We start from the raw sequence: 55,455 nt of genomic DNA on the forward strand, positions 1-55,455 counted from the left end.
TTTGTAGCCGCTGCCGTCAGGCTGCGCTGGAGCCCGTGAGGGCTCCCAAAGGCGGCGCCTGCTATGCAGGCGAGCGCAGCCTCACGGCAGCGGCTACATGCAGGTGGACCATAGCGATGAGGCCATCACAGCCCAGGCAGATTCAAGGCCTGGGCACACGCCTGCAGCGAGCGCCGCTCACTCTCGGCATACAGCGCCAACTCATCCTGCACCGACGCGCCCAGCGCCTGCTCGAACGCCGCGCGGTTGGCATTGCTGCCATAGTCGCTCTGCGCCTCATCCCCCAGGTTCGACTGGAAGATCCCCGCCGCACTCACCGGCAAAAAGTCCTCATACACCAGCGCCGCAAAATGCACATGCCCAGCGCCAATCAGTGCTTCCAGCGTCACCGGCCGTGCAGCCTCATCCCGCGCCGCCAAACCACGCTCGGTCGGGAAATAACGGAAATAGGCCAGGCCCTGTTCGCGCATCTCCCCCAGGTCATCGGCAAAGGCCTGAAACTGCTCACTCAGCAAACTCATGTAACGCCCGGCATTGGCCTGCGCCGGTACCTCGCCCAAGGCGTCGCGCGCGGCATCCAGCAGGCGGTCATACAACTGCCGGCCTTTGGGCGTCAGCGCCGCGCCGCGTTGTTCGATTTCGCCGAAGCGCGCGGTATGGCTGCCCCCCGCCGAAGCCTGGTCACTGAACGCGACCTGTTCCTCCAGCGCCTTGAAACTGGTCTGGCGCAACAGGATCGGCTGCTTGCGCGGCGGCGGGCCTTCAATCACCGCTTTCGGTGGAATACCCTTGGCCGGCATGCCCCGCTGGATCGCATCGATATCCAGCGTTCGCGGGGTCAGGTGGTTGATGTGCGGGCCCTTGAATGCCACCACGTCGGCGATCAACCGATGCTGGTCATGCAACTGCTGGTACTGCGCCGCCGTGACCGTCGCCTGCGGGTGCCAGCGGAAGGTGTGCAAGGCTTCATTGACGAAGGCTTCGGCATCGGCCGCATTCAGGCCACCGTGCGCTTCGCATTGCTCGATCAGCGCCAGCGCCCGTGGCGTGAAGATCTGCCGCTGGGCCAGGATCGAGGCGGCCAGTTCGCGCAAGGCGAGGTTGTCGATCAGCTCCAGGCGCAACAATGAGGTGAACACCCGGAACGGGCTGATATGCAGCGCCTGCTCGTGCACCGCGCGAAACGCCGTGGAGTGCACCGGCACCCCGGCCGAACTCAAGTCGTAATAGCCCACCGGCTGCATGCCCATCACCGCGAACAGGCGGCCTATGGTCGCCAGCTCCTGCGCCGTGCCGACGCGAATCGCGCCATGGCGCTCCTGGTCCAGCCGTTCGATTTCGCCGGTCCAGCGCAGGGCTTCGGCCACCTGGGGGCGCTCAGCCAACACCTGCTGGTTGGTCTCGCTCACCAGTTCCAGCAGCGTGCCGTACAGCGGCACTTCCTGCTTGTACATGAGCGACATGGCGGCGGAAAACTGCGCGCGAATGCGGTCCGGGCTGACGAAATCTTGAGCGGGCATCGAAAGCTTCCTGATAGTGAAGGTCACGCTTACATGAAAGCGAGGAATGCAGCCCCAGTTCAAGCGAAAAAAAGTCGAGCGATCATTCCCTAAATTCAGGACCTGCCATGGGCGACGTGTTCCTGGATCCAGCTCACCAGGCTACGGACTTTCGGCACCTCTGCCGCATGCTCGGCGAAAGCCAGGAAATGCGCGCCGCTGCTGCGCATGCTGTGCTGCCACGGCACCACCAGCTTGCCTTCAGCCAGCTCCTGTTCCACCAGATAACGCGGTACCAGCGCCACGCCGCAGCCGGCCTGGGCGGCACTCAGGCACATATAGAACGTATCGAAGCGCGGTCCATGGTAGCTGTTGGCCGAGTGCAGGCCTTGTTCGAGGAACCATTCATGCCAGGCCTCGGGGCGCGAGGTGCTTTGCAGCAACACCAGCTCGGCGAGCGCACTGGCGTCGTCCAGTACGCGGCCTTGCAGCAGCTCCGGGGCGCACACCGGCAGCACGTCCTCGCCAAACAGCTCGATGCAGGTGGCCCCCGGCCAGGTGCCCTGGCCATAGAAGAACACCACGTCAGCCGTGGCCTGGAGCAGGGCGAAGGGCTCCATCTCGTTGCGGATGTCCAGGTGGATGTTCGGGTAGCGTTTGCCGAAACCCTTGAGATTGGGGATCAACCAGCGCACACCGAAGCTAGGCTGAGTAGCGACCTTGAGCACTTCGGTCTGCTCGCCGTAGGACAGGATGTAGCGGCTGGACATGTCGACCTGGGTGAGGATCTTGTTCACCTCAGCCAGGTACAGCGCGCCTGCCGGCGTCAGTTGCAGGCGCCGGCGGATGCGCAGGAACAGGTGATGACGAAGCATTTCCTCAAGCTGCGCGACCTGCTTGCTCACTGCGCTCTGCGTCAGGTGCAGCTCTTCGGCAGCACGGGTGAAGCTCAGGTGCCGGGCGGCAGCCTCGAAGCACTGCAAGGCGGCCATCGAGGGGACCAGACGTTTGGACATGGTGGGCTCGCTCACCCGCAAATCATTACCTGGTGGAATGATGTGCTGAATAAAGGTCGTTTGTTGCACCAGAGTAATCGGATTAATACTGATCCCCAGCTCAATTACAACCACTCACCTTACTGCCTTGCAGGAGAACACACATGGTTGAAGGACTGCTCGACCGCCTGGGCGTAACGGCCAGCGCTTATACCCACGGCAACCACCCTGTTCATACCCCGATCGATGGCAGCCAGATTGCTGCCGTGCACCTGGAGTCCAAAGCACAGGTGCTGGGCAAGATCGAACAGGCCGAGCATGCCTTCCAGGCCTGGCGCACAGTACCGGCCCCGCGCCGTGGTGAGCTGATTCGCCTGTTTGGCGAAGTGTTGCGCCAGCACAAGGCGCAACTGGGCGAACTGGTCTCCATCGAAGCCGGCAAAATCACCCAGGAAGGCCTGGGCGAAGTGCAGGAAATGATCGATATCTGCGACTTCGCCGTGGGCCTGTCGCGGCAGTTGTACGGCCTGACCATCGCTTCCGAGCGCCCAGGCCACCACATGCGTGAGAGCTGGCATCCGCTGGGGGTGGTCGGGGTGATCAGCGCCTTCAACTTCCCGGTCGCGGTCTGGGCCTGGAACACCACGTTGGCCCTGGTCTGCGGCAATGCGGTGGTGTGGAAGCCATCGGAGAAAACCCCGCTGACCGCGCTGGCCTGCCAGGCTCTGTTCGAAAAGGCCCTGAAGGCCTTCGGCGATGCGCCGCAAGGGCTCAGCCAGCTGATTATCGGTGACCGTGATGCGGGCCAGGTGCTGGTCGATGACCCGCGCGTGCCGCTGGTCAGCGCCACCGGCAGCACCCGCATGGGCCGTGAAGTCGGCCCGCGTGTGGCGGCCCGCTTCGGTCGCAGCATCCTTGAACTGGGCGGCAACAACGCGATGATTTTGGCGCCGACGGCTGACCTGGACCTGGCCGTGCGCGGCATCCTGTTCAGTGCCGTGGGCACCGCCGGCCAACGCTGCACCACGCTGCGCCGGCTGATCGTGCACCGCTCGCTGAAGGACGAAGTGGTGGCCAAGGTCAAGGCGGCCTACGCCAAGGTGCGCATTGGCGACCCGCGCAAAGACAACCTGGTCGGCCCGCTGATCGACAAGGCCGCGTTCCAGGGCATGCAGGATGCCCTGGCTCGTGCTCGCGACGAAGGCGGCCAGGTGTTTGGTGGCGAGCGTCAGGTGCAGGCGCAGTACCCGAACGCCTACTACGTTTCACCGGCCATTGTGGAAATGCCCGGGCAGACGGCGGTGGTGCGCCACGAGACCTTTGCGCCGATCCTGTATGTGCTGGCCTATGACGAATTTGAAGAAGCGCTGCGCCTGAACAACGAAGTGCCGCAGGGCTTGTCCTCGTGCATCTTCACCACCGACCTGCGTGAGGCCGAGCGCTTCCAGAGCGCGGCAGGCAGTGATTGCGGGATCGCCAACGTCAACATCGGCACCAGCGGCGCGGAGATCGGCGGGGCGTTTGGCGGCGAGAAGGAAACCGGCGGCGGGCGTGAATCGGGGTCGGATGCCTGGAAGGCCTACATGCGCCGCCAGACCAATACCGTGAACTACTCGCGTGAGCTTCCGTTGGCGCAGGGGATTGTGTTCGACTGATCACCGCGTTGACCGCATCGCTGGCAAGGCCAGCTCCCACAGAGGGTGATTCCTGTGGGAGCTGGCCTTGCCAGCGATGGCTGCACCACCGATATAAGGCCAAGAACAAAAAACGGAGCCGGCCATGACCGAACTGCGTCGAGAGTGTCTGTGGGAGTACGTTACACCGCCTGCGGCCCCAGCCGCGGCGTTGTCGGGCGATGTACGCGCCGACGTCTGCGTCATCGGCGCCGGTATCACCGGCCTGAGCGCGGCAATCCACCTGCTTGAACAAGGCAAGTCGGTGGTCCTGCTGGAGGCCTGGAAGATCGGCCACGGCGGCTCCGGGCGCAACGTCGGGCTGGTCAACGCCGGCACCTGGATTCGCCCCGACGATGTCGAGGCGACCCTCGGCGAGCAACAAGGCAGCCGCTTGAACAAGGTCCTTGGTGATGCCCCCGGCGAAGTCTTCGCGTTGATCGAGCGCCTGGGCATTGATTGCCAGGCTCGCAACGCCGGCACCTTGCACATGGCCCACAACGCCACCGGCGAAGCCGACCTGCAAGCGCGCCACGCGCAATGGACCCGCCGTGGCGCCGATGTCGAACTGCTCACCGGCGCCCGCTGCGAAGAATATTGCGGCACCGACAAGATCTCCGCCGCGCTGCTCGACCGCCGCGCCGGCACCATCAACCCCATGGGTTATACACAGGGCCTGGCCGACGCGGTCACCCGCCTGGGCGGGCGGATTTTCCAGCAGTCGGCCGTGCAAGGCCTGGAGCGTGCCGGCAGTGACTGGTGCGTGAAGACGGCGGCCGGCGCCGTGCTTGCCGACAAGGTGGTGATCTCCACCGGCGCCTACACCGAGGGCGACTGGACCGACCTGCAAAAGCACTTCTTCCGCGGCTATTACTATCAAGTGTCCTCGACACCGCTGCACGGCAGCGCCGCCGACAACGTGCTCAAGCATGGCCAGGGTTCCTGGGATACCCGCACGGTACTCAGCAGCATTCGCCGGGATGCCCAGGGCCGCCTGTTGTTGGGCAGCCTGGGCCGGGTCGACAACAAGCCGGCGTGGTTCATCCGCAGCTGGGCCGACCGCATCCAGAGCCATTACTTCCCGCAGTTGGGCAAGGTCGAGTGGGAGATGCACTGGACCGGCTGCATCGACTTCACCCCCGACCACCTGATGCGCCTGTTCGAGCCCGCCCCCGGCGTGGTCGCGGTCACCGGCTACAACGGTCGCGGCAACACCACCGGCACGGTGATTGGCAAGGCGTTCGCCCAGTACCTGTTGCAAGACAACCCGGACACGCTGCCCGTGCCGTTCTCACCCATGAAGCCGGTATCGGCGCCGTCGTTGCGCACCGGCTTCTACGAGACCGGCTTCTCGCTGTACCACGCCGGGCAGTGCCTGCGGGTGGTGCTGTAGTGGCTACTTGTGCAGCCAGCTGAGGAAGCCGCCTTTCTTCACGACGGCCGGCTTCTGCAGCAACAGCGACTGGCTGGCCTGGTGACGGAAGCGTTGCAGCTTGGTCAGCGCGGCCATCACCTCGCTGCGCTGGTCCAGGCAACTGCGCACGTCATTCTTGTCGATGCGGTAGAGGATGCAGCTGGTCAGCGTGCGGAACTCGGCGTTGGAGTCGGCGCCGTCGAGCAGCCCTTCCAGGCCGAGCACTTCGCCGGGGCCCATGCGCCCGGCTTCGATCAGCGCGTCGCCATTGTGCACCGAGGCCGAGACCACGCCGGTACCGATCACCAACACCGATTCCGAGGCCTGGTCGACACCGAGAATCACCTGGTCGGCCGGGTATTCCACGGAGGTCATGCGCTGGCTGAGGCTGTCTTTTTCCTCGGTGCTCAGCGAGCGGAAGATGCGCACGTTTTCCAGCAGGGCCCGTTGGCGGTTCCAGGGCTGCGGCGAGGTGTCGGCATTCCACACCACGCCGGCCGCTTCGAGGTGGCGGTGGGCGAGGTCGAACATCTGGTTGCGCACCTCGGTTTTCTGCTCCATCGAGCGCACGAAACCACTGGCTTCGTACTCCACCGACTCCAGCGTGGCGAGCTTGATCGACGCCTTGGGGGCGGGGCTCGACAGCAGCGCGCTGCTGCCTTGCAGGGTTTTTTCCAGGGCGTCGAGGACCCGCCGTGGGCGCACTTGCGCCGGCACCACCACGCTGATCGACACGCCATGCACGTCGCTGGGCCGGCTGAAGTTGAGCAGCTTGGCCTTGGCCGCCACCGAGTTGGGGATCACCGCCATGCTGCCGTTGCTGGTCAGCAGGCGAGTGGCGCGCCAGTCGATGTCGATGACCTTGCCTTCGGTGCCGTCGATGGAGATGACGTCATCGATCTGGTAGGGCCGCGTGGTGTTGAGCACGATGCCGGAGAATACGTCGCTGAGGGTGCTTTGCAGGGCCAGGCCGATCACGATGGCCATGACCCCGGAGGTGGCCAGCAGGCCCTTGACCGGCAACTGCATGACGTAGGCGGCTGCGGCGACGATGGCGATCAGGAAGATCACGGCGCCGACCACATCCTGCAGCAGCCGGCCGGTGTGGCCGCTGCGCGAAATCAGCATCAGCCCGAGCACCACCGTGAGGGTGCGCGCGCCGAACAGCCACCAGGTGATTTCAAGAATGGTGGCCAGCAGGTTGCGCGAAATGTCGTCGGGCCAGGGCGCCGGTTGTAGCGGGCTCATGCCGGCGTCGATCAATACCCAGCTGAACAGCAGGAAGGCGATGACCCGCGCAGTGATCCGCCAGGTGCGGCGCTCCAGCGGGATGGCACGCCAGAGCAGCAGGTCGAGCAGCAGCAGGGTCGCGCCGATCAGCAGGGGGTAATCGTGGAGGAATGCAGGCATGCCGGTCTCGATTGGGTGGGATGTTGCTAGTAAAGAGCAGGTTGTTGGTAATTACTACTGCAAACTCACCGGGGCGGACTGTGCCCAGGGCAAATATTAAAGCGTTTGTTTGAAATTGTTTGCCGGGTTTATTCTTGACACCGCAAAATGTAAGGCTATTGTTATATCGCCATCACGGCTGGGGAAATATATTGTCGCGCTGCCATGGAGGCAGTGACAACCGGCCGCATCAGGATGGAAGTATTCGCCAGCGACTTACGAAGCTGTTGCATGGACGCCATAATAATAAATGTAATGGATGACAACCACGTGATCAGACTATTCCGCGTTTCCTGCCTGGGCAGGCCCCTCGACGTATACCTATGCACGATGCTTATGCCGTGTAAATACGTATAACGCTCGTTCACAGATAAACAGCCTATTTGTGCTGACCGGCAGCTGAATCTGTCGGCGGCCGCGCATGGCGTTTGTCTGTTCATATTACCGCATCGGCATTGAAGCGGATGTTGTGTCCTCTCACCGGGAAAGGTTCGTGTGTGGGAGACACATTATAATTTCATGTTTTCCATTGGAAGGAACTCATCATGCGCGTCTGTAAAGATGTACTCGACGCTATCGGTAATACGCCGTTGGTGCGTATCAACAAACTGGCTGCTGATTGCACGGCAAGCGTGTATGCGAAGTTGGAGTTCATGAACCCCGGCGGCAGCATCAAGGACCGCTTGGCCAAGCACCTGTTTGAACAGTACGCCCGTGCCGGGCTGCTGGACGCCGGCACGACCATCGTCGAGAACTCTTCGGGCAACACCGGTGCCTCCCTCAGCATGGCCGCGGCGGTGAAGGGCGTGCGCTGCACCATCACCCTGCCGGACAAGATGAGCCAGGAGAAAATAAACCGCATGAAGGCCTTTGGCACTGAAGTGGTGGTGACACCAACCAATGTACCTGCCGAGGCCGAAGAAAGTTATTACAGCGTGGCCAAACGTATTGCCGCGTCCACCCCAGGGGCGATTTATCCCGACCAGTACAACAACCCCGAGAATGCCTTGGCGCATTATCATTCCACCGGCCCTGAAATCTGGGAACAAACGGCGGGGCAGGTAGACGTGGTCGTCTGTGGTATGGGCACGGGTGGCACTATCAGTGGTGTTGGGCGCTACTTGAAAGAGCAAAGCAAGCAGATCAAGATTATTGGTGTTGATCCGCAAGGCAGTATTTTCTACGACTATTTCCATCACCGTAAATTGACCACGCCGCAGACCTACAGTGTTGAAGGGATTGGTGAAGACTACCTGGTCTCGGCGCTGGACTTTGAGGTGCTCGATGATGTGGTTCGGGTCAATGACAAACAGTCATTCGATACCGCCAGGCAGTTGGTTCGGCAAGAAGGGATTTTCTGTGGTGGGTCGAGCGGCAGTGCAATGTTTGTTGCACTTAATATTGCCCGTGATTACCCGGGTAAAAACATCGTGGTTATTCTGCCTGACTCGGGGAACATGTACTTGAGCAAGTTCATGAGTGACGAGTGGATGTTGCAGAACAACTTTCTATGAGCTTTTCAATCCCTGCGCAAGGATGCCCCATGGAATCGATAGCTGGCGCTGTATTGCCTGATCACGTCTTCAATTTCTCAACCCGGATCGACTTGATGGATGAGTCGCTGCGCGAGGGTGCTGAACGGGCAACCGTGCCGCCCTCGCTTGAGCAGAAAATCCAACTGGGCGAGGCGATCGCCGCTACCGGCATCAAGACGCTGGTGGTCGGCATGTTTCCCGATGTGCCGCACAACGTGGCCTTGCTTGCAGGCCTGCTCGCTAGCCAGGACAAGGGGGCGATCCCGGCGGATGTTCGCTTCATGGTCATTTCCCATGTGGGGGTGACATTCGAGCAAACCGTCGCACTGCTTGAGCATCAGCAACTGGACCGCAGCAGTGTCTGGATCATTGCCATCCATTCGGTCTCGGATATGCAGATAGAGCATTTGTTCCCGACCATTCTGCGCAAGGACCCTACGCTGGACTGGCAGCAGTCCGTGTGGGAGGGGCTGAGCGTGCAACACCGCCGCGAGCGCAACATCGAGTGGCTGGCAGGGTTTGTTCCGCGCGTCCGGCAATTCAAGGGTGGTGGGATCATGTTCGGTTTGCTGGATACCTTCCGCGCCGATATCGATCACCTCGAGCGGGTCGTCCAGGTCCTGGCAAACCAGGGTGTCACCCAGGTGCGCCTGGTGGATACCGCCGGCAGTTGCCTGCCGGAGCAGATACCCAGCACGGTCGGCCGACTGCTGCAGGCGTTTCCCGGGATCGATTTTTTTGGTCACTTCCACGACGACTTCGGCATGGCGACCGCCAATGCCATTCGCGGGCTTTCGCTTGGCCTGAAGGGGGTGGATGTTTCCGTAGGTGGCTTCGCCAATCGTGCCGGTCATCCACCGCTGGCTGAAGTCACGATGGCCTTGAAAAGCCTCTATGGCATCACCCTGGCGGGTTTCAACTATGCCGGCCTGTATGCCTTGAGTCGGGCCACCGAAAAAACCTACGGGTTGCTTGAAAACCCTGCCCAGGCGATCACGGGAGTGATCACCCATGCAGTACAGAGCGGTATTCGTACAGAGCTCTTGAAGAAGGCACCACGGATCTTCGACATCATCGAGCCTGCCGAGATTGGCGGTCACCTGGTGAAGATGTTCGGCGTGCGCAGTGGCAAGGACGGGTTATTCCGCTTCCTCAAGGAGCGCCAGTTGCACATCAGCCGGACCTTTGGCGTCGAGGTCAGCCAGGCGCTCGCCGACAGCATGTTTGAAACCATCGACAGCGCATGGAAAGCGCGCAGCAGCGTTATCAATCAGCGAATCCAGGACAGCCTCTCGAGCTATCACGCGGCATTGGCCGAGTCGTTCTTTACCGAGGCCGCCGTCATGGATTCGATCGAGCAGTATTTCGTGAATCTACAGGGAAGAGAGATGGACGTTCGTATGTTCAATACCGAAACATTGTGGGAAGCCTTCAACCACTTGCCAGCCGATGCTACGCCGGCGCAATGGGAAGCCCTGCTGGGCATGGCCCAGCAGACCTTGGACATTGCTTTTGAAGGGGAGCAGGACGCGGTCAGCCGCCAGGCACAAACCTGTATCCACCGGGTGCTGTACTGGATCTACGCGCACCGGATCAACAGCCCGATGAATGCCAGCTGGAAAGACTGCGACAGTTATCAATATGACCGGCTGCGGCAGTTGCTTGAGTCCCGCTGGGAGGCATTCCAGGGGCAACAGCTGAAGCCGCTACTGGGCAACTTGCCCACCGCCGCGAACTTTGAGGCATGGTCCAACAGCGTGTGCCAGGCACACCGCTCCAACGTCTCCCACCCGCTGTTCGACTTCCTCAAGAACCAGGCAAGCTTTGCCCAGTTGCGCGAGTTCATTAGCCAGGAAACGCCTTTTGACATCCACTTTGGTGACATCCTGGCGATGATGCTTCCAGGTGTTTATGGCGGCGCCAAGGCCGAATTCTCCAAGAACTTCTGGGATGAGATGGGCCACGGCGAGGTGCCCCGTGCGCACCGCCAGATGCGCCTGGAAATGACCTCGGCAATCGATGTCGACCCGGACGCGTACTTGCACAACATCGAGATGTTCTGCCTGGAAGAACTGCGCCTGGCCAACATGTACTTCAAGGGCGCGTTCAATCGCTCCAAGCTGTTCCAGGCCATCGGCATGATGCTCGCCACCGAGCTGATGGTGCCAGGTCGCCTCGAACAGCAGATCCAGGGCTGGCGCCGGGTTGGCCTGGAAGACAGCACCATGGCGTACCTCCTCGAACATACCGTGGTTGACGTCGAGCACGCCGCCGGCTGGCTCAATGAGGTGGTGTTGCCGTTGGTTCAGCAGCGTCCGCAGGCTATCCACGACATCGCCTTCGGCATGCTTCAGCGCCTTGAATACGCGGCGGACGTGTGTGACCACATGCTGGTCCATCTGCAGCACGTGAGCCAACCGGCCTCGAGCGAAGCAGTGCCTGGTTGATCCAAAGGGCTGCCTGCAATTGCGACCTCCAGCGGTCGCCCGGCTATGCCGGGTGGCTGCTGGGTGACGTCCTCTCTATTGACCAGGGTTGATCAATGAGCACACATCAAAGGATTGAGCTGGACCCTCACAGCCTCAAGGAACTGAAGCGGCTGCGACCGGCAAAATGGATCGCGGCCATGAGCATCGACTGGGCGGTGATTGTCATCGCCCTGTGGAGCGCCTGTTATTTCGATCATTGGGCGTTGTACCTGCTGGCCTGGCTGGTCGTCGGCAACCGCCAGCACGCATTGACCGTACTGGGTCACGAAGGCGTGCATCGCCTGATAAGCCACAACCACAAGTTGAACGACCTGCTCAGCAACGTCTTCTGCTTCTGGCCCATGACCATGAGTGTGCATGGCTTTCGCAAGTTTCATCTGTACCACCACAGGTTCTGCAAGACCGAGCAGGACCCGGAGCGTGACCTGTTTGAAATGAAGTACTTCTCGCTGCCCCTGTCGCGCAACGGGCTGCTGTTTCGCGTCCTCAAGGACCTGCTCGGCTTCGGCGCATGGGATACCCGTTATGTACTGGACAAGATGAGTGCGCCCAAGCGCATGGATCGGGTGATGCCGTACCTGTTCCTGACCGTGCTTAGCGCGATCTTCATCGGCTTGTCGCTGTGGGAAGTGCCGCTGCTGTGGTTTGTATCGATGGTCACTTCGCAATTTGCGATTACCCGGTTGCGCACCTGGACCGAACACACCGGGACGGTCGAGGCTTACAAGTTCACCGCGCACCCGGTGATTCTGCATGCCATCTACCCGCACAACATATGGATTCACTACGAGCACCATCATTACCCGTTGATCCCGTATTACAACTTGCCCGCAGCGCGCGCCAAGTACCCGGAGCACGTGCAGAGTTTTACCCAGGTGTACCGGCACATTTTCAAGCTGGATAAAAACGAATTCAGTGCGGACCCCGTGGCCCGTTGAACATTCAAGAGGTGAGCGTGTGAATAGCAAAGCATCCGCATTGGCGTGTCCCCTGCCATCCGCGGCCCCTGGCAGCGCGGGTGAAATTACCATTGAAGCGTTATCGCTCGATCAGCACTGGGCAGCCCTCGAACACCTGCTGAAAATTGAAGAGTGGCCGTTCATCAGGGCCGACCTGGAAGTCTCGCATGCGCAGGATCGGGCCTTCGGGCTGGTTGCCAGGCGCAACGGCGAGATCAAGGGGTTCTTCACCGCCCATAACTTCGACGACATCGTCTACCTCGACCTCATGGTCGTGGAAAAGTCGGAACGCACCAACGTGGCAATGGCCGCGGAACTGTGGCGCTGCGCCAGACAGGAAATCGCCAAACACGGCTTTCGCGCCCAGGTGGCGCACTGCACCAATGATTCGGCGCCGCTGCTGCGCTTGTTTGGCTTCACCACCTCGAGCAGTTTCACCCTCGTACGGCGCGAGGTACTGGGGGCGCAGCGCCACGCGGCGCCACTGGCGTTTCTTGATCACACGGCGCTGGCGGACCTGGTCGAACTGGACGCACAGGTGTTTGGCGTTCGCCGCGAGTCCTGGATCAGTCATCTGCTTGGCCAGCCCAGCACAAGGTTTGTCGGGCGCTACGAAGCGGGGCATCTGACGGCTTCGGTGTGCCTGCGCACGCGCCGGGACAATTCATTGTGTATCGACGCGGCGAACAGCCATGACTTCCAGGCATTGGTTGGCCTGCTCGACACGGTCTTTGCCGGGCTGCCTGACTCACGCTTTGAGTGCTTTGTGAAAACGGACAGTGCATTGCACCAGTACTTTCTGGGCAATGGCTTTGTCGTGCCGGAGTTTTTCACGCCGATTGGCCCGCTGGATGAGCTGCGCCTCGGCGCGGAGCACCAGGTGGGTAGCGCCGCCAATGTGTACGCACTGGCCTGGCTCTAACCGGCCCTGCCACTTACTTGTTCAGTTGGATGTGGGATGACATGAATCAGGACGATTACAACGCGCTGCGTGCACGGATAGAGCGCGCATACGCCCCGGCAACCTTTGACAAGCATGGCCAGACGGCTGTTGCCCTGATGGCGGAGTTTCTTAACGGCAGCCAGCATTCTGCCAACGCGGTGCTCAATTGGCGGGCACCCACCAGCAACATCGAGGAAGCGCAAGCACTGCTCAATGATGGCGCGGATGTCGGTGAATTGATTCAGGCCATATTTGCCCATGGCCAAACCATCCATGACCCGCGCTACATGGGCCATCAGGTGCCGGCGCCAGTGCCCATGAGTGCGTTGTTCGAAGCCGTCAGCAGCCTGTCCAACCAAGGCATGACGGTGTATGAGATGGGGCCCTGGTCCAGTGCCGTCGAGCGGGTAATGATGCAGACCCTGGGCGAGCAGTTGGGCCTTACGCCAGGCTTCGGCGGGATCCTCACCTCAGGTGGCTCAATCGCCAACCTGACGGCGTTGCTGACCGCACGCAACATTGCCTTGCAGGGTACCTGGGCCAATGGCATCAGCGAGGGTCGGGACAAGGCGGTGATCGTTGCGCACGGCGAGAGCCATTATTCGGTGGAGCGGGCGGCAGGCATCCTCGGCATGGGCACGCACAACTGCCTGAAAGCCGCGCTGGATGAGCACAGCAAGATCGATGTGGCCAAGCTCGATGAGCAACTGCATTCACTGCGAGCGCAGGGCAAGACGGTGATTGCCGTCGTGGCGGCTGCCTGCTCCACCCGAACCGGCAGCTACGACCCGCTGCGAGCAATTGCCAGGGTGTGCAAGGCCCATCAGGTGTGGCTGCACGTCGATGCTGCGCACGGCGCGGCGGCTGCCTTCAGTGATGACTATCGACATTATCTGGAGGGAATCGAAGAGGCCGACAGCGTGGTGTGGGACGCCCACAAAATGCTGTTCATGCCAGCCCTGAGTACCTACTTGTTCTACCGCAAGTCAGCCAATCAGTACCAGGCGCTCAACCAGAGTGCCAGTTACCTGTTCGATGCCAATGCGATGCTTTCGGAACAGTACAACACCGGCCTTGGCACGCTGGAATGTACCAAGCGTGCTGCGGCCTTTTCGCTTTGGGCCACGTGGGCGGTGCATGGCAAACAGCTGTTCGCCGACTTGGTGAACATCACCTACGGGATGGCCAGAACTTTCGCCCGCCACATGCTCCAGCACCCGCATTTCCAGTTGCTCAACGAGCCTGAGGCCAACGTGCTGGTGTTCAGGTATGTGCCGTCGGCCCTGCGCGGGGCCGACGCCGGCGTCATCGGGGCTTTTCAGGTCGGGCTGCGCAAGCGGCTTATCGAGTCGGGTGAGTTCTATATCGTGCCCGCCGTCGATCGAGGTCACCAGGCGTTGCGCATGGTCATCATGAACCCCCTGACCAGCGAGGCCGAGTTCGCGGGCCTGAGTGCCGCGTTGCAGCGCCATGCCGAGCAGATGCTGGCGCAAAACTGAGCGCTGAACCGACTAACCGAGCATTGCCCGGGCCGGATGCCCGGGCCTGGTGCACCCTACAAGGAAGACGTTGCCATGAGACACCCGATACCCGAGCATTTTCAGCTCAAGAGCAACTGGATGCCGCTCTACTACCTGCTCCACGGCCTGACGATCTGGCTAGGCTGCGGGTTTGCCAGCTATTACCTGTATACCCAGTATGCCGAACAGACCTACCTGGTATACCCGCTGATAGCACTGTGCAGCGTGGTCAGCGGTCTGGGCCTGTTTTTCATCGCGACCCTGGGCCATGAAGGTTTTCACGGTTGCATGAATTCAAACCGTACCGTCAGCATGGTCCTGGGCATCCTCTTCTCGTCGCTGGTGCCGTTTTTCGTGTCCACCGGCTACACCGTGCTGCACTGGCAGCACCATCAGCATACCAATACCGAGAAAGACCCTGACTACGCGCTGTACTCACGGCTGAACACCTTCTTTTCGCGGTTGTTGATTGGCCCGACGACGATCATGCTGCTGGCCTATTCGCGAGCGTTCAACCTGATCTTCTCCCCGGCGCGCAATGGTGATATCCGCTACCCGTTTGCACCGCGCAAGGCCCGCCTATTCGCCATCCTGAACATCTTGCTGACGCTGGCAGTCACCACACTGTACGGCGTGCTGTTCTATTACGACTTCACTGCCGCGCTGTTCATGATCGGCCTGCCCTTTGCCGTGGTGACTACCTACTTTGCGATGGCGCCTTACATCGAGCATTCCGGTACGACCTTGGCGCTGGAGTCGAATACCCGCACCTACACCTCTCGGTTTTTCTCGATTGTGCTGCTGGGCTACAACTTCCACGCCGAGCACCATCACTACCCCAGCGTGCAGAGCCACAAGTTGATAGCCCTGCATGCCTACCTGAAACGCAACGGCCTGATTGCCCCCGAGGCGGTGGTTGAGGACAGTTTCTTGCGGGTCATCAAGGTAGGCGCTACCGGGCGCCTGGACTTCACTGGGCGCTAGCCGGGGTGGTGGTTCGGGTTGTTCTAATTTGGTATCTCACAGAAGGGAAGCACCATGCAGGACCATGAAATCTTGAGCACGCTCAAGTCGATTGTCTGCGCGATCGTCGATATTGATCGCGCGGCGCTTGGCAGCGAAACCAACATGCTGTTTGACCTGGGTATTTCCTCGGCCGAACTGATGAGCCTGCTGCTAACCGTCGAAGAAACGTTCGATATCGAGATCGGCGCGCAGAGCGCCCTTGAAGCGCAAACCCTGGGTGGTTTTGTTGCGCGAATCGCTGCGGAACTGCCCAAGCCCTGCCTGACGGCGGGCTGATCGGCAGCGTTGCCAGCGGTTTTCACCATGGGTGTGGTTGTGAGAGGAAAGTGCGATGGAACGCAGGGTGGTTGTGACAGGTTTAGGGGTGGCCAGTTCGCTGGGCAACGTGCTTGAAACGTTCTGGCAGGAGTGTCTTGAGCCGACGGTCCAGGCGGCGGCATTGCCGGCGCTCTGGCACGCTTTTTTCACGCCCCGCTCAGCCTATTGGATGCCGTATGAGCGGGTACCCGGGATCGACGACCTGAACTTCAGGTTGTTTGACCGCAACCTGTATGACCAGGCCACCGTGAACTTCCTCTACACCGCCACCCAGGCGGTGGAGAACGCCGGCCTGGCGCTGCTGGAGGGGGCGCACAGTGCCAAATCCAAACATATTGCCGGGTATCCAGCGGGGCGTGTCGGGGTGTTTGTCGGGACCAGTGTCGGTGGCATAAGCACGTTCATTGACAGCTACCTCAACCACTTGCTCAAGCGCCTGGGCAGTACGCTGGAGTTGCCAGGGGGGGAAATCCAACTGCCCCATGGCAAGCGTTTCAACCCCTTTGCCTGTGCGCGCTTCATGCCGAACTCACCGGCCTCCTCGGTCGGCATTCTGCTCGGCGCACAAGGCAAGGCAAGGTCGTTCAACTACGCCTGCGCCTCGTCGACGATTGCTGTTGGCGAGGCCTTCAACAGTGTCAGCAGGGGTGAGGTGGATTGCGCCATTGCCGGTGGCACTGAATATCTGATGGACCCGTACGGGGCGATTTTCCGTTCATTCGATATCGCGGGCATTCTGACCAGATCCACCGATGGGCCGCAGGCCTGCAACCGACCATTTGATCAGCATCGCTCAGGCCTGCTGTATGCCCAGGGCGCCAGCGCCAGCCTGATCCTGGAGGAGCGAGAGCAGGCGCTGGCGCGAGGTGCGCCCATCTATGCCGAGATAAAAAGCTACGCGGAGAATTTCGAGGCGCACAGCCTGATGTCGGTTGACCCAAGCGGCGAAGCGATAGAGCGCCTGCTGCATGACCTGCTGGGCAAGGTTGGATACCAACCCGGCGATGTCGACTACATCAATGCCCATGGCACCGGGACGCTGACCAGTGATCAGGTCGAGAGCGAAGTCATTGCCAGAATGTTTGGCTCACGGGTAGCGGTAAACAGCTCGAAGTCGTTGCTGGGCCATACCTTCGGCGCCAGCGGCGCCCTGGAGGCGGTTATCAGTTGCCTCTCGATCAAGCACCAGATCCTCCACCCCTCGCTCAATGCAGCGTCGCCAATTGCCGACCTGAACCTGGTCCAGCAACCGCTGCGGCAAAAGGTCGACACGGTCATCTCGCAAAACTTCGGCTTTGGCGGGCACAACGCCGCGTTGTTGTTTGCGCGTCCGTAAGCGGGGGAGGCCACCGGCACAAGGCCGGTGGCCGGTAGCAGGCATTACATATTTGGATAGTTGGGGCCGCCTGCGCCTTCCGGGGCGACCCAGGTGATGTTTTGCGCCGGGTCCTTGATGTCGCACGTCTTGCAGTGCACGCAGTTCTGCGCGTTGATCTGAAACAGCCTGCTGGCATCTTCACGCGTGACGATTTCATAGACCCCAGCCGGGCAGTAACGCTGTGCCGGCTCATCGTACAGCGGCAGGTTCTGGCTGATCGGTAGCTCGGGGTCGGTCAATTGCAAATGGCAGGGTTGGTCCTCGGCATGGTTGGTGTTGGAGAGGAACACCGAGCTCAATTTGTCGAAGCTGAGTTTGCCATCGGGCCTCGGGTAGTCGATCTTGCGGCTGAGCGCGGCAGGCTTCATGCGGGCATGGTCGGGCACGCGGTCGTGCAGGGTGAAGGGCAGTTTTCCGGAAAAGATGTTCTGGTCGACAAAGTTGAAGGCGGGGCCGAACAGGGCACCGAACTTGTGCATCGCCGGGCCGAAGTTACGGTCGCGGTAGAGTTCGTCATACAGCCAGCTCTGCTTGAAAAGCTCGACATAGGCGTCCAGTTCATCACCGCCCTGGCGGCCTTCGGCCAGGGCCAGGATGACCGCCTCGGCAGCCAGCATGCCGGACTTCATCGCGGTGTGGTTGCCCTTGATCTTGGAAAAGCTCAGGGTGCCCAACTCACAGCCGATCAGGGCGCCACCGGGGAAGGTCATTTTCGGTAGCGAGTTCAAGCCGCCTTTGCACAGGGCTCGGGCACCATAGGCCAAGCGTGTTCCACCCTCTAGGTACTGGCTGATTTTCGGGTGGTGCTTGACGCGCTGGAACTCATCGAAGGGAGAAAGGTACGGGTTGGCGTAGGAGAGGTCGACGATCATGCCCACCACGACCTGGTTGTCCTCCAGGTGATAGAGGAAGCATCCGCCGGTGTTCTGGTTGCCGAGCACATCCAGTGGCCAACCACCGGTATGAATCACCAGGCCGGGCTGGTGGCGGTGCGGTTCGACTTCCCAGAGTTCCTTGATGCCAATACCGTAGTGCTGGACGTCGGACGCGGCGTCGAGCTGGTAGCGACTGATCAATTGCTTGCCAATGTGGCCACGGCAGCCTTCGGCAAACAACGTGTACTTGGCGCGCAACTCGATGCCTGGTGTGTAGGCATCCTTTGGCACGCCCTGGTGATCCACGCCCAGGTCACCGGTGAGCACACCGTACACCGCACCCTGGTCGTTGATCAGCGCATGCTGTGCGGCGAAGCCCGGGTAGATCTCGACCCCGAGGGCTTCTGCCTGCTGGGCTAGCCAGCGGCACACGTTGCCCATTGAAACGATGTAGTTGCCGTCATTGTGCATGGAGCTTGGCACAAACAGGCCGGGGACTTTTACCGCAGCGCCCGGGCTGGTCAGCATGTAGATGTCGTCACGGGTCACGGCAGTGTGCAGGGGGGCGCCCAGCTCGCGCCAATTGGGGAACAGCTCAGCCAGTGCGCGGGTTTCCAGCACGGCCCCGGAAAGAATGTGCGCACCTACCTCGGAACCTTTCTCGACCACGCAGACGCTGACGTCCTGTCCCGTCTCGGCGGCCTGCTGCTTCAGCCGGCATGCCGCTGACAAACCCGCAGGGCCTGCTCCGACAATGACGACATCAAACTCCATATATTCTCGTTCCATCGAGAGTCCTCTTGTATCCGGCTAATGTTTTTATGGGTATGGACATCGGGAGGTAGTGGGTTGAACCGCGATGCATTGCGCAACCCCGCCCGATAACAGAGACGTGTAGCGACTTCCTGGCCAATGGCTCTGTCAACGGCCACTTTGCGGGATTGGGATCCATATGGGAAGCCGTCAGGCGAGAGTGTAGAACCCTAGCAGAGGGTGCTGGGCCGGTATTGCAGGGCTTCCGCCAGGTGCTGGCGGCCGATGCCCTGGGACTGTTCAAGGTCGGCCAGGGTTCGCGCCACCTTGAGCAGGCGGTGGGCGGCGCGCAATGACAGCGTCAGTCGCTCGCAGGCGGCTTCCAGCCAGTGCGCATCGGCTGTGGACAAGTGGCAATGCGTGCGTAAACCGGGCAGGTCGAGAAAGGCATTGGCACACCCCTGGCGCTGTTGCTGGATGTCGCGTGCGGCGGCCACCTGTGCGGCGATCGTGGCGCTGCTTTCGCCGTGGTTGCTGTCAGTCGACAACGCGGTGGCTTCACGGGCGACCGTGAGGTGCAGGTCGATGCGGTCCAGCAGCGGCCCGGAGAGTTTGTTGCGATAACGCTGGATCTGCTCCGGGCTGCAACGGCAGCGGCCGGTTGGGTCGCCGAGATAGCCACAGGGGCAGGGGTTCATCGCCGCCACCAACTGGAAGCGCGCCGGAAAGCGGATCTTGTCCTTGGCCCGGGCGATGACGATCTCGCCCGACTCCAGCGGCTCGCGCAGCACCTCCAGCACCCGGCGCTCAAACTCGGGCAGTTCGTCGAGGAACAACACCCCGTGATGGGCCAGGGTAATCTCGCCGGGCTGCGGGCGACTGCCACCACCAACCAAGGCGGCGCCCGACGCCGAGTGGTGCGGGTGACGAAACGGTCGCTGTGGCCAACTGTTCAACGGCACCGGGCTGGCGACCGATTGAATGGCCGCCACCTCCAGGGCCTCGCGCTCATCCAGTGGTGGCAGCAGGCCGGGCAATCGGCTGGCCAGCAGGGTCTTGCCGGTGCCCGGCGGGCCACTGAACAGCAGGTTGTGCGCACCGGCTGCGGCGACCAGCAGGGCCCGCTTGGCGGCGAGCTGGCCCTGAACTTCGCTGAGGTCCGGGTAGGGGTGACTTTGCAGCAGCAGCCCGTTGGCCTTGTAGGGACTGAGTGGTTGCTGGCCATTCAGGTGGCCGACCAGCTCCAGCAGGTGTTCGACGGCATAGACGATCAGGCCGGAGGCGAGGCAGGCCTCCTCGGCGTTTTCCCTGGGCACTACCAATGCCCGGCCGGCTTCGCGTGCGGCCAGGGCGGCGGGTAGCACGCCTTGCACCGGGCGCAAGGCACCGGACAGGGCCAACTCGCCCAGGCACTCCATGTCCTGCAGGGACGCGGGCGACATCTGCCCGTTGGCCGCGAGAATGCCCAAGGCAATCGCCAGGTCGAAACGGCCGCCATCCTTGGGCAGGTCGGCAGGTGCCAGGTTGAGGGTGATGCGCCGGGCCGGGAACTCCAGGCCGGAGTTGAGGATCGCGCTGCGTACCCGGTCTTTGCTTTCCTTGACCGCGGCTTCAGGCAGGCCGACCAGGGTCAGCGCAGGCAGGCCGTTGGCCAAATGGGCTTCAACGATGACCGGCGGGGCCAGCACGCCCACCTGGGCGCGGCTGTGGACAAGGGCGAGGGACATGAACGCTCCATGATCGATGCGGGGCCGCGTCCTGCGGCTTTGCAAGGATAGTGGGGCGTGGGGAGGATACCCGCGCAAGAGTGAGTCCAACTATTGCCAGGTGCCGGAAGCACCTTTGCGTGTTGGCCTTACTCGGCCACTGGCGGATTCAACCGCGCTTCCATCTCTTCAACTTTCGCCTCCAGCGCTTCGAGCCGTGCGCGGGTGCGGGCCAGCACGACCATCTGGCTGTCGAACTCTTCCCGGCTGACCAGCTCCAGCTTGCTGAAACCACTTTGCAGCAGGGCCTTGAACTGGCTTTCCAGTTCGTTGCGCGGCTGCGCCGTGTCGCTGCTGAACAGGCGCGAGGCCTGGTCGCTCAGGGCATCAAGAAAAGCTTTGGGCGCGAGCATGAGTGTCCATCCGGTAACTGCAAATGAGGCCGGCAGTGTACCACGCAGCTTTTACCGGCTTTTACTGCACGCTTTTCGCGCATGCGCCCGAATGCTCGCGCACCGTTGTTGTGCAGGCCTTGCCTGCTGGCGACTGGCCAAGATCGGGCAAGCAGCGCAAGTCGTTGTAAATCCTGTGTTTGTCAGAGATGGCAAGGTTTCTGCTAAGACCAGAGTGACCCATGCACTGATGCAGTCACCGTGACGAAGCAGTGTGCAGGCACAGCGATGAAGTGTTTCGTCAGGAGCGGTTTCTGGTGTCGGCTTTGGGAGTAAAGGCCGACGAAGCGTTACAAAGCCAGGCACTGCGCTTAGACTTGAGTCGGGTTTGTTTTCCTGGGGCAAGTCCACCAATTCGGGAGAGAGTTTCATGAAGCTAGTCACTGCCATCATCAAGCCGTTCAAGTTGGACGACGTGCGCGAGTCGCTGTCCGAAATCGGCGTGCAGGGCATTACCGTCACTGAAGTCAAAGGCTTCGGTCGGCAGAAAGGTCACACCGAGCTGTATCGCGGTGCGGAGTACGTTGTCGACTTCCTGCCAAAGGTCAAGATCGATGTCGCCATCGACGACAAGGATCTGGATCGGGTCATCGAGGCCATTACCAAGGCGGCCAACACCGGCAAGATCGGTGACGGCAAGATATTCGTGGTGAATCTGGAACAGGCTATTCGCATCCGTACCGGCGAAACCGATACCGACGCGATCTAAAACAAGCCGCCCCAAACCCAACGCCCCAGGAGATAACAACATGACTCTGCGTCAGTTCGCAGGGCTAGGAGCCCTTTTGTCCCTCGTAATGCCCGGCCTCGCCATGGCAGAGGAGGCAGCCCCCGTGCTCAACTCCGGCGACACCGCCTGGATGTTGACCGCCACAGCCCTCGTGCTGTTCATGACCATCCCCGGTCTTGCGCTGTTCTACGGCGGCATGGTGCGGTCCAAGAACATACTCTCGGTAATGATGCAGTGCTTCGCGATCACCGGTCTGATCAGCGTGTTGTGGGTGATCTACGGCTACAGCATGGCGTTCGATACCACCGGTATGGAGCAGGGCGTCGTCAATCTCAATTCCTTCGTCGGCGGCTTCTCCAAGGCCTTCCTCGCCGGTGTCACGCCTGCCAGCCTGACGTCGCCGACCGCGTTGTTCCCTGAGGCGGTGTTCATCACCTTCCAGATGACCTTCGCCATCATCACCCCTGCGTTGATCGTCGGTGCCTTCGCCGAGCGGATGAAGTTCTCCGCCATGCTGATCTTCATGGGCGTGTGGTTCACCCTGGTCTACGCGCCCATCGCCCACATGGTCTGGGCCGGCAACGGCGGCCTGATGTGGGACTGGGGCGTGCTGGACTTTGCTGGCGGCACCGTGGTGCACATCAACGCCGGTGTTGCAGGCCTGGTGGCGTGCCTGGTGCTGGGCAAGCGCAAAGGTTTCCCGACCACCCCGATGGCCCCGCACAACCTCGGTTACACCCTGATGGGCGCAGCCATGCTGTGGATCGGCTGGTTCGGCTTCAATGCCGGCTCCGCCGCTGCCGCCAACGGCACTGCCGGCATGGCCATGCTGGTCACCCAGATCGCCACTGCAGCGGCGGCGCTGGGCTGGATGTTCGCCGAATGGCTGACCCACGGTAAGCCAAGCGCCCTGGGCATCGCCTCGGGTGTGGTCGCCGGCCTGGTGGCCATTACCCCGGCAGCCGGCACAGTCGGCCCGATGGGCGCCCTGGTGATCGGCCTGGTGGCCGGTGTGATCTGCTACTTCTGCGCCACCAGCCTGAAACGCAAGCTGGGCTACGACGACTCGCTGGACGCCTTCGGCGTGCATGGTATCGGCGGTATCGTCGGGGCAATTCTCACTGGTGTGTTCGCAGCCCCTGCACTGGGCGGCTTCGGCACCGTGACCGACATCGGCGCCCAGGTCTGGATTCAGGCCAAGGGTGTGGGCTTCACCGTGATCTACACCGCGATCGTCACCTTCGTGATTCTCAAGGTGCTGGACCTGGTGATGGGCCTGCGGGTGAACGAAGAAGAAGAGTCGGTGGGGCTGGACCTTGCGCAACACAACGAGCGCGGCTACAACCTGTAGCGACCTCGAAAAAAACGTGCCCGGTTCGCCGGGCATTTTTTTGCCTGGGTTTTACCGAATGGGCGCAGCGCAAACGGTTTACCAGCGTTGTTTTTCGCTCGTGCGTGCAGGCTATGCGATGTAGGTCTAAAACTTACAGGCTACAGGGATATTTAGGCACTTTGCTTTTTCACAGAGCACGCTAGAATGCGCGCCGTGGGGTTCGGATCCGGTGTCCGCGCACTTCACCACCCTTTGCTAGGCTTGTCGTTGCACAGGCCTTCCCGGCAGGGTGAGCCGGTTTGGTTCTGCTGGCAGCTCTTTATTCGTCAGCCCTCATGAGGGGCTGCACGGCGCTTGCCAGATCCTCGGCGGGCGCTGCCGGTTCCGGGTAACCCGGAGCCTTTAATTTTCCTGGCGGCTTTAGGTTTCTGTGGCTGCTGGTCTATAACTAATGTGCTTTTCGCAAGTCATGAGGTAGAAACATGAGCGACGACGATCTGGAAACTGATGACCTCGAAGTTGGCGATGACGACGAGGGTGATGAAGGCCTCGAAGCAGCTGCTGCTGATGATGGAGCTGACGACAGTGGCGACGACAGCCCGGTAGCGCCTACTGCCAAAGGCAAGGCCAAAGCTGCGGTCTCGGTAGATGAATTGCCGAGCGTGGAAGCCAAGAACAAAGAGCGTGATGCGCTCGCCAAGGCCATGGAAGAGTTCCTGTCCCGTGGCGGTAAAGTGCAGGAAGTCGAGGCCAATGTGGTCGCCGACCCGCCCAAGAAGCCGGACAACAAGTACGGTAGCCGCCCTATCTGAGTGGCGCCGTCAACAAAAAAGCCCGCCGTCGCTGCGGGCTTTTTTGTGCCTGTGGGATGGTATGGGGGTGTAGCCGCTGCCGTCAGGCTGCGCTCGCCTGCACCGCAGGCGCGGCTTTTGGGCGCCCTACGGGCTCCAGCGCAGCCTGGCGGCAGCGGCTACACCGACAGGCAAGACCGTTGCGTGCGTCAGCGCCAGCGCGCCAGCACCTCAGGCAGTTGCGACAGCCGCTGAATCTCTGCATCCGGCGCGCACTCACCCAGCCATGACTTGCCCTGCGGGTTGAACCAGATCGCCTTCAGGCCGGCCTGCTGGGCCCCGGCGATATCGTCGCCAGGGTGGTCGCCCACATGCACTGCCGCTCCGGCCTCGACCTGGCCTTGGCGCAATGCCTCAAGGAACGGCGCCGGGTCGGGTTTGCCAACCCCCAGGTCTTCCGCGCTCAGGGCAAACTTGAAGTAGTCGGCCAGCCCTAGCCGGCGCACATCGGCATTGCCGTTGGTGACCACGCCCAGGGTGTAGTGGTGGCGCAGAATCTCCAGCACCGGCTGCACCTCGGGGAAGATGTCGATCTGGTGCCGTGCGTGCAGGAACACCTCAAAGCCTTCGTTGGCCAACTCGCGGGCATGTGCCTCGCTGTAGCCGACATCCGCCAGGGCATGGAACAGCACGCGCCGGCGCAACGCGCTGATGCGGTGCTTGAGCCCCGGCTCGGCCTGCACCAGGCGTTCACGAATGCTGTAGAGGTGCTCGACCGGCACCGCGCCCAGGCTTGGCGCATTGGCCGCCAGCCAGTCGCGCAGGACGGCTTCGGCACTGACGATGACCGGCGCGGTGTCCCACAGGGTGTCGTCAAGGTCGAAGGTGATCAGCTGGATGCTCATGAGTCGCTGCCTTTACTGCGTTTGGCCCGTGGGTGCGCGCTGTCGTAGACGGCCGCGAGGTGCTGGAAGTCAAGGTGAGTGTAGATCTGCGTGGTGGCGATGTCGGCATGGCCGAGCATTTCCTGTACCGCGCGCAAGTCCTGGGACGACTCCAGCAGATGGCTGGCGAAGGAGTGCCGGAGCATGTGCGGGTGCAGGTTCTGCCCCAGCTCACGCACCCCGGCCGCCTGGACCCGCAGCTGGATCGCCCGTGGGCCGAGGCGCCGGCCCTGCTTGCTGACGAATACGGCGTTGTCTTGCGGGGCGCTGATGCCGCGCATGGCCAGCCACTGCTCGAGTGCTTCGCGGGCCTTGCGGCCCACCGGCAGCACGCGGGTCTTGCTGCCTTTGCCGTGCACCTGGATCAGCCCGGCGGGCAGGTCGAGCTGGTCAAGGTTCAGGCTGGTCAGCTCTGATAGGCGCAGCCCCGAGCTGTAGAACAGCTCCAGCATGGCCTGGTCGCGGCGGGCGATGAAGTCGTTGTCCACCGCGCCATCGAGCAGTTGCAGGGCGCGGTCGGTGTCGAGGGTCTTGGGCAGCCGACGCTCGCCCTTGGGCGCCGACAGGCCGTTGGCCGGGTCGTGGCTGCACAGGCCTTCGCGGTTGAGGTAGCGATAGAGCCCGCGCACCGCCGAGAGCATCCGTGCCAGGCTACGCGAAGACTGCCCGGCGTGGTGCTGGCGGGCAACGAACTGGCGCAACTGCTGGATTTGCAGGGCGCTCCAGCTGTCGATGCCGTTCTTGGCGCAATACACCAGGACGTTGTCGAGGTCGCGGCGGTAGGCCAGCAGGGTGTGCTCGGACACCTGGCGCTCATTGCGCAGGTGCGCGCAGTAGGCCAGCAGCTGGCCTTCCATCAACGTACCGGGCGCAGGGTGGTGAAGCGCGGGATCACCCGGCCAAGCACTTCGGCGATGTAGCTGAGGAACAGGGTGCCGACCGAACTCTTGTAGTGCTGCGGGTCACGGCTGCCGATGGCCAGCACGCCATGCAGGCCCAGGTAGTCCAGCGGCGCGACGGCGCTGGAGGCGACTTCCTTGCGCTGCTCTTCACCAAACAGGAACGCCAGCTCGTGCTCGCGCAGGCTGCCACTGACGGTCTTGCCGCCGCCGAGCAGGGCGCCGATGGTTTGTTGCGCCTCGGCGGTGTTCACCCAGCGGCCCACCGGGGTGGCGTTTTCGCTGAACAGGATGAGGCTGACGAAAGGCACCTGGAACTCCTGGCGCAGGCTGTCTTCCACGGCCATGACCACGGCCTCGAGGCTGTCGGCATCGAGCAGGTCGAGGATCAGGCGTCGGGTTTTTTCGAACAACCGGTCGTTGTCGCGGGCAACGTCCATCAGGTGCGAGAGGCGATGGCGCATCTCGATGTTGCGCTCGCGCAGCAGCTTGAGCTGGCGCTCCACCAGCGACACGCTGTCGCCGCGCTGGTGGGGAATGTGCATCTCGAGGAGCAGTTCATCGTGCTCGCTGAAGAAGCGTGGGTGGGCACGCAGGTAAGCGGCCACGGCCTCAGCCCCGAGGGCGGGCGTCGAGCCCTCCACGTCGCTGGGCTGTTCGGCTGGCGCCTGGGGCTGATCGGTCATGGCTGATACTCACTCATAGACGAACCTGTCCTTCATACACTCTGACGGCGGGGCCGGTCATCAGCACCGATTTGCCGGGGCCGCCCCACTCGATGGACAGGCGTCCGCCGGGCAGGTCGATGAGCAACGGTGAATCCATCCAGCCCTGGCTGATCGCCGCTACCGCGGCAGCACAGGCGCCGGTTCCGCAGGCCTGGGTTTCCCCGGCACCGCGTTCCCAGACGCGCAACTGCGCGCGATGGCGGTCGATGACTTGCAGGAAGCCGACATTCACTCGCTGCGGGAAGCGCGGGTGGTGTTCGATTTGCGGGCCAAGGTCGTGCACCGGGGCGCTGTTGATGTCGTCGACGCGCAGCACCGCATGGGGGTTGCCCATGGACACTGCGGCCAATTCGACGGTGCGCCCGGCAACTTCCAGCGGGTAGCTCAAGGCCTGGCTCGGCGCCTGGAACGGGATCTCGGCCGGCACCAGCCGCGGCGGGCCCATGTCGACGCTGATCTGCCCGTCACTGCGCACGTCCAGCTCGATGATGCCGCTTTTGGTTTCGACGCGGATGCGCTTCTTCGCGGTCAGGCGCTTGTCCAGCACGAAGCGCGCAAAGCAGCGCGCACCGTTGCCGCACTGCTCGACCTCGGAGCCGTCGGCATTGAAGATCCGGTAGCGGAAATCCACTTCCGGATTGCTCGGGGCCTCGACGATCAGCAGCTGGTCGAAACCGACGCCGGTGTGGCGATCACCCCATTGCTTGGCGTGCTTGGGCAAAATGTGCGCGTGCTGGCTGACCAGGTCGAGGACCATGAAGTCGTTGCCCAACCCATGCATCTTGGTAAAACGCAGCAGCATGGGGTCACTCCGGCAGCAGGCTTTCGCCAGCGAACAGCTCGGCCACGGTTTCGCGACGACGCACTTCGAACGCCTGGTCACCATCGACCAGCACCTCGGCGCAACGGCCGCGGGTGTTGTAGTTCGAACTCATGACAAAACCATAGGCGCCCGCCGAATGGACCGCCAGCAGATCGCCTTCGGCGAGGTTCAGCGTGCGCTCCTTGGCCAGGAAGTCGCCGGTCTCGCAGATCGGGCCGACCACGTCGTAGCTGCGGCCTTCGCCGGCGCGCGGCTGCACGGCGGTAACGTCCATCCAGGCCTGGTACAGGGCCGGGCGGATCAGGTCGTTCATCGCCGCATCGACGATGGCGAAGTCTTTGTGTTCGGTGTGCTTGAGGTATTCGACGCGGGTCAGCAGGACACCGGCGTTGGCCACGATGTAGCGGCCCGGTTCGAACACCAGCGCCAGGTCACGGTCGCCCACACGCTCGCGGATGGCCTTGATGTAGTCGCCGGCCAGAGGTGGCTCTTCGTCGCGATAACGCACGCCGACACCGCCGCCCAGGTCCAGGTGGCGCAGGTGGATGCCGCAATCGCCGAGGCGGTCGATCAGGTCCAGCAGGCGGTCGAGGGCATCGAGGAAGGGCTCCAGGGTGGTCAGTTGCGAGCCGATATGGCAGTCGACACCGACCACTTCCAGGTTCGGCAGCTGTGCCGCGCGGATGTACACCTCTTCGGCTTCGCTGATGGCGATGCCGAACTTGTTCTCTTTGAGACCGGTGGAAATGTACGGGTGGGTGCCGGCATCGACGTCCGGGTTGACCCGCAGCGAGACCGGGGCGCGCAGGCCCATCTCGGCGGCCACCACTTGCAAGCGTTCGAGCTCATCGGTGGACTCGACGTTGAAGCAATGCACGCCGACTTCCAGGGCGCGACGCATGTCTTCGCGGGTCTTGCCGACGCCGGAGAAGACCACGCGATCGGCGCTGCCGCCAGCAGCCAAGACACGCTCCAGCTCACCGCCAGAGACGATGTCGAAGCCTGCGCCCAGGCGGGCCAGCAGGTTCAGCACGCCGAGGTTGGAGTTGGCCTTGACGGCAAAGCACACCAGGTGCGACACGCCCTGCAGGGCATCGGCGTAGCTGCGGTACTGGGCCTCGATGTGCGCCCGTGAGTACACATAGGTCGGCGTGCCGAAGCGTTCGGCGATAGCCGACAGCGCCACGCCTTCCGCGAACAGCTCGCCGTCGCGGTAGTTGAAAGCGTCCATGGGGATCCCTTATTGGTGCTGGTGCGATTGCGACTTTTTGCCGTCCTTGCCGTCTTCAGGCAGGTACAGGGGGCCTTTTTGACCGCAAGCGGAAACAAGGCAGGCAACCGCGACGAGCGCCGCGAGGGAGGAAATCAGGCGCTTCATGGCGAAATCCTTTAATTTAAGCAGTATTTCGCCCGAGTATACCGAGCGCCCGGCGCCTTGCCTATGCAGCCAGCCAGCCGTCGGGCGGGGTGGCCTGTACGGGGCGTTAATCTTTGCATTCGCGGCAAAGCGCTCGTATCTTCCCCGGCTTGCGTGTGAGCAGATATTTTCGAGGTTCTTGCAATGAGTTTGACCGAAGCGCGTTTTCACGACCTGGTCGACGCGACCCAACAGGCACTGGAAGACCTGTTCGACGAGAGCGACTTGGACCTGGACCTGGAGAATTCCGCCGGCGTCCTGACCATCAAGTTCGAGAATGGCAGCCAGCTGATCTTCAGCCGCCAGGAACCGTTGCGCCAGCTGTGGCTGGCCGACAAGTCGGGTGGTTTCCACTTCGACTTCGACGAAGAAAGCAAAAAGTGGACCTGCGAAAAGACCGAGGAACTGCTCGGCGAGATGCTTGAGCGCATCGTCTGGGAGCGAGCCGGCGAAAAGCTGGACTTCGACGAGATCTGATGAGCACTGCGCCCAAACCGGCCAAGCCGCTGTACAGCAATGTCAGCCCGGCGGTGCCGTCGCCGTGCATCAGCCTGTGCCGGCTGGATGAGGCGAAGGTATGCCTGGGTTGTTTTCGCCATGTCGAGGACATTCGCCAGTGGCGGGCGGCGGGCGACCAGCAGCGCCGGCAGATCGTCGAGCAGGCTCTGGTACGCCGCGTGGCAGCGGCCGGCGGCTGATCCGCCTGCGGCGCCCGGCCCCTTGTGTATTTAGCGGGCTGTGGTAGTGTCGAGTGACATCGGCCCTGCCGAAAAACCTGAAAACCCCGCCCTTGGGCGGGGTTTTGCTTTATTCGTCCCGTGAAACAATCCGTCAGCAACAAGGAGTCCGACTGGATCATGAGCACCAAGCCTTCCCTTATCCTCACCCGATTGGACGTACAGCGTCTGGAGCGTCTGATCGACAGCCTCGATGAAAACACGCCGGGTGTGGCGGCGTTGATGGCCGAGCTTGATCGTGCCGAACAGGTTGTCGGCCACGATGAGGTTCCGGCCGGTGTCGTGACCATGAATTCGCGGGTGCACTGCCGCGAGGAAGCCAGCGGCAAGGATTACCACCTGACCCTGGTTTACCCCAAGGATGCCGGCGGCGAAGGCAAGGTATCGATCCTCGCGCCGATTGGCTGCGCGTTGCTGGGCTTGACGGTGGGCGAGCAGATCGACTGGCCGGCGCCGGGCGGCAAGACCCTGAAGCTCAAGCTGCTGGAAGTTGAATACCAGCCGGAAGCGGCAGGGGATTTTGACCTGTAGAGCCGACCGAACGACCAGTGCCAATTTTGTATTTGTAGCCGCTGCCGATAGGCTGCGCTGGAGTCCGTAGGGCTCCCAAAAGCGGCGCCTGCGTTGCAGGCGGGCGCAGCCTGCCGGCAGCGGCTACAGGGTGCAGCCCATCACGCCAACGCCAGCGCCTGGTTCAGCGCCCGCTCCAGGTCCTGCTTGTAGCGCAGGTGCAAGTTACTTGAGCCCAGCCCGTCGGCAAGCAAGTCCGACAGGTCCAGGTCGGTGATATAGCACCGATAACGCTGGGCCTCGCGGCGCTGCCCGATGATCTCGCGGGCGACCATCGCATACAGCTGGTCGCCATGCTCAAGCTCGGAAAACTCCTTCTGGTTGCAATACAGCGTCACCTGCAAGGTGTCCTCGGCGCCCGCCTGGATGATCGCCTGCACCTCGTAATACGGGTTGTCGACGCTGACCCCCGGTGCCTGGCGCGCCTCGACCTGACGCGCACGGCCAGCGCCTGAGGGCAGCAGCTGGTAGTAGAGGATGTCCAGCGAACCCTGGGCCTGCAGGCTGTCCAGCGGCAGCCGCGCATCACGGCGGAACACGATCGATTGCAGGAAGCGTTGCAGCGGCAACAGCAGGCTGATGTCGTCGTGATAGGGCAGGCGCTGCTGCCAGAGCGCATTGAACTCATCCAGCACATACACATCCGCCCAGCTTTCCTGCACCCGGTAGAACACCTGGATGCACTGCGGTTGCGCCTGCGGCAATACCAGCGCCAGGTCGTGGTCCTCCAGCACGTTGCCATCCAGGTGCAACGGGCTGTACTCGACACGCTCCTCGCCCAGGTAGGCGAGCAGGGCGTCCTGGCTGTCCAGGGTAATCAGCTGGGTGCTGCCTTCGAGCAATTCCAGCACATGGGTATGTTGCTGCACCTGGATCAGGTAGCGGCTGTTCAAGCCCTGGCGCAGCAACGCCTCGGCCTGCACGAACACCTCCTCGACACGCTGGGCGATGGCCTGCGCCCGGTTATGGCAGAAGCAGCGCACCCGCAAGCGCGGACGGTGGGCGCCTTTGCCCAGGTTGTTCAGGTAGTCGCGCACACAGCGCAACAGGGCGTGTTCACCGTCGTAGCGCTGTACCTGCACTTCGTTCCAGCTGTTGAGGGTGACCTGGTCCAGGGTCAGTACCAGGTTCTCGCGTACCCCGGCGTAGCTGAGCGAATCGATGCGCTCGGTAGTCATCAGGATGTTCAGGTCGCGGTGATGCTGCAGCGGGTCGACCCCGACGTTCACCAGCAGCAGTATTTCGTCCGCCACGCTCGGTTGCAGCAGGCGCGCCTCGCTGACACTGGCCATCGGCAACGCCACGCTCTGTTGCAGGCTGCCCAGCAGGTTGAACAGCTCATACTCGCTCAGGTCGCTGCTGCCAGGGTGCCGGGCCAGGCGCGTGCTGCTGTCGATAATGCCGTTGCGGTGGGCCCAGGTGAGCAGCTCAAGCAGCTCGCGGCAACGTTTGATCGGCGCGAAATGGTCCCACTCCAGGGCATTCAGGGTGCCGTTGTACAGGCCCCAGTGGGATTGCCCGGGTTCCTTGCGGTTGGCCGAGTGGGCCAGGGTCAGGGTGTCTTCGCCCAGGTCCGGGGCGATCCCCGGGTTGATGAATTCGACCTTGCCGGCGCGGCGCTCGAAGGCGGCATAGAGCCGCCGGCCCAGCACGTTGAGATCACGCTGGTCGATGCGGCTGGCGGCGTTCTGGTTGCGGGCGAACTGGCCAAGGAAGCGGTAGCTGTGGTTGAGCTCGGCGACCAGCGCGCGGCGCTCGACCTCCACCTGGCGCACCTTCCACTGGCTGCGGCTGTCGAGCAGGGCCAGTTGCCGCGCGTCCCAGCCCCAGGCCTGGGCCAGGCGCTCCAGCAGGTCGCGCTGCCAGCTGGTGTAGCGTTGCCGGGACAGCCCGCTGAGCTTCTTGTTGACCTTCAGGTACAGGCTGCGCCGCACCAGTTCCAGGCGCTGCGTTTCGCCACGGGCCTGCAGGTAGTGCTCAATGCGCCGGTAGACCATCACGTATGGGTCCAGCGTGTCGAGGTCAAGCTGGTTGGCAAACACCGCCTGCTTGAACTGCAGGCTCAGGCACTGCACCTGGGGGTGTTCGCTGGCGTAGACCTCGGTCAGCAGCAGCTTGAGTACGGATTTGTAGGGGGACTCGATGCCCTTGAACAGCTGCCAGAGCCCGGCGCCGACGAACTCGCCGGGTGGGATGTGCGACAGGTTGCCCAGGTCGAGCACATCCTCGGCGCGGATGAAGCGCTTGGACAGCAGTGTCTCGGTGTAGCGGGCGTAATTGGCCTCCTCGTACACCGGTACCAGCCACCACAAGGGAGTGCGCCCGGCTAGCCAGATCGCGGTGCGGTAGAACTCGTCGAGCAGCAGGTAGTGCTGGGTGGTGCCGCAGTCGTCGGAGCTGAGTGTGCGCTCGCGCTCACCGCCGACAAAGCGCTGCGGCTCGATCAGGAACAGGTGCACTTCGGCGCCCTGGGTGGCCGCCCAGTTTTCCAGCAATTGGCACTTTTTGCGCAGTTCGGCCAGCTCGCCCTCCGGCAGGTCGGCTGCGTGGCAGACCCACAGGTCCATGTCGCTTTGCTCGGCCTGGGCCAGGGTGCCCAGGCTGCCCATCAGGAACAGCCCGTGGATCGGCTGGGGCGGGTTGCCGCGCTTGGCCTTGTAGGCGAACGAGCGGGTCAGGCGCTGGGCGTCGGCCAGCGCATTGGCGTCTGGCTCGAAGCCGGAGACCCCGGCGGGGGTGGCGCCGGAGACATAACCGGGCAGCAACGGGTGATTGACGTGGAAGAACAGCGGTAGCAGGTTGAGCACGCCTTGCTGGCGTGTGGATAACCCCTCCATGGCCCGCGCCAGACGCCCTTTGTTCAGGCGCAGGAAACGTGCGCGCAGCTGGCTGAGCACCTTGCGGTCGATGCCCTCATCCAGGTCGGGGCGAATTTCGTGGGGGTGGTTCATGACTGACTCAAACCGGCCTTGAGGGGAGCAAGGGCGAGTTTAGCCGCAGTAGGAGGGTCGGATTAAGTGCTATTTGGTTTTTGACGCCATTTTTTTAGCGGGGATGAATCACTGTGGGAGCTGGCTTTGCCAGCGAAGGCGGTGGCCCTGTCGCCGGCAAGGCCGGCCACAGGGTTGGTGTTCGGATGATTCAGGCTGGCTCTTTGACGTTGAGAATATTGAGCAGGATTTGCACATTCTGGGCAGCATCATGCCCCAGGCTGGTCAGATAGCCGCCATCGGGCTGGTCGGTCAGTTTTTTTTCATGCAGGCGCGTGGCCGCAGCGATGATGGCTGGGGACGCAGTGTTATGCACCTTGATCCCTTCCTGGCTGCTATCCAGGTTGAACAGGGCAAGGACTTCCAGCTCGGCGATCAGTTCGGGGGTAAACGACATAGAGACTCCGACTTCCAGACAAGGAGGGCAGCACCGTTGTCGGTGCCTGGCTTTGCAGTGTAGTCACGGAACCGGGCGTTTGCCTCAGTCCTTTTCCGGTGGCAGTTCCGGCAGCGCGCGCAGGGCGGTTTCGTACCATTCGCGGTTGAACGGACGGTTCTCGTCAAGCATGGCATCGATCTCGAATGCCAGCACATGGGCCATCATTTCAAGGATGTCATCACGCTCGTAGCCGACCAGGGTCAGCTTGTTCAGGGTGGCCGAGGCCGCCGCCGGCTCGCCGCTTTCGAGCTGGTTCTCGATCGCCTGGATCAGGGTGTCGGCAGCGAACTCTTCTTCGTCGCTGTCGATTTCGTTGTGCTCGCTCATGGGCGCACTCCTCTGGGTGGGCGCCCAGTTTGCCACGGGCGCGCGGCCAATGCCCTGCTATCGATGCGCCGCATGATGCTGGTCAGCCTGTGACAATCGGTCTATAACAGCCCGGCCATCCCCTCACGGCCTGGAGGCTGTCTTTCATGCTCAAGCTTCATGGATTTGCGGTCAGCAACTACTACAACATGGTCAAGCTGGCGCTGCTGGAAAAGGGCGTGCCCTTCGAAGAAGTGCTGTTTTTCGGCGGCCAGAGCCCCGAAGCACTCAAGCGCAGCCCGCACGGCAAGGTCCCGGTGCTCGAGACCGAGCACGGCTTCCTGAGTGAAACCAGCCTGATCCTCGACTACATCGAGCAGACCCAGCCGGGCAAGAAATTGCTGCCCGAAGGCGTGTTCGCCCAGGCCAAGGTGCATGAGCAGGCCAAGGAAATCGAGCTGTACATCGAGCTGCCGGCCCGTGCCCTGTACCCGGAAGCCTTCTTCGGCGGCCGGGTTGACCCGGCCATCAAGGAAAAGGCCAAGGCCGAGCTGCTCGCAGGCCTGGCCACGCTCAAGCGCAACGGCAAGTTCGCGCCCTATGTGGCAGGCGAGCAGATGACCATCGCCGACATGCTGTTCTGCTTCAGCGTCGACCTGGCGTATGCGGTGGGCAAGAAAGTCCTGGAGATGGACGTGCTGGAAGATTTCCCACAGGCCAAGGCCCTGCTTGAGCATTTCAAGCAGAACCCCAACGTGCAGAAGATTGCCGTGGACAAGGAAGCGCAGATGCCTGCGTTCCAGGAGATGGTCCGTACCGGCAAGCGCTAGCCGGACCGTCTTGCCACCGGCTTAGCGGCTGGCCAGCAGGGCCTGGCCGCGAGCCACGGCGGCGCGCACCTGGGCAGGTGCGGTGCCGCCGATGTGGTTACGCGCATTCACCGAGCCTTCCAGGGTCAGCACGGCGAACACGTCCTGCTCGATCTGGTCGCTGAACTGGCGCAGTTCTTCCAGGCTCATTTCGGCCAGGTCCTTGCCGGTGTCCACCCCGTATTTCACCGCGTGGCCGACGATTTCGTGGCAATCACGGAATGGCAGGCCGCGACGTACCAGGTAGTCAGCCAGGTCGGTTGCGGTGGAGAAGCCGCGCAGGGCTGCTTCACGCATGATCGCATGGCGCGGCTTGATCGCCGGGATCATGTCGGCAAAGGCGCGCAGCGAATCACGCAGGGTGTCGGCGGCGTCGAACAGCGGTTCCTTGTCTTCCTGGTTGTCCTTGTTGTAGGCCAGCGGCTGGCCTTTCATCAGGGTCAGCAGGCCCATCAGCGCGCCGAATACCCGGCCGGTCTTGCCGCGTACCAGTTCCGGCACGTCCGGGTTCTTCTTCTGCGGCATGATCGAGCTGCCGGTGCAGAAACGATCAGGCAAATCGATGAACTGGAACTGTGCACTGGTCCACAGCACCAGCTCTTCGGAGAAGCGCGACAGGTGCATCATGGCAATGCTCGCCGCCGCACAGAATTCGATGGCGAAGTCGCGGTCCGAGACGCCGTCCAGCGAGTTGCCGGCCACGGCTTCGAAGCCCAGCAGCTGGCAGGTCAGTTCGCGGTCGATCGGGTAGGTGGTGCCCGCCAGCGCCGCGCTGCCCAACGGCATGCGGTTGGCGCGCTTGCGGCAGTCGACCAGGCGCTCGTAGTCGCGGCTGAGCATTTCGAACCAGGCCAGCAGGTGGTGGCCGAAGGTGACCGGCTGGGCGGTCTGCAGGTGGGTGAAGCCGGGCATGACGCTCTCGGCTTCACGCTCGGCTTGCTCCAGCAGGCCCTGCTGCAGGCGGGTGATTTCGGCCAGGATCAGGTCGATCTCGTCACGCAGCCACAGGCGGATGTCGGTGGCGACCTGGTCGTTGCGGCTACGCCCGGTGTGCAGCTTCTTGCCGGTGACGCCGATGCGGTCGGTCAGGCGCGCCTCGATGTTCATGTGCACGTCTTCAAGGTCGACGCGCCAGTCAAAGTTGCCGGCCTCAATTTCGCCCTGAATGGTCTTCAGGCCATCGATGATGGTGTCGCGCTCGACGTCGGTGAGCACACCGACCTTGGCCAGCATGGTGGCGTGGGCAATCGAGCCCATGATGTCGTGGCGGTACAGGCGCTGGTCGAAATTGACGGAGGCGGTGAAACGGGCGACGAAAGCGTCGACAGGTTCACTGAAGCGGCCGCCCCAGGACTGGTTGGTCTTGTCAGTGCTCATGGACTCACTCGTTGAAGGCGTGAACGGGAAAAGTGGCGCAGATGATAACAGGGTTGCAGCGCCTGCCGGGGCTCGGCGGTCGGCACAAATGCGGGTTTATGTCGCACCCGGGGGGCGCGACAACGGGCCTGTTAAAGGATATTTATCGATTGAACGGCAGCGTTCCGGCAACCGTCTACAGTTGGACAGAGGATTGGCGACTTTACTGCCGCCTCAGTGAATCTTTAGCCATCGTGCGAGTCTGAGCGTGGATCGCCGTGACGGTCGTCACCTCACCTGTCTACGCTATCCTTGTGCGAGACTCACGCAGGAATCCAGCGCAATATGAATGTCCTGATCGTTGATGACGAAAGCCAAGCCCGCGAACGCCTGAGCCGACTGCTGGGCGAGCTGGAGGGCTATACAGTCCTGGAGCCCAGCGCCACCAATGGCGACGAGGCCCTGGCGCTGATCGACAGCCTCAAGCCTGAGGTGGTCCTGCTCGACATTCGCATGCCCGGCATGGACGGCCTCCAGGTCGCCGCCCGGTTGTGCGAGCGAGAGTCGCCACCGGCTGTGCTGTTTACCACCACCGAAGACGAATTCGACGTGCAGCCCTTCAAGGACAGCACGCTCAGTTACGTACTCAAGAGCACCGATGCTGCCGGGTTGCGTGAAGCCTTGCGCAAGGCCGAGCGGCCGAACCGGGTGCAACTGGCGGCGCTGACTCGCCCTGCCGCCGAAAGCGGCAACGGCCCACGCAGCCACATCAGCGCGCGCACCCGCAAGGGCATCGAGCTGATCCCCCTGAACCAGGTGGTGTACTTCATCGCCGACCACAAATACGTGACCCTGCGCCACGAAAGCGGCGAAGTGCTGCTCGATGAGCCGCTCAAGGCCCTGGAAGACGAGTTCGGCGAGCGCTTTGTGCGCATCCACCGCAACGCGCTGGTAGCCCGTGACCGCATCGAGCGCCTGCAACGTACGCCGCTGGGGCATTTCCAGCTGTTCCTCAAGGGTCTCAATGGCGATGCCCTGATCGTCAGCCGCCGTCATGTGGCCGGCGTGCGCAAGATGATGCAGCACCTTTAGCGCGGGACGGCAACGTTTGCGGCCAGGGACGGCGCGCCGGTGCGATGACATAGATCTGCAAGCGCGCGGTATTGTGCTGTTATCATCCGTGGCATTTACCTTGTACGGATCGATCCATGTCCACTCGTGAAATCCGCATCGCCACACGCAAAAGTGCCCTTGCCCTGTGGCAGGCCGAATACGTCAAAGCCCGCCTGGAACAGGCCCACCCCGGCCTGCTGGTGACCCTGGTGCCGATGGTCAGCCGAGGCGACAAGCTGCTCGACTCGCCGCTGTCGAAAATCGGTGGCAAGGGGTTGTTCGTCAAGGAGCTGGAAACAGCCCTGCTGGAAAACACCGCCGACATCGCCGTGCACTCGATGAAAGACGTGCCGATGGATTTCCCCGAGGGCCTGGGCCTGTTCTGCATCTGCGAGCGGGAAGACCCGCGCGACGCGTTCGTCTCCAATACCTTCAAGAGCCTTGATGACCTGCCTGCCGGGAGCATCGTCGGCACCTCCAGCCTGCGCCGCCAGGCCCAGTTGCTGGCCCGTCGTCCGGACCTGGAAATCCGCTTCCTGCGCGGCAACGTCAACACCCGCCTGGCCAAGCTCGATGCCGGCGAGTACGACGCGATCATCCTCGCTGCTGCCGGGTTGATCCGCCTGGGCTTCGAAGACCGCATCACCTCCGGCATCAGCGTCGATGACAGCCTGCCGGCCGGTGGCCAGGGCGCCGTGGGTATCGAGTGCCGCAGTGCCGACCGCGAGATCCATGCGTTGCTGGCGCCGCTGCACCATGCCGACACGGCAGACCGGGTGATCGCCGAGCGCGCCCTGAACAAACACCTCAATGGCGGCTGCCAGGTGCCGATTGCCTGCTACGCCGTGCTCGAAGGCGAGCAACTGTGGCTACGCGGCCTGGTCGGCGAGCCAAGCGGCGGCACGCTGCTCACCGCGCAGGCCCGCGCCGCGCGTGGCGACGCCGAGGCGCTGGGCATCCAGGTGGCCGAGGACCTGCTGGCGCAAGGTGCCGAAGACATCCTCAAAGCGGTCTATGGCGAGGCCGGCCACCCGTGACCGGCTGGCGCCTGCTGCTGACCCGGCCGGCTGAGGAGTGCGCGGCGCTGGCCGACACCCTGGCTGCTGCCGGGCTGTTCGGCAGCAGCCTGCCGTTGCTGGACATCGAGCCGCTGCCGGTGACTGACGCGCAGCAAGCCATCGTGCGTGACCTGAACCGCTATTGCGCGGTGATCGTGGTCAGCAAGCCGGCGGCGCGCCTGGGCCTGGAGCTGATCGAGCGCTGCGGCATCAGCGCGTTGACGCCGGCGTGGTTCACCGTCGGCGCTGCGTCGGCGGCGGTATTGCAGGCGCAGGGGCTGAGTGTGCATTTCCCGGCGCAGGGCGACGACAGCGAAGCCTTGCTGCAACTGCCACAACTGCAGGCCGCGATTGCCGGTGCAGCGCCGCGAGTGTTGATCATGCGTGGGGCTGAAGGGCGCGAGCTGCTGGCCGAGCAGTTGACCGCGCTGGGGGCATCTGTCGATTATCTGCCGTTGTACCGTCGCCAGTTGCCGGTGTACCCACCGGCCACCCTGTCGCGGCGTATTGCAGCGGAACGCCTGAATGGCCTGGTGGTCAGCAGTGGGCAGGGTTTTCAACACCTGCGTGAATTGGCCGGGGACGATTGGCCGCGCCTGGCGCGCTGGCCATTGTTCGTGCCCAGCCCGCGTGTCGCCGAGCTGGCCCGGGCCGCTGGCGCACAGCATGTTGTGGATTGCCGTGGCGCCAACGCCGCGGCTTTGCTGGCGGCGTTGCAGGAAACCCCTGCGCCCGCCCTCTAAGGCGCTAAGCTGATTGGCGACGTGCCTCAATGCAAAGGATGGATACGTGAGCGAAACTGCCTTGCCTAACGAAGATCTGCAGTCGGCGCCCGAGGCGCCCACGCAAACCCCCGCCAGCCCGAAGCGGGCCGGTACTGGCCTGGCGATTGTCGCCCTGCTGCTTGGTGCCGCAGGCGTCGCGGTGGGCGGCTGGGGCGTCTGGCAGGTGCGCCAGTTGCAAGGTGCGCACCTGGCCCAGAACGATCAATTGCTCGACCTGCGCGAGCAGACCCAGGCCCTGGAACAGAACGACCAGAAGCTCAGCAGCCAGCTCTCCAGCCTGCCAGCGGCAGCCGAGCTGGAAGAGCGCCGGCGCCTGGTGGCGCAGTTGCAGGGTGACCAGCAACGCCTGAGCCAGCGCCTGGAGACCGTGCTCGGTGCCAGCCGCAAGGACTGGCGCCTGGCCGAGGCCGAGCACTTGCTGCGCCTGGCCAGCCTGCGCCTGTCGGCCCTGCAGGACATCGCCAGCGCGCGTGCGCTGGTCGAAGGTGCCGACCAGATTCTGCGTGAACAAAGCGACCCGGCGTCCTTCGCCGCCCGAGAGCAACTGGCCCGCAGCGTGGCTGCCCTGAACAGTGTCGAGCAACCGGACCGCACTGGCTTGTTCCTGCAATTGGCCGCACTGCGTGAGCAGGTGGTGCAGCTCACCGCCATCGCCCCGGAGTTCAAGAATGACGGCGAGCCGCTGTTCGGCCTGACCGCCGACGGCGATGGCGCCAGTCGCTGGTCGCAGTGGTGGGAGCAGATCTCGCGCTTCTTCCGCATTGATTTCAACGCCGACAAGAACGTCAAGCCGCTGCTTGCCGGCCAGGCCCTGAACCAGGTGCGCCTGGCCCTGAGCCTGACGCTGGAGCAAGCCCAGTGGGCCGCGCTCAATGGCGAGGCGAAGGTCTACACCCAGGCCCTGGATGAAGCGCGCAGCGTGCTGCTGGCCAACTTCAACCGCGACAACGAGCAGAGCAAGATGATGCTCGAGCGCCTGGATGCCCTGGCCAAGGAAACCGTGACCGTGGTCACCCCTGATCTGGACGCCAGCCTGAAAGCCGTACAGGCCTACCTTGAGCGTCGCCACCTGCCGGCCGAAGAAGCCATCCTCCGGCAACCGGCGGCCCAGGACCGCCAGGAGCCTCGCCCATGAAGCGCACCTACCTGTGGGTGGTGCTGGCGATCGTGGCCGCGACCCTGCTGGGCATCGCGGTGGCCCGGCACAGTGGTTACGTGCTGATCGCCTATGACACCTTCCGTTTCGAATCCAGCCTGTGGGGCACCCTTGGCCTGTTGCTGGCGATCGTACTGCTGCTGTGGCTGGTGCGTTTCCTGGTGGGGCTGGTGCTGACCTCCAGTGGCGTTGTCAACCCGTGGTCGCGACGCAACCGCAGCCGCCGCACCCGGTTGTCCATCGAGCAAGGCCAGCTTGATTTGGCCGAGGGCCGATGGGCCAGCGCCCAGCGTCACCTGCACCGAGCCGCCGAAGCCGAGCGCCAGCCGCTGCTGTATTACCTCGGCGCGGCGCGCGCGGCCAACGAGCTGGGCCGTACCGAAGACAGCGACAACTTGCTCGAGCGTGCCCTGGAGCGTCAGCCCCAGGCCGAGCTGGCAATTGCCCTGACCCATGCGCAATTGCAGATGGACCGTGGCGACAGCCAGGCTGCACTGGAAACCTTGCAGGCCATGCACGAGCGTCACCCGCACAATGCCCAGGTATTGCGCCAGTTGCAGCGCCTGTATCAGCAGCAGGGTGACTGGTCGTCGCTGATCCGCCTGATGCCGGAACTGCGCAAGGATAAAGTCCTGCCCGCAGCGGAGCTGGCCGAGCTGGAAAAACGCGCCTGGGGTGCCAACCTGGGGTTGGCGGTGCAGCGTGAGGAGGAGGGGCAGAGCGCCCGCCAGGCGCTGGAACGGGCCTGGCAGCAACTGACCAACGCCCAGCGCCAGGAGCCGCAACTGGTCCTGGCGTATGCCGAGCAACTGCGCCAGCTGGGTGCCGAGAGCGACGCCGAAGAAGCCTTGCGCACGGCGCTCAAGCGCAGCTACGAAAGCCACCTGGCGCGCTTGTACGGGCTGGTGCGCGGCAGCGACCCGGCTCGCCAGTTGCAAACCGCAGAAGGCTGGCTCAAGCAGCACCCGGATGACCCGAGCCTGTTGCTGACCCTGGGTCGGCTGAGCCTGCAAAACCGTCTGTGGGGCAAAGCCCGCGACTACCTGGAAAGCAGCCTGCGCCAACAGCGCAATCCGGAAGCCTGCGCCGAGCTTGCACGCTTGCTTGCCAGCCTGGGCGATACCGAGCGCAGTAACCAGCTGTTTCAAGAAGGCCTGGGACTTTTGGACGAGCGCCTGCTTGCCTTACCCTTGCCAGATACCGCACGTGCTTGAAAACACAGGGGTTTGCCGCTGGGCAAACCCCTGTGTTTAACCCTCGTACAGCCGCGCTGACAGATCTGTCGCAGCGTAACGGAATATTCTGATCCCGCCTCTCGAAACGTCTCCATGGAATAGAGGATTTGTCCGGGCTGTCTTGCCTTGAAACAACGCAGGCCTTTCCTCTACCGTTGCTAGACCCCTTCACCGCACTTGGATTTGCCATGCCGTTGGCCCGTTTGCGCTCATTGTTTTCCGTAGCTTTGGTGGCGGCGCTGCTGGTGTTGGGCGGTGCGTTCTACCTCGAGTTTGCCCTTGGCCTGGCGCCTTGCCCGCTGTGCCAGACACAACGTTTTTTTCTCGGCGCGTTTGCAATCGTTTGCCTCTGGGGCGCGTTGCGCCCTGCCGCTGCGCCGGGCGCACGGCTGAGTGGTGGCCTGGCGTTGGGGCTGGCGTTGGCCGGGGCGCTGCTGGCGGCGCGCCAGGTCTGGCTGCAAGGCCGTACCCTGCCAGGTGAGACCGAGTGCCTGCACCCGCTGGGCTACCTGATCGAGCACGCCAGCCTGGGCGAACTGCTCGAAGCGCTGCTGCTGGGTACGCGAGAGTGCGTGGTGATGACCTGGAGTTTTCTCGACCTGAGCGTACCGGAGTGGAGCCTGCTGGCCTTCCTGGCCCTGGCCGGGTTGGCCTTGACCTACCTGGTCAGCGCACTTGACGCGGGCAAACGCTGAAACCTTGCGCCCGATCAGCTGGCGCGACCGGTGGCCGTCGCCGTCGGCATTAAACACTTGTATGAACTTTGTCTGCTGCGTACCTTGAAGCCAAGGGCGCTGGGGAATAATCTCCCCTGCACGCATACCGAAAACACAGCTGCTCGATGTCGTCTGCTGTTGTTACCCTTTGTGCCGCACGATCGCGCTACGGGAAGCAGGGGCATTACCCAGAAGGGATGAGATTGCCATGCTAGATAGTTGTCAGAATGCTCAGGAACGCTGGGGTGGGGTTCATCAGCTGATTGATCGCTGGCTGGATGAACGCAAAGAGCTGGTGCAGGCTTTCCGCAGTTTGCGCGACGCGAAGCCAGCATTCGCCGACAAGGACAAGAACCGCGATTTTTGCGCGATCCTGGTCGACTATGTTTCCGCCTGGCATTTCGAAATCAGCGAACAGCTGGTCAGTGAAGCCAAGGCCTTTGGTGATACCCGCGGCCTGGAGCTGGCCAAGCAGATCAGCCCGCGCATCGACGACACCACCCAGATCGCCCTGGCCTTCAACGACCACTGCGACAAGGGCGACTGCAACGACCCCGAACGTTTCGCCAAGAAGCTCACCGAGCTGGGCAGCCTGCTGCACGAACGCTTCGAGCTTGAAGACTGCCTGATCGAAGTGCTGCACAACGCCCACAAGGAAGAAGGCGCCGTCGAGGCCTGATGCAATGCCTGCCGTTGCCGACGCTCAGTCGGCAACACCGAGCAATTCGATTTCAAAGGTCAGTGGTGTGTAGGGTGGGATCAGGTTGCCTGCACCCTCCGCGCCGTAGGCGAGCGCCGAAGCAATTACCAGTCGCCAGGTCGAGCCGCTGGCCATCTTCGGCAACGCCAGCTGCCAGCCTTCAATCACACTGTCCAGGTTGAACCACTGCGGTTTTTCGCTCTGGTCGAACACCGTGCCGTCGGGCAATTTCCCCACGTATTTCACCTGCACCTTGCCACCGGCTTTTGGCGTGGTGCCGCTACCTGCAACCAGCTCGCTCATCAGCACGCCATCGGCTATTTCGCGTACGCCGGCACGGCTGCGTTCGGTGGTCATGAAGCGTCGCTCCGCTGCCAGCAACTGCTCGGTCTGCGACTGCGCGGCGGCGTCGTTGGCCTGCGTATCGTGCTGGCTGAGGATGGCCTCCATGCGCGCTTTGCTCAGGGCCAGCGGCTTGTTCTGATAGGCCTGTTGCAAGCCATCGATCAGCGCTTGCAGTTGCAGGTCCGGCACCTCTTCGCGTAAGCGCTCACCGAGGCTTGCGCCCAGGCTGTAGGCGAGGTCGTGCGGGCTTGCCGGTGCTTCAGGCGCTGCGGCAAACGCGGGTGTCAGCAGGCAGCAAAACGACAGCAAAAGAGTGCGCGACACAGGCTCGCTCCACGGGGCAAAAGTTCGGTTTGAAAGGGCACAAGTATGCCAGTGTCAGCCGCGACTTCCGGTAAATATCGGCAGCGTGTTTATCAGCATCTACACTTGTGCGCAGCTGCAGCAATAACAAACTTGCCCAGGCATGCAACGCGGCACGTTCATTACTGTCAACATGCCCTAGCGGCGGTAGCAGCACAGGTCTAGTATGAGCCGCAATTCCATCAGCCAGGAGGTAAGCCATGTCGGCCACTAAGAAGCCAGTAAGTACGCCGTTGCACCTGCTCCAAACACTCTCGAGCAGCCTGCTCGAACACTTGGAAAATGCCTGCTCGCAAGCGCTGGCTGATGCCGAAAAACTCTTGGCCAAGTTGGAAAAACAACGGGGCAAGGCGCAGGAAAAACTGCACAAGTCGCGCCTCAAACTGCAAGACGCTGCAGCGGCTGGCAAGTCCAAGGCACAGTCCAAAGCCAAGTCCGCCGTCGGTGAACTTGAAGGGCTGCTGGACTCGCTCAAGGACCGTCAATCGCAAACCCGCGTCTACATCGTGCAGCTCAAGCGTGACGCGCAAGAAAGCCTGAAACTTGCCCAGGGTGTTGGCAAGGTCAAGGAAGCGGCGGCCAAGGCACTGACCCAACGCACTGCCAAGCCAGCGGCTGCGGCCAAGCCTGCAGCAAAACCTGCAGCGCGCACGGCTGCCAAACCTGCCGCGAAAACAGCGGCGGCCAAGGCACCTGCCAAGCCTGCGGCCAAAGTTGCTGCGGTCAAGCCTGCGGCAAAACCTGCCGCCAAGCCTGCAGCCAAAGTTGCAGCTGCCAAGCCTGCCGCCAAACCTGCGGCAAAACCGGTAGCCGCGAAGCCCGCCGCTAAACCAGCAGCTCGCACCGCTGCTGCCAAGGCGCCGGCCAAGCCTGCCGCCAAACCCGTTGCGGCCAAACCGGCTGCCGCCAAACCTGCGGCCAAGCCAGCGGCACGTCCTGCTGCTGCCAAGGCTGCGGCCAAACCCGCTGCCAAACCAGTAGCAGCGGCCAAGCCTGCTGCAAAACCTGCGGCCAAAACCGCAGCCGCCAAGCCAGCCGCGAAACCTGCTGCCAAGCCTGCGGCAAAACCTGCCGCTGCCAGAACAGCAGCCAAACCTGCCGCCAAACCGGCTGTAGCGGCCAAGCCTGCAACGCCAGCCCCGACGGCGGCCAAGCCAGCTACTCCAGCAGCACCGGCAGCGGTGGCCAGCACCCCGGCCAGCAGCACGCCAGCCGTTCAGTCCCCGTCGACCGCGTCCTGAGTCGATCGCACTGCGGCGCGCAGCACTTGCAGCGCGTCGTGGTGCAAGCGGGCGCTGGTGGGGGTCAATGCCTCCAACCAGTCTTGCTGGATCCCTGGAAGGTTGCGTTGCCAACCTTCGCAGGCTAGCTGCAAGCGCTCCAGCAATTGCCGTTCGGCATTCATCTCCAAGCCTTTCACCTGCTCGCGCAGCACCGCCAGTTCGGCGTCGTGCTGGGCCTTCGCGCGCCACTGCCGGCGCAATTCGCGTAGCGGCTGCACCACATCATGCTGCCAGGGGCCGGCCAAGCGTCGCAGCTGTTCGACGCGCGGGTCTTCCAGGCGAATCTGTCGGCTGTCGAGCCACGCTGCGCACAACAACAGGCACACATCCGCGCCCTGGGCTTGCAGGTTTAGGCAGGCCGCCTCGACGCCGGGGCGGGCATACAAGGTGATGGCGAAATTCCACAGGTCGGTGTGCATGGTCCCACTCGCGCCAGTTGCCGGCGAAGCTGGTAGACTCCGCCGCCATTATGATCAGACTTTCGAACCTCACTTTACAGCGTGGTCCCCAGCGCCTGCTAGAAGACGCTGAGTTGACCCTGCACGCCGGTCACAAGGCCGGCCTGATCGGTGCCAATGGCGCCGGTAAATCCAGCCTTTTCGCGCTGCTGCGTGGCGAGCTTAGCCCGGACGCAGGCGAATGCCAGCTGCCCGCTGACTGGCGCATCGCGCACATGCGCCAGGAAGTCGATACCCTCGACCGCCTCGCCGTGGACTACGTGCTGGACGGCGACGTGCAGCTACGCAAGGTACAGCGTGAACTGGCCGCCGCCGAGCTGGCCCACGACGGTACCGTCGTCGCGCGCCTGCACATCGAGCTCGATAGCGCCGACGGCTATACCGCCGATGCGCGCGCGCGCAAGCTGCTGGCAGGCCTGGGCTTCAGCAACGAGCAGATGGACCGGCGCGTCGGCGACTTCTCCGGCGGCTGGCGGATGCGCCTGAACCTGGCGCAGGCACTGATGTGCCCCTCCGACCTGCTGTTGCTCGATGAACCGACCAACCACCTGGACCTCGATGCCATCCTCTGGCTGGAAGACTGGCTCAAGAGCTACCCGGGCACCCTGTTGCTGATCTCCCACGACCGCGATTTTCTCGATGCGGTGGTCGACCATGTCGCACACGTAGAACAGTGCAAGCTTACGCTCTATCGTGGCGGTTACACCGCCTTCGAGCGGGCCCGTGCCGAGCGCCTGGCGCAGCAGCAACAGGCCTACGAGAAGCAGCAGGCCCAGCGCGAGCACATGGAAAAGTACATCGCCCGCTTCAAGGCCCAGGCCACCAAAGCCCGTCAGGCACAAAGCCGGATCAAGGCCCTGGAACGCATGGAGGAGCTGTCGGCGGCGCACGTTGATTCTCCGTTCGACTTCGTCTTCCGTGAATCGCAGAAGATCTCCAGCCCGCTGCTCGACCTGTCCGAAGCGCGCCTGGGCTATGGCGACAAGACCATCCTCGAGAAGGTCAAGTTGCAGCTCACGCCGGGCGCACGGATCGGCCTGCTCGGGCCGAACGGCGCGGGTAAATCGACCCTGATCAAGAACCTTGCCGGCGAGCTGGAGCCCCTTGCGGGCCGCCTGGTGCGTGGCGAGAACCTGGTGGTGGGCTATTTCGCCCAGCATCAGCTGGACTCTCTCGACAGCAAGGCCAGCCCGTTGCTGCACCTGCAACGCCTGGCGCCGACCGAGCGCGAGCAGACCCTGCGCGACTTCCTCGGTGGTTTCGACTTCCGCGGCGCGCGCATCGACGAGCCGGTGCTGAACTTCTCCGGTGGTGAAAAGGCCCGTCTGGCCCTGGCGCTGATTGCCTGGGAACGGCCGAACCTGCTGCTGCTCGACGAACCGACCAACCACCTGGACCTGGAAATGCGCCTGGCGCTGACCATGGCCCTGCAGGAATTCAGTGGCGCGGTACTGGTGGTCTCCCACGACCGTCACCTGCTCAAGAGCACCACAGATGACTTCCTGCTGGTCGCGGACGGCAAGGTCGAGACCTTCGACGGCGACCTGGACGACTATTCCCGTTGGCTGGTCGAGTACCGCCAGCGCAATGCGCCGGTCAGCAACACCCCGGTCAACCCGGACAAGACCGACAAGAAGGCCCAGCGCCAGGCGGCGGCTGCCCTGCGTCAGCAGTTGGCACCGCACAAGCGCGAGGCCGACAAGCTTGAAGCCGAGCTGGGCAAGTTGCATGAGCAACTGGCCTCGGTCGAGACCAGCCTGGGCGACAGCGCAGTCTATGAAGCGGCGCGCAAGGACGAGCTGCGCGACCTGCTGGCCCGTCAGGCCCAGCTCAAATCGCGTGAGGCCGAGGTGGAAGAGGCGTGGATGAGCGCCCTGGAAACCCTTGAGGCGATGCAGGCTGAGCTGGAGGCGATGTCTTGATGGCGGCGCTGGACCTGAACCTGCCGGTGGAGTGGATCGGGCCATTCTGGATGGGCTTGCAGATCCTGCTGATCCTGGTGGTGGCGTTTGTCCTGCAGCGGATCATCAGCCGCTGCCTGATCCGCCTGAGCCACAGCTACACCCTGCCGCCGCAATTGATGGTGCCGCTGCGCGGCGCCCTGCGCTGGCTGATCATGGGCAGCGCGCTGATCATCGTGCTCGAACGCCTGGGCGTCTCGGCGACGGTGTTGTGGACGGCGCTCTCAGGCTTCGTCGCGGTGGCGGCGGTGGCCTTCTTCGCCATGTGGAGCGTGCTGTCGAACCTGCTGTGCGCGGTGCTGATCTTCACGGTCGGGCCGTTTCGCATCGGCGATGTCGTCGAGCTGGTGGAAACCCTCGACAAGCCGGGCGTCAAGGGTCGGGTGACGGCCATCAACCTGCTGTTCACCACCCTGGTGGAAATGCCCGAGGCGGGCGGGGCGCTGGTACAGGTGCCGAACAGCCAGTTCTTCCAGAAGTGCGTGCGCCGCTGGCGTGGTACGGACGTGCTGCCGATGGTGGGCGAAGACAAGCCTGCCGGCGGCAATTGATCGCCCGCCGAAAAAAACCGTGGTGATTTTTTCGGCGACGGATTAGCGTTGAGCCTCGTACAGCGTCTGATTCGAGGTGTGTAATGTCTCTGGAAACGTGGTTGGCCTTCTTTGCCGCCTGTTGGGTTATCAGCCTTTCGCCTGGGGCTGGGGCGATTGCCTCGATGTCCTGTGGCCTGCAATACGGCTTCTGGCGTGGTTACTGGAACGCGCTAGGCCTGCAGCTGGGGCTGGTGATGCAGATCGCGATCATCGCCGCGGGCGTGGGCGCGGTGCTGGCGGCGTCGGCGACCGCGTTCCATGTGATCAAGTGGTTTGGCGTGGCCTACCTGATTTATCTTGCGGTCAAGCAGTGGCGTGCGCTGCCGGCGGACCTTGCCGATGAGTCGGCGGTGCGCCCGATCGGCAAGCCGCTGAGCCTGGTGTTCCGGGGTTTCCTGGTCAACGTCAGCAACCCCAAGGCGCTGATCTTCATGCTGGCGGTGCTGCCGCAGTTCATCAACCCGCACGCCGACCTGCTGCCGCAGTACCTGACCATTTCCGCGACAATGGTGACCGTCGACCTGCTGGTGATGGCCGGTTACACCGGGCTGGCAGCGCGGGTGCTGCGCCTGTTGCGCACACCCAAGCAGCAACGGCGGATGAACCGTACCTTTGCCGGGTTGTTCCTCGGCGCGGCCACGCTGCTGGCAACCATCCGCCGGGCACCGGTCTGAGGTGTAGCCGCTGCCGTCAGGCTGCGCTCGCCTGCACCGCAGGCGCCGCTTTTGGGAGCCCTCACGGACTCCAGCGCAGCCTGTCGGCAGCGGCTACAGTGCCTTTGCCTGAGCCCAAAAAAAAGGCGACCCGAAGGTCGCCTTTTTCATGCCTCAGCGCAAAATGCGCGGCGGCTCATCGGGTGGCAGGTTGTTGCGCAGTGGCGCACGTTCCTGCTCCGGCATCACCCCAACCAGCTGTTCCTTCATCTGCTTGGCCACATCCAGGCCCAACTCCTTGGATACTTCACGCACGACACGCGGGCGGTTCAAGCTGACCCGCACATCCTGGCTGTTGACCAGCTTGGTGTCCTGGCCTTCACCCATGGCGGTGAACGCCGAGGTGATCTCGAAGGTCTTGGTGTTGATCAGGCTGAAGTCGGCCACCAGGGTCAGCCCGAGGATCGCCGAGTAGCTGTTGGTGTTGTCCAGCGAGGTGATGTCGCGCTGGAAGTCGATGTCCGACAGGGTCCCGAACAGCACGTAGTCAGCACCGGCAAAGTTGCCTTTCTTGATCCGGGCGATCACGTCATAGACGTCTTCGGTAGCCTTGGCGGTATACGGCTTGCCCTGCACCAGCTGGAACATCCCGGACTTGAGAATCTCGCCCTTGATGTCACCGCTGAACTTGCGCAGCTCGGTCTGCTCGATGTAGCTCTGGCTGCTCTCGTACTCGTTGTAGCTCGACGAGGAGCTGGCGCTGTACATGCTCGCCTGCGAGTTGCTCTGTGCCGAAACCATGTGGATGTACTCCTCCACACGCTCCTGGTAGGCCAGGTCGGTCACCGCCACCTTCGGGGCCGCCTGCACGCTGAACGCGCAGGCCAGGCCAATGATGCTCATCCATGCACGCATTGCTTAGCGCTCCGTGGTCTTGCGGATTTCTTTCTCGTCCATCCACTCGGCCAGGCCGCTTTCCACGTCGATCAGCTGCAGGCTGAACTTGTAGAAGACGTCCTTGTAGTCGCTGCTACGCTTGACGATCGAGCTGATCGAGCCTTCCAGGCGGTACTTGGCGGCGATCATGTTGCCGGTCTTGGCAACCGTGTTTTTCTTGTACAGGCCGCTCTGGTTCTGCAGCTTGAGCTGGTCGACCTGGCTCTGCATCTGGGTGTTGTCGCTGGAGAAGCGGGCGGTGCCGGACTTCATCAGCTGGGTCTTGATCGAGGTGGTGATCTCGCGGGTATCGATGTACTCGCTGGTCTTGTTCTTCACGTCGTAGACCTGGACCACCGGGCGGCCTTGCAGGATGCCGGACTGGGCCAGGGAGCGGGTCATGCTCTCGGCGATCATCTGCAGGTCGGTGGAACCGAACTCGTTGGTTACCAGTTCAACGGCCTTGGTGTCGCCATAGCCGATGTTCTTGCCGCCCAGTACAGGGGAGTTGTTGGCGCAACCGCTGGCCAGTGCAACGACTACGGCGAGCAGGGAAAAACGGGCAAACATCATGTCAGGTGTCTCCTTCAACAGTAATTACTGAGCCTGTACTTCGATACGGAAGTCGGTCGCTTGGTGGACCGGGGCAATGGCGGGCAGCACGGTCGATTGCGATCCGTACAGGGTCAGGCTTTTCCAGCTTTCCTCATCGGCGACCGGGAAACCGTCGTCACCCAGCCAGGCAAAGCGGTAGAACATGGTCTTGTTGCTGCTGCTGGTGTTGTTCAGCCCAGCCTTGACGGTGAGGAAGCCGTTCTCGCGGGCGACCCGCATCGGGCCGACCTCGATGTTTTTCAGTTTGCCCATCACCACCACCTTGCTGGCGGCGCTGCCAGGGGCTGGAGGCGGGGTCGCACAACCAGCCAGCAGGGCGGTTGCGAGTGCGGCGAGAAGCTTGAAGCGCATGACTATTCCTTACGTTACTTGAGGGTGGCGACGGACTGCGCAGCAGGCGGGGTCTCGACCTGCAAGGCAGGGCCACCGGCAAATACGCGGTTACCGACAACACGTACCGTCACCACTTGATACGGACGATCGATGTTGACCTTTACCTGGGTGCCGCCCAGGTTCGACGGCAGGTTGAGCACGTGCTCGCCTTGGCTCAGGCGCACGCGGGCAACCTGGGTCGCGTCTGGCAGGGTGCGCCAGGTACGGGTATCGGCACCTTCGGTGATTGCTGAAGCCAGGCCCACGGCCAGGCCCGCCAGCGGGTTGACGTCGTTGATCTGCTTTTGTGCCACGCCACGGCTGATGGCCCGCACGCTGGTGCGCAGGATGATCCCCGGCATGTCATCGCGCAGGGCGCGGCGGGACATCGCGGTGGTGCTGTTGAGGGCGGTCAGGTTCAGCGGCTTGCGGTCCAGCTCGATCTGCGCGAAGTGCGGCGTGGAGGTGTCTTCCTTGATGATCGGGAACGACAGCGGGGTGATCACCAGGTTGCCGCTGATCGGCAGTGGCAGCGGGATGCGCACCGAGTCACGGGACGGGGCCAGGCCGCTCTGGACAACGATCAGCACGTCGCTGCCGGCATTTTTGGCTGGGGTCTTGTCCAGCTCGGTCAGGGCTTGTTCCAGCAGCGGGGTGTTCGGGCGCAGTTCGGCCGCCTTGCGGTAGCCCGGTGCAGCCAGGCCTTTCTCACCCAGGGCCTCGTAGACGAAGCCGGACAGGTAGTGGCTGAACGCACTCTGGTAGCTGTTCTTCAGGCCGACCACTTCCGGGGCGTCGAGCGCGGCCACCGGGTAGCCCTTGAGGTCTTTGTACTCGGTGTGGACGCCTTCTTTCTCGGCTTGCTCTTCGCGCTTGAGGTATTCCTTGTCGCGCAGCTCGGCAATCACCGCTTCGCGTTCGTGGGTCTTCTTGATTTCGGTGCGGGCGCCGTCGAAGTCGTTCTGGGCCAGCAGGTTCAGGGCCATCTGCGTGGTCAGCATGACTTTCTCGTAGTCATAGCCTTCGTAGCGACGCACCTTGTCGTTGACCAGGTAGCTGCCGAACTGGCCCAGGTACTTGTCGGTGTCCAGCTTGACCGACTCTTCCCACTTGAACACCACGCTGTCGGCTTCGCGCCAGGCCGTCTGGCTGCCCGCCAGGTCGCCCTTGGAGCGCAGCAGCTCACCCTTCTCGAAGTAGTAGAGCAGGTCCTTGTCTTCACCGGTGTTGTTCTTTTCCAGCAAGGCCAATGCGGCATCGACGTTGCCGCTGCTCAGGTGCTGGTTGGTTTGTTGCAGTTCGCCGTCGTAGTTGCGGAACGCAGCGCAGCCTGTCAGCTGGACGGCGGCGCAAAGCATGGCGATGGTGAGGACACGGGATGCCATCTGATCTTCTTTCCCTGAATAGGTGTGCAGCCCGCGCGGGTGGCCGTTTTGCCCTTTGGGGTTAGACCCAAATCCTCTGAAGCGAGGAGCGAAAATTCCAGTTCGCTATAACGAAACGGGCGGCATTATAAGCGTAATTGCTGGCTAAATAATGGCGTTTTGACGTGATTTTTCTGGCGCGTGCCATCATTTCGGAGATGCCCTGCGCTGGTAGCGGCCTATTTCCCACGCTGGAATGGGAATTTGTGACAAAACTTTTCATGAAACTCTGCTGCGCTGCTTGAGCAGGTCGCATTGGGAGTGAACAATGCAGTGACTCTGATTCCTGTTCGAGATTGGCCCATGAACTCCCGCTCCCGTTTGCTCGCCTGGCTGTTCTGGCCGGTACTGGCCCTGTGCAGTACTGCCGCCCTGGCCGACACCGTTGAAGGCGCGGCCAAGGCGCTGCACCTGATCGACTACATTGGCGCGGACTACCCGGACACGGTCGCTGCCGGCAAGGTGCTGGACGAGGCGAAGTACGGCGAGCAGCTCACATCCGTGGAGGCCTTGCAGGAGGCGGTCATGGCGCTGCCTGCGCGGGCCGAGCGCCAGGCGCTGGAGGAGGGCGTGAAGCAACTGCACCAGGCGCTTGCCCAGCATGCCGATGGTGCAACCGTTGCCCGTCAGGCGCGACAACTGGGTGCGCAGTTGGCAGTGGCTTATGAAGTGAGCCAGGCACCGGTGATCACCCCGGACCCAGCGCGTGGCGCTCCGCTGTACGCGCAGCATTGTTCGATCTGTCACGGCGACAGTGGCGCAGGCGACGGCCCTGCAGGCCTGGGCCTGACGCCGCCGCCCAGCGATTTGCAGAATGTCGCGCGGCTTGATCGGCTGAGCCTCTACGACCTCTACAACACCCTGGGGCTGGGTATTGAAGGCACCGACATGCCGTCTTTCGCCGACCAGCTCGATGAGCGTCAGCGCTGGGATCTGGCGACTTACATCGCCAGCTTCACTGCTGCCCCGGCGCCTGCCGGCAATGCCAAGCTCTACAACCTGGCAGACCTGGCGCGCAGCACCCCAGCGGAGATTGCCGCCAGCGAAGGCCCTGAAGCCGTCGCTGCCTTCCGCGCCCAGCGGGCCAAGCCACCGCAGGTGCAACGCGGCCCGGGCCAACTGCTCGACTACACCGCCAGCACCCTGGACAAGAGCATTGCCGCCTACCGCGCGGGGGATCACGAGCAGGCCTATGACCTGTCGGTGGCCGCCTATCTTGAAGGTTTCGAACTGGTCGAAAGCTCGCTGGACAACGTCGATGCGACAGTGCGCAAAGACACCGAGAAATCCTTGATGGCTTACCGGCAGGGCCTGCAGGACGGCCTGCCGCTGGAGCAGGTGAGCCAGCGCCTGGACGCGGCCAAGGCCAAGCTCAAGGCCTCGGCCGAGCTGCTGGGTGGCGACAGCCTGAGCTGGTCGCTGAGCTATATCTCCGGTCTGTTGATCCTGTTGCGCGAAGGGCTTGAGGCGATTCTGGTGCTGGCGGCAATTCTGGCCTTCCTGCGCAACACCGGCCAGCAGTCGGCGGTGCGCAGCGTGAACATTGGCTGGGCGCTGGCTTTGCTGGCGGGGTTTGGGACCTGGGCGCTGGCGGCGTATGTGATTAATGTGGGGGGTGCCCAGCGTGAACTGCTGGAGGGCTGCACGGCACTGTTTGCCAGCGTCATGGTGCTGTGGCTGGGGGTGTGGATGCACGACCGTCGGCATGCGGCGGCCTGGCAGAACTACATCAAGAGCAGCCTGGTCAGTGGCGGTGGGCGATTCGGCTTTGCCTTGCTGGCGTTCTTCTCGGTGTACCGCGAGCTGTTCGAGGTGATCCTGTTCTACGAGACCCTGTGGTTGCAGGCCGGGCCTGCCGGGCATCAGGCGGTATTGGCGGGTGGTGCGACGGCGTTGGTGCTGTTGGTAGGTTTGGCCTGGGTGATCCTGCGTGGTTCGGCGAAGTTGCCGCTGTCGCTGTTCTTCAGCATCAACGCGGCGCTGCTGTGTGCGTTGTCGGTGGTGTTTGCCGGGCACGGGGTCAAGGCGTTGCAGGAAGCCGGGATCTTCGGCACGCGGCCGGTGCCATTCTTCGAGTTTGACTGGCTGGGCATTCATGCCGATGCCTATTCGCTGGCGGCCCAGGCGGTGGCGTTGGCAGCGATTTGCGTGCTGTACGGGCGCAGTTACCTGGCGCAGCGGCGCCGGGTTTCGGCTAGCTGAAACCTGCAGCGCTGACACTGTGGGAGCGGGCTCAGCCCCCACAGGTTCTAGGCGCTAGAACCCAAAGCGGCGATACTGTCCGCCTGTTTTTCTGCTGTGGACAACTCAACCATGCGTGTCTGGATCGATGCCGACGCCTGCCCCAAGGCGGCCAAGGACCAGGTCGTCAAATTCGCCCTCAAGCGCAAGCTTGAGGTCATCCTGGTGGCCGGGCAAAGCCAGATCAAACCGGCCTTCGCCTGCGTCAAGCTGATCGTCGTGCCCAGCGGGCCGGACGCTGCCGATGACTACCTGGTGGAACACGCCGTGCCCGGCGAGCTGGTGATCTGCAGCGATGTGCCGCTGGCCGATCGCCTGGTCAAGAAAGGCGTGGCCGCGCTCGACCCGCGTGGCAGCGAGTTCGACGAGCGCAACATGGGCGACCGCCTGGCCGTGCGCAACCTGTTCACCGACCTGCGTGAGCAGGGGCAGGTCGGCGGCGGCCAAGGGGCCTACGGCGACCGCGAAAAGCAGGCGTTCGCCAACGCCCTGGACCGGATCCTCACCCGCCTGGCGCGCGAGTTTCCGGCCTGAGCCATCAGTCGTTTTCGTGGGTCAGTTCGAGTACCCGGTCGACCAGCTTGTTGATCCCGCCAGCGGCTTCGCTGATCGATTGCGCAAGCATGTAGGCGGGGGTGCTGACCAGCTTGCGCTGGGTGTCTTCGACGATGTCGTGGACATCGCATTCTTCATGGGTGCCGCCCATCTTGACGATGGCCGCGCTGGTGTCGGCGTCGTTGCCAATGGTGCAGACCACGCCAGGGCCGTAGATCTTCGCCGCCAGCGCCGGTGAGATGCAGATCAGGCCGACCGGCTTGCCCGCTTCGGCAAAGGCTTCAGCCAGTGCCAGCACATCCGGGTGAACGCTGCAGCCCTGACCTTCCACGGCAAAGTTGGAGAGGTTCTTGGCCGCGCCGAAGCCGCCGGGCACGATCAGGGCGTCGAAATCCTTGGCATCGGCTTCACGCAGGTCTTTGACATTGCCCCGGGCGATACGCGCCGACTCGACCAGCACATTGCGCGTTTCGGGCATTTCTTCGCCGCTCAGGTGGTTGACCACGTGCATCTGCGCAATGTTTGGCGCAAAGCACTGCACCTGCGCGCCGCGCTGATCAAGGCGCAGCAGGGTAATCACGCTTTCGTGGATTTCTGCGCCGTCGTAGACGCCACAGCCAGAGAGAATCACCGCAACTTTTTTCTGGGTCATGCTTACTACTCCCGATTCGAGGCGCTAAATGTCCTCTAATTTGGCAGATGTCGCCATAGGGCTTGGCGCAATACCGGCCTACGCTTGAGGGATAACCAGAACGCGGACCCACCATGGACTTCATCCTGCTCGCTGTGCCGTTCTTCTTCGTGCTGATCGCCGTCGAGCTGTTGGCCGATCGTTGGCGGGGGCAGCGCAACTACCGCGTTGCCGACGCCATCAACAGCCTCAGCACCGGTGTGCTGTCGACCACCACCGGGCTGCTGACCAAAGGCGTGGGGCTGGTCACCTATGCCATTGCCCTGGACCACCTGGCGCTGTTCAG

Annotated in this window: 53 protein-coding genes and 2 pseudogenes (1 of these 55 only partly in view); 32 read left to right on the forward strand and 23 right to left on the reverse strand. The window is 62.9% G+C overall.

Features of this window, described 5'->3' with window-relative positions; genetic code table 11:
* Nucleotides 1-125: 125 nt before the first annotated feature.
* Both hglS and M5G11_RS09450 read right to left on the reverse strand, forming a co-directional pair.
* On the reverse strand, nt 126-1,520 hold the full coding sequence (hglS, locus tag M5G11_RS09445) for a 2-oxoadipate dioxygenase/decarboxylase HglS (RefSeq protein ID WP_273913081.1): 1,395 nt from the start codon (nt 1,518-1,520) through the stop codon (nt 126-128).
* A gap of 95 nt (nt 1,521-1,615) precedes the next feature.
* The gene (locus M5G11_RS09450; RefSeq protein ID WP_273913082.1) at nt 1,616-2,515 is read right to left on the reverse strand and encodes a LysR family transcriptional regulator; all 900 of its coding nucleotides are present in this window, start codon (nt 2,513-2,515) and stop codon (nt 1,616-1,618) included.
* Nucleotides 2,516-2,658: 143 nt separating this feature from the next.
* Between M5G11_RS09450 and amaB the strand changes: the two genes are divergently transcribed.
* A complete protein-coding gene (amaB, locus tag M5G11_RS09455) occupies nt 2,659-4,149 on the forward strand; it encodes an L-piperidine-6-carboxylate dehydrogenase (protein WP_273913083.1) in 1,491 nt (496 codons plus the stop codon).
* 124 nt (nt 4,150-4,273) lie between these two features.
* Entirely contained in the window at nt 4,274-5,560 is a 1,287-nt protein-coding gene (gene amaA / locus M5G11_RS09460) for an L-pipecolate oxidase (protein WP_273913084.1), read from the forward strand.
* A gap of 3 nt (nt 5,561-5,563) precedes the next feature.
* Here the strand turns inward: amaA and M5G11_RS09465 are convergent, their stop codons facing one another.
* Entirely contained in the window at nt 5,564-6,991 is a 1,428-nt protein-coding gene (locus M5G11_RS09465) for a mechanosensitive ion channel family protein (RefSeq protein ID WP_273913085.1), read from the reverse strand.
* 584 nt (nt 6,992-7,575) lie between these two features.
* On the opposite strand from M5G11_RS09465, the gene M5G11_RS09470 reads away from it, so the two are divergent.
* The 8 genes from M5G11_RS09470 (at nt 7,576) to M5G11_RS09505 (ending at nt 17,156) form a co-directional block, all read left to right on the forward strand.
* Nucleotides 7,576-8,544 (forward strand): PLP-dependent cysteine synthase family protein, encoded by a 969-nt coding sequence (locus M5G11_RS09470; protein WP_273913086.1) that lies wholly within the window; start codon nt 7,576-7,578, stop codon nt 8,542-8,544.
* Nucleotides 8,545-8,573: 29 nt separating this feature from the next.
* The gene (locus tag M5G11_RS09475) at nt 8,574-11,012 is read left to right on the forward strand and encodes an iron-containing redox enzyme family protein (protein ID WP_273913087.1); all 2,439 of its coding nucleotides are present in this window, start codon (nt 8,574-8,576) and stop codon (nt 11,010-11,012) included.
* A gap of 179 nt (nt 11,013-11,191) precedes the next feature.
* Nucleotides 11,192-11,992 (forward strand): fatty acid desaturase, encoded by an 801-nt coding sequence (locus M5G11_RS09480; protein WP_273913088.1) that lies wholly within the window; start codon nt 11,192-11,194, stop codon nt 11,990-11,992.
* Nucleotides 11,993-12,011: 19 nt separating this feature from the next.
* Nucleotides 12,012-12,935, forward strand: a complete 924-nt coding sequence (locus tag M5G11_RS09485) for a hypothetical protein (RefSeq protein WP_273913089.1) — start codon at nt 12,012-12,014, stop codon at nt 12,933-12,935.
* A gap of 41 nt (nt 12,936-12,976) precedes the next feature.
* Nucleotides 12,977-14,455 carry a pyridoxal phosphate-dependent decarboxylase family protein gene (locus M5G11_RS09490; protein WP_273913090.1) on the forward strand — a complete coding sequence of 493 codons (1,479 nt, stop codon included), beginning with the start codon at nt 12,977-12,979 and terminating at the stop codon, nt 14,453-14,455.
* 75 nt (nt 14,456-14,530) lie between these two features.
* The gene (locus M5G11_RS09495) at nt 14,531-15,460 is read left to right on the forward strand and encodes a fatty acid desaturase family protein (RefSeq protein WP_273913091.1); all 930 of its coding nucleotides are present in this window, start codon (nt 14,531-14,533) and stop codon (nt 15,458-15,460) included.
* 54 nt (nt 15,461-15,514) lie between these two features.
* Entirely contained in the window at nt 15,515-15,778 is a 264-nt protein-coding gene (locus M5G11_RS09500; RefSeq protein ID WP_273913092.1) for an acyl carrier protein, read from the forward strand.
* 55 nt (nt 15,779-15,833) lie between these two features.
* A complete protein-coding gene (locus M5G11_RS09505) occupies nt 15,834-17,156 on the forward strand; it encodes a beta-ketoacyl-[acyl-carrier-protein] synthase family protein (protein WP_273913093.1) in 1,323 nt (440 codons plus the stop codon).
* Between the two features lie 44 nt (nt 17,157-17,200).
* Here M5G11_RS09505 and M5G11_RS09510 read toward each other — a convergent pair whose 3' ends face one another.
* From M5G11_RS09510 to M5G11_RS09520, 3 genes are all read right to left on the reverse strand, one after another.
* Nucleotides 17,201-18,862: an electron transfer flavoprotein-ubiquinone oxidoreductase gene (locus M5G11_RS09510; protein WP_273913094.1), complete on the reverse strand. Its 1,662-nt coding sequence runs from the start codon at nt 18,860-18,862 to the stop codon at nt 17,201-17,203.
* A gap of 194 nt (nt 18,863-19,056) precedes the next feature.
* Nucleotides 19,057-20,553, reverse strand: a complete 1,497-nt coding sequence (locus M5G11_RS09515; RefSeq protein WP_273913095.1) for a YifB family Mg chelatase-like AAA ATPase — start codon at nt 20,551-20,553, stop codon at nt 19,057-19,059.
* A gap of 128 nt (nt 20,554-20,681) precedes the next feature.
* Nucleotides 20,682-20,945 carry an accessory factor UbiK family protein gene (locus M5G11_RS09520; protein WP_273913096.1) on the reverse strand — a complete coding sequence of 88 codons (264 nt, stop codon included), beginning with the start codon at nt 20,943-20,945 and terminating at the stop codon, nt 20,682-20,684.
* A 409-nt stretch (nt 20,946-21,354) separates the two neighbouring features.
* Between M5G11_RS09520 and glnK the strand changes: the two genes are divergently transcribed.
* The 3 genes from glnK (at nt 21,355) to sutA (ending at nt 23,859) form a co-directional block, all read left to right on the forward strand.
* Entirely contained in the window at nt 21,355-21,693 is a 339-nt protein-coding gene (gene glnK / locus M5G11_RS09525; protein WP_002555808.1) for a P-II family nitrogen regulator, read from the forward strand.
* A gap of 40 nt (nt 21,694-21,733) precedes the next feature.
* Entirely contained in the window at nt 21,734-23,065 is a 1,332-nt protein-coding gene (locus M5G11_RS09530; RefSeq protein ID WP_273913097.1) for an ammonium transporter, read from the forward strand.
* A gap of 464 nt (nt 23,066-23,529) precedes the next feature.
* On the forward strand, nt 23,530-23,859 hold the full coding sequence (gene sutA, locus M5G11_RS09535; RefSeq protein ID WP_273913098.1) for a transcriptional regulator SutA: 330 nt from the start codon (nt 23,530-23,532) through the stop codon (nt 23,857-23,859).
* A gap of 188 nt (nt 23,860-24,047) precedes the next feature.
* Here sutA and M5G11_RS09540 read toward each other — a convergent pair whose 3' ends face one another.
* From M5G11_RS09540 to lptM, 6 genes are read right to left on the reverse strand one after another with little or no spacing between them, the layout of a single operon-like run.
* Nucleotides 24,048-24,743 carry an HAD family hydrolase gene (locus M5G11_RS09540; protein WP_273913099.1) on the reverse strand — a complete coding sequence of 232 codons (696 nt, stop codon included), beginning with the start codon at nt 24,741-24,743 and terminating at the stop codon, nt 24,048-24,050.
* A complete protein-coding gene (gene xerC, locus M5G11_RS09545; protein WP_273913100.1) occupies nt 24,740-25,639 on the reverse strand; it encodes a tyrosine recombinase XerC in 900 nt (299 codons plus the stop codon). The genes M5G11_RS09540 and xerC overlap by 4 nt, the downstream gene beginning before the upstream one ends.
* The gene (locus M5G11_RS09550) at nt 25,639-26,367 is read right to left on the reverse strand and encodes a DUF484 family protein (RefSeq protein WP_273913101.1); all 729 of its coding nucleotides are present in this window, start codon (nt 26,365-26,367) and stop codon (nt 25,639-25,641) included. Before M5G11_RS09550 ends, xerC begins: the two co-directional genes overlap by 1 nt.
* Before the next feature lie 13 nt (nt 26,368-26,380).
* Nucleotides 26,381-27,211 (reverse strand): diaminopimelate epimerase, encoded by an 831-nt coding sequence (gene dapF / locus M5G11_RS09555; RefSeq protein ID WP_273913102.1) that lies wholly within the window; start codon nt 27,209-27,211, stop codon nt 26,381-26,383.
* 4 nt (nt 27,212-27,215) lie between these two features.
* The gene (gene lysA / locus M5G11_RS09560; RefSeq protein ID WP_273913103.1) at nt 27,216-28,463 is read right to left on the reverse strand and encodes a diaminopimelate decarboxylase; all 1,248 of its coding nucleotides are present in this window, start codon (nt 28,461-28,463) and stop codon (nt 27,216-27,218) included.
* 9 nt (nt 28,464-28,472) lie between these two features.
* Nucleotides 28,473-28,610 (reverse strand): LPS translocon maturation chaperone LptM, encoded by a 138-nt coding sequence (gene lptM, locus M5G11_RS09565; protein ID WP_095156476.1) that lies wholly within the window; start codon nt 28,608-28,610, stop codon nt 28,473-28,475.
* Nucleotides 28,611-28,793: 183 nt separating this feature from the next.
* Between lptM and cyaY the strand changes: the two genes are divergently transcribed.
* The 3 genes from cyaY to rnk all read left to right on the forward strand — a co-directional run bounded on the left by cyaY (nt 28,794) and on the right by rnk (nt 29,917).
* Entirely contained in the window at nt 28,794-29,126 is a 333-nt protein-coding gene (gene cyaY / locus M5G11_RS09570; RefSeq protein WP_273913104.1) for an iron donor protein CyaY, read from the forward strand.
* Nucleotides 29,126-29,347, forward strand: coding sequence for a DUF1289 domain-containing protein (locus M5G11_RS09575; protein WP_273925269.1), 222 nt, complete (start codon nt 29,126-29,128; stop codon nt 29,345-29,347). Before cyaY ends, M5G11_RS09575 begins: the two co-directional genes overlap by 1 nt.
* Before the next feature lie 159 nt (nt 29,348-29,506).
* Nucleotides 29,507-29,917: a nucleoside diphosphate kinase regulator gene (rnk, locus tag M5G11_RS09580; protein ID WP_273913106.1), complete on the forward strand. Its 411-nt coding sequence runs from the start codon at nt 29,507-29,509 to the stop codon at nt 29,915-29,917.
* Nucleotides 29,918-30,057: 140 nt separating this feature from the next.
* Here the strand turns inward: rnk and M5G11_RS09585 are convergent, their stop codons facing one another.
* From M5G11_RS09585 to M5G11_RS09595, 3 genes are all read right to left on the reverse strand, one after another.
* Nucleotides 30,058-32,907, reverse strand: a complete 2,850-nt coding sequence (locus tag M5G11_RS09585) for a class I adenylate cyclase (protein WP_273913107.1) — start codon at nt 32,905-32,907, stop codon at nt 30,058-30,060.
* Between the two features lie 190 nt (nt 32,908-33,097).
* Complete coding sequence (locus tag M5G11_RS09590) at nt 33,098-33,343, reverse strand: TIGR02647 family protein (RefSeq protein ID WP_273913108.1); 246 nt, start codon at nt 33,341-33,343, stop codon at nt 33,098-33,100.
* Between the two features lie 84 nt (nt 33,344-33,427).
* On the reverse strand, nt 33,428-33,712 hold the full coding sequence (locus M5G11_RS09595; RefSeq protein ID WP_273913109.1) for a hypothetical protein: 285 nt from the start codon (nt 33,710-33,712) through the stop codon (nt 33,428-33,430).
* Nucleotides 33,713-33,858: 146 nt separating this feature from the next.
* On the opposite strand from M5G11_RS09595, the gene M5G11_RS09600 reads away from it, so the two are divergent.
* On the forward strand, nt 33,859-34,521 hold the full coding sequence (locus M5G11_RS09600) for a glutathione S-transferase family protein (RefSeq protein WP_273913110.1): 663 nt from the start codon (nt 33,859-33,861) through the stop codon (nt 34,519-34,521).
* Between the two features lie 21 nt (nt 34,522-34,542).
* Here the strand turns inward: M5G11_RS09600 and argH are convergent, their stop codons facing one another.
* The gene (gene argH, locus M5G11_RS09605) at nt 34,543-35,937 is read right to left on the reverse strand and encodes an argininosuccinate lyase (protein ID WP_273913111.1); all 1,395 of its coding nucleotides are present in this window, start codon (nt 35,935-35,937) and stop codon (nt 34,543-34,545) included.
* A 220-nt stretch (nt 35,938-36,157) separates the two neighbouring features.
* On the opposite strand from argH, the pseudogene M5G11_RS09610 reads away from it, so the two are divergent.
* The 8 genes and pseudogenes from M5G11_RS09610 to rsd all read left to right on the forward strand — a co-directional run.
* Nucleotides 36,158-36,265 (forward strand): annotated as a pseudogene (locus M5G11_RS09610) (sensor histidine kinase); the annotation flags it as partial.
* Nucleotides 36,262-37,008 (forward strand): LytR/AlgR family response regulator transcription factor, encoded by a 747-nt coding sequence (locus M5G11_RS09615; RefSeq protein WP_273913112.1) that lies wholly within the window; start codon nt 36,262-36,264, stop codon nt 37,006-37,008. The pseudogene M5G11_RS09610 and the gene M5G11_RS09615, both read left to right, overlap by 4 nt.
* A 116-nt stretch (nt 37,009-37,124) precedes the next feature.
* Entirely contained in the window at nt 37,125-38,066 is a 942-nt protein-coding gene (gene hemC, locus M5G11_RS09620) for a hydroxymethylbilane synthase (protein WP_273913113.1), read from the forward strand.
* On the forward strand, nt 38,063-38,830 hold the full coding sequence (locus M5G11_RS09625) for a uroporphyrinogen-III synthase (protein WP_273913114.1): 768 nt from the start codon (nt 38,063-38,065) through the stop codon (nt 38,828-38,830). Before hemC ends, M5G11_RS09625 begins: the two co-directional genes overlap by 4 nt.
* Before the next feature lie 46 nt (nt 38,831-38,876).
* Nucleotides 38,877-40,007: a uroporphyrinogen-III C-methyltransferase gene (locus M5G11_RS09630; protein ID WP_273913115.1), complete on the forward strand. Its 1,131-nt coding sequence runs from the start codon at nt 38,877-38,879 to the stop codon at nt 40,005-40,007.
* A complete protein-coding gene (locus M5G11_RS09635) occupies nt 40,004-41,242 on the forward strand; it encodes a heme biosynthesis HemY N-terminal domain-containing protein (protein ID WP_273913116.1) in 1,239 nt (412 codons plus the stop codon). The genes M5G11_RS09630 and M5G11_RS09635 overlap by 4 nt, the downstream gene beginning before the upstream one ends.
* Nucleotides 41,243-41,451: 209 nt before the next feature.
* Nucleotides 41,452-41,958 (forward strand): disulfide bond formation protein B, encoded by a 507-nt coding sequence (locus M5G11_RS09640; protein ID WP_273913117.1) that lies wholly within the window; start codon nt 41,452-41,454, stop codon nt 41,956-41,958.
* Nucleotides 41,959-42,187: 229 nt separating this feature from the next.
* Nucleotides 42,188-42,658: a sigma D regulator gene (gene rsd, locus M5G11_RS09645; RefSeq protein WP_273913118.1), complete on the forward strand. Its 471-nt coding sequence runs from the start codon at nt 42,188-42,190 to the stop codon at nt 42,656-42,658.
* A gap of 24 nt (nt 42,659-42,682) precedes the next feature.
* On the opposite strand, the gene M5G11_RS09650 is transcribed toward rsd, so the two are convergent.
* Nucleotides 42,683-43,348, reverse strand: a complete 666-nt coding sequence (locus tag M5G11_RS09650; protein WP_420793860.1) for an FKBP-type peptidyl-prolyl cis-trans isomerase — start codon at nt 43,346-43,348, stop codon at nt 42,683-42,685.
* Nucleotides 43,349-43,587: 239 nt separating this feature from the next.
* Here M5G11_RS09650 and M5G11_RS09655 point away from each other — a divergent pair, with 239 nt between their 5' ends.
* Complete coding sequence (locus M5G11_RS09655; protein WP_273913119.1) at nt 43,588-44,628, forward strand: AlgP family protein; 1,041 nt, start codon at nt 43,588-43,590, stop codon at nt 44,626-44,628.
* On the opposite strand, the gene M5G11_RS09660 is transcribed toward M5G11_RS09655, so the two are convergent.
* Nucleotides 44,604-45,089: a TIGR02444 family protein gene (locus M5G11_RS09660; protein ID WP_273913120.1), complete on the reverse strand. Its 486-nt coding sequence runs from the start codon at nt 45,087-45,089 to the stop codon at nt 44,604-44,606. The two genes, M5G11_RS09655 and M5G11_RS09660, sit on opposite strands and share 25 nt — an antisense overlap.
* A 50-nt stretch (nt 45,090-45,139) precedes the next feature.
* Between M5G11_RS09660 and M5G11_RS09665 the strand changes: the two genes are divergently transcribed.
* The 3 genes from M5G11_RS09665 to M5G11_RS09675 all read left to right on the forward strand — a co-directional run bounded on the left by M5G11_RS09665 (nt 45,140) and on the right by M5G11_RS09675 (nt 48,356).
* Entirely contained in the window at nt 45,140-47,050 is a 1,911-nt protein-coding gene (locus M5G11_RS09665) for an ATP-binding cassette domain-containing protein (RefSeq protein WP_273913122.1), read from the forward strand.
* The gene (locus M5G11_RS09670; RefSeq protein ID WP_273913123.1) at nt 47,050-47,640 is read left to right on the forward strand and encodes a mechanosensitive ion channel family protein; all 591 of its coding nucleotides are present in this window, start codon (nt 47,050-47,052) and stop codon (nt 47,638-47,640) included. The genes M5G11_RS09665 and M5G11_RS09670 overlap by 1 nt, the downstream gene beginning before the upstream one ends.
* An 83-nt stretch (nt 47,641-47,723) precedes the next feature.
* Complete coding sequence (locus M5G11_RS09675; RefSeq protein ID WP_273913124.1) at nt 47,724-48,356, forward strand: LysE family transporter; 633 nt, start codon at nt 47,724-47,726, stop codon at nt 48,354-48,356.
* Between the two features lie 153 nt (nt 48,357-48,509).
* On the opposite strand, the gene M5G11_RS09680 is transcribed toward M5G11_RS09675, so the two are convergent.
* The 4 genes from M5G11_RS09680 to M5G11_RS09695 are packed head-to-tail and all read right to left on the reverse strand — an operon-like array spanning nt 48,510 to nt 51,643.
* A complete protein-coding gene (locus tag M5G11_RS09680) occupies nt 48,510-49,250 on the reverse strand; it encodes a penicillin-binding protein activator LpoB (RefSeq protein WP_273909832.1) in 741 nt (246 codons plus the stop codon).
* 3 nt (nt 49,251-49,253) lie between these two features.
* Nucleotides 49,254-49,841, reverse strand: coding sequence for a penicillin-binding protein activator LpoB (lpoB, locus tag M5G11_RS09685; RefSeq protein ID WP_273910047.1), 588 nt, complete (start codon nt 49,839-49,841; stop codon nt 49,254-49,256).
* A 27-nt stretch (nt 49,842-49,868) separates the two neighbouring features.
* Nucleotides 49,869-50,237 (reverse strand): YcfL family putative periplasmic lipoprotein, encoded by a 369-nt coding sequence (locus M5G11_RS09690; RefSeq protein WP_273909833.1) that lies wholly within the window; start codon nt 50,235-50,237, stop codon nt 49,869-49,871.
* A 14-nt stretch (nt 50,238-50,251) separates the two neighbouring features.
* Nucleotides 50,252-51,643, reverse strand: coding sequence for a COG3014 family protein (locus M5G11_RS09695; protein ID WP_273909834.1), 1,392 nt, complete (start codon nt 51,641-51,643; stop codon nt 50,252-50,254).
* 342 nt (nt 51,644-51,985) lie between these two features.
* On the opposite strand from M5G11_RS09695, the gene M5G11_RS09700 reads away from it, so the two are divergent.
* Together M5G11_RS09700 and M5G11_RS09705 are read left to right on the forward strand one after the other, a co-directional pair.
* A complete protein-coding gene (locus M5G11_RS09700) occupies nt 51,986-53,884 on the forward strand; it encodes a cytochrome c/FTR1 family iron permease (RefSeq protein WP_273909835.1) in 1,899 nt (632 codons plus the stop codon).
* 111 nt (nt 53,885-53,995) lie between these two features.
* Nucleotides 53,996-54,457 (forward strand): YaiI/YqxD family protein, encoded by a 462-nt coding sequence (locus M5G11_RS09705; RefSeq protein WP_273909836.1) that lies wholly within the window; start codon nt 53,996-53,998, stop codon nt 54,455-54,457.
* A 4-nt stretch (nt 54,458-54,461) separates the two neighbouring features.
* Here the strand turns inward: M5G11_RS09705 and elbB are convergent, their stop codons facing one another.
* The gene (gene elbB / locus M5G11_RS09710; protein WP_273909837.1) at nt 54,462-55,130 is read right to left on the reverse strand and encodes an isoprenoid biosynthesis glyoxalase ElbB; all 669 of its coding nucleotides are present in this window, start codon (nt 55,128-55,130) and stop codon (nt 54,462-54,464) included.
* 113 nt (nt 55,131-55,243) lie between these two features.
* Between elbB and M5G11_RS09715 the strand changes: the two are divergent.
* Nucleotides 55,244-55,455, forward strand: a pseudogene (locus M5G11_RS09715) (sterol desaturase family protein) (its annotated part continues 415 nt past the right edge of the window); the annotation flags it as partial.

Source organism: Pseudomonas fontis (assembly GCF_028656955.1).
GTDB classification, from domain to species: domain Bacteria; phylum Pseudomonadota; class Gammaproteobacteria; order Pseudomonadales; family Pseudomonadaceae; genus Aquipseudomonas; species Aquipseudomonas fontis.

Excerpts from the sequence above, each read along its gene's own strand:
- hglS (WP_273913081.1), bottom strand. The coding sequence starts at position 1,520 with ATGCCCGCTCAAGATTTCGTCAGCCCGGACCGCATTCGCGCGCAGTTT.
- M5G11_RS09450 (WP_273913082.1), bottom strand. The coding sequence starts at position 2,515 with ATGTCCAAACGTCTGGTCCCCTCGATGGCCGCCTTGCAGTGCTTCGAG.
- amaB (WP_273913083.1), top strand. The coding sequence starts at position 2,659 with ATGGTTGAAGGACTGCTCGACCGCCTGGGCGTAACGGCCAGCGCTTAT.
- amaA (WP_273913084.1), top strand. The coding sequence starts at position 4,274 with ATGACCGAACTGCGTCGAGAGTGTCTGTGGGAGTACGTTACACCGCCT.
- M5G11_RS09465 (WP_273913085.1), bottom strand. The coding sequence starts at position 6,991 with ATGCCTGCATTCCTCCACGATTACCCCCTGCTGATCGGCGCGACCCTG.
- M5G11_RS09470 (WP_273913086.1), top strand. The coding sequence starts at position 7,576 with ATGCGCGTCTGTAAAGATGTACTCGACGCTATCGGTAATACGCCGTTG.
- M5G11_RS09475 (WP_273913087.1), top strand. The coding sequence starts at position 8,574 with ATGGAATCGATAGCTGGCGCTGTATTGCCTGATCACGTCTTCAATTTC.
- M5G11_RS09480 (WP_273913088.1), top strand. The coding sequence starts at position 11,192 with ATGAGCATCGACTGGGCGGTGATTGTCATCGCCCTGTGGAGCGCCTGT.
- M5G11_RS09490 (WP_273913090.1), top strand. The coding sequence starts at position 12,977 with ATGAATCAGGACGATTACAACGCGCTGCGTGCACGGATAGAGCGCGCA.
- M5G11_RS09495 (WP_273913091.1), top strand. The coding sequence starts at position 14,531 with ATGAGACACCCGATACCCGAGCATTTTCAGCTCAAGAGCAACTGGATG.
- M5G11_RS09500 (WP_273913092.1), top strand. The coding sequence starts at position 15,515 with ATGCAGGACCATGAAATCTTGAGCACGCTCAAGTCGATTGTCTGCGCG.
- M5G11_RS09505 (WP_273913093.1), top strand. The coding sequence starts at position 15,834 with ATGGAACGCAGGGTGGTTGTGACAGGTTTAGGGGTGGCCAGTTCGCTG.
- M5G11_RS09510 (WP_273913094.1), bottom strand. The coding sequence starts at position 18,862 with ATGGAACGAGAATATATGGAGTTTGATGTCGTCATTGTCGGAGCAGGC.
- M5G11_RS09515 (WP_273913095.1), bottom strand. The coding sequence starts at position 20,553 with ATGTCCCTCGCCCTTGTCCACAGCCGCGCCCAGGTGGGCGTGCTGGCC.
- M5G11_RS09520 (WP_273913096.1), bottom strand. The coding sequence starts at position 20,945 with ATGCTCGCGCCCAAAGCTTTTCTTGATGCCCTGAGCGACCAGGCCTCG.
- glnK (WP_002555808.1), top strand. The coding sequence starts at position 21,355 with ATGAAGCTAGTCACTGCCATCATCAAGCCGTTCAAGTTGGACGACGTG.
- M5G11_RS09530 (WP_273913097.1), top strand. The coding sequence starts at position 21,734 with ATGACTCTGCGTCAGTTCGCAGGGCTAGGAGCCCTTTTGTCCCTCGTA.
- sutA (WP_273913098.1), top strand. The coding sequence starts at position 23,530 with ATGAGCGACGACGATCTGGAAACTGATGACCTCGAAGTTGGCGATGAC.
- M5G11_RS09540 (WP_273913099.1), bottom strand. The coding sequence starts at position 24,743 with ATGAGCATCCAGCTGATCACCTTCGACCTTGACGACACCCTGTGGGAC.
- xerC (WP_273913100.1), bottom strand. The coding sequence starts at position 25,639 with ATGGAAGGCCAGCTGCTGGCCTACTGCGCGCACCTGCGCAATGAGCGC.
- M5G11_RS09550 (WP_273913101.1), bottom strand. The coding sequence starts at position 26,367 with ATGACCGATCAGCCCCAGGCGCCAGCCGAACAGCCCAGCGACGTGGAG.
- dapF (WP_273913102.1), bottom strand. The coding sequence starts at position 27,211 with ATGCTGCTGCGTTTTACCAAGATGCATGGGTTGGGCAACGACTTCATG.
- lysA (WP_273913103.1), bottom strand. The coding sequence starts at position 28,463 with ATGGACGCTTTCAACTACCGCGACGGCGAGCTGTTCGCGGAAGGCGTG.
- lptM (WP_095156476.1), bottom strand. The coding sequence starts at position 28,610 with ATGAAGCGCCTGATTTCCTCCCTCGCGGCGCTCGTCGCGGTTGCCTGC.
- cyaY (WP_273913104.1), top strand. The coding sequence starts at position 28,794 with ATGAGTTTGACCGAAGCGCGTTTTCACGACCTGGTCGACGCGACCCAA.
- M5G11_RS09575 (WP_273925269.1), top strand. The coding sequence starts at position 29,126 with ATGAGCACTGCGCCCAAACCGGCCAAGCCGCTGTACAGCAATGTCAGC.
- rnk (WP_273913106.1), top strand. The coding sequence starts at position 29,507 with ATGAGCACCAAGCCTTCCCTTATCCTCACCCGATTGGACGTACAGCGT.
- M5G11_RS09585 (WP_273913107.1), bottom strand. The coding sequence starts at position 32,907 with ATGAACCACCCCCACGAAATTCGCCCCGACCTGGATGAGGGCATCGAC.
- M5G11_RS09590 (WP_273913108.1), bottom strand. The coding sequence starts at position 33,343 with ATGTCGTTTACCCCCGAACTGATCGCCGAGCTGGAAGTCCTTGCCCTG.
- M5G11_RS09595 (WP_273913109.1), bottom strand. The coding sequence starts at position 33,712 with ATGAGCGAGCACAACGAAATCGACAGCGACGAAGAAGAGTTCGCTGCC.
- M5G11_RS09600 (WP_273913110.1), top strand. The coding sequence starts at position 33,859 with ATGCTCAAGCTTCATGGATTTGCGGTCAGCAACTACTACAACATGGTC.
- argH (WP_273913111.1), bottom strand. The coding sequence starts at position 35,937 with ATGAGCACTGACAAGACCAACCAGTCCTGGGGCGGCCGCTTCAGTGAA.
- M5G11_RS09615 (WP_273913112.1), top strand. The coding sequence starts at position 36,262 with ATGAATGTCCTGATCGTTGATGACGAAAGCCAAGCCCGCGAACGCCTG.
- hemC (WP_273913113.1), top strand. The coding sequence starts at position 37,125 with ATGTCCACTCGTGAAATCCGCATCGCCACACGCAAAAGTGCCCTTGCC.
- M5G11_RS09635 (WP_273913116.1), top strand. The coding sequence starts at position 40,004 with ATGAAGCGCACCTACCTGTGGGTGGTGCTGGCGATCGTGGCCGCGACC.
- M5G11_RS09640 (WP_273913117.1), top strand. The coding sequence starts at position 41,452 with ATGCCGTTGGCCCGTTTGCGCTCATTGTTTTCCGTAGCTTTGGTGGCG.
- rsd (WP_273913118.1), top strand. The coding sequence starts at position 42,188 with ATGCTAGATAGTTGTCAGAATGCTCAGGAACGCTGGGGTGGGGTTCAT.
- M5G11_RS09655 (WP_273913119.1), top strand. The coding sequence starts at position 43,588 with ATGTCGGCCACTAAGAAGCCAGTAAGTACGCCGTTGCACCTGCTCCAA.
- M5G11_RS09660 (WP_273913120.1), bottom strand. The coding sequence starts at position 45,089 with ATGCACACCGACCTGTGGAATTTCGCCATCACCTTGTATGCCCGCCCC.
- M5G11_RS09665 (WP_273913122.1), top strand. The coding sequence starts at position 45,140 with ATGATCAGACTTTCGAACCTCACTTTACAGCGTGGTCCCCAGCGCCTG.
- M5G11_RS09670 (WP_273913123.1), top strand. The coding sequence starts at position 47,050 with ATGGCGGCGCTGGACCTGAACCTGCCGGTGGAGTGGATCGGGCCATTC.
- M5G11_RS09675 (WP_273913124.1), top strand. The coding sequence starts at position 47,724 with ATGTCTCTGGAAACGTGGTTGGCCTTCTTTGCCGCCTGTTGGGTTATC.
- M5G11_RS09680 (WP_273909832.1), bottom strand. The coding sequence starts at position 49,250 with ATGCGTGCATGGATGAGCATCATTGGCCTGGCCTGCGCGTTCAGCGTG.
- lpoB (WP_273910047.1), bottom strand. The coding sequence starts at position 49,841 with ATGTTTGCCCGTTTTTCCCTGCTCGCCGTAGTCGTTGCACTGGCCAGC.
- M5G11_RS09690 (WP_273909833.1), bottom strand. The coding sequence starts at position 50,237 with ATGCGCTTCAAGCTTCTCGCCGCACTCGCAACCGCCCTGCTGGCTGGT.
- M5G11_RS09695 (WP_273909834.1), bottom strand. The coding sequence starts at position 51,643 with ATGGCATCCCGTGTCCTCACCATCGCCATGCTTTGCGCCGCCGTCCAG.
- M5G11_RS09700 (WP_273909835.1), top strand. The coding sequence starts at position 51,986 with ATGAACTCCCGCTCCCGTTTGCTCGCCTGGCTGTTCTGGCCGGTACTG.
- M5G11_RS09705 (WP_273909836.1), top strand. The coding sequence starts at position 53,996 with ATGCGTGTCTGGATCGATGCCGACGCCTGCCCCAAGGCGGCCAAGGAC.
- elbB (WP_273909837.1), bottom strand. The coding sequence starts at position 55,130 with ATGACCCAGAAAAAAGTTGCGGTGATTCTCTCTGGCTGTGGCGTCTAC.